The following is a 46,088-nucleotide window of genomic DNA, read 5'->3' on the forward strand; positions in this document are numbered from 1 at the left end:
TCTCCAGGCTCTCGATGCTGCCGTCCATCCCGAAGGAGAACTGGTAGGTGAAGCTGCCGTCCTGCAGGGCCAGGGAGCCGCCCTGGTCCCGCACCACCTCCATCTCTGAGAGGGTCTGGCGCACGTCCTCAGCGGCCAGGCTCTGAAAGTCCAGCCCGTTGATGAGCAGTTTGCCGGGCAGCGGTTCGCCGCCCACCGCCAGCTGCCAGTAGACCGAGCAGAGGGTGCAGGCCTCGGTGGCCTGGGTGCTGCCGGTGGTGTTGCAGAGGCCCCACCCGGCGTACTCCACCAGCTGGCCGTCCTCCCCGGCGCGGGCCAGGTAGTACAGGTCGCTGCTGAAGGTGTAGGGGGGGATGGTCTCATCCTCAAAGCCCAGCCGCTCCACCTTCTCAAAACCGGCGTCCAACACCTCTTGCAGGGTGGTCTGGCTGAGTGTCAGGGTGTAGCCGTCCAGCTCGATTTGGGGCGGGGTGCCCTCCAGGGCGGGGGGCTCTCCGCCCTTGTCGCAGCCGGTAAAGGCCCCCAGGACCAGCGCTGCCGCCAGTGCCAGCGGCAAAAACCGGCTGTTCAGTGATCTCTTCAAAGCCATTCGCTCCTTTTTGCGGGGTAAAATCGGGTCCCGGCCGCAGCCGGGAGAATACCAGTATAGCATTTCCCCCGCCCGGCGGGAAGGGGGGTCTCTTTAAGGGGACGGGGAAAGGGGACCCGCACTCGGCAGGTCCCCTTTTTTATACGCCGGTCAGTTGGTCACGTCCCGTTTGGCAAAGGCCCACAGCCCCAGCAGGTAGAAGAGGGCGACAAAGGCCATCATCATGATCCCGCCGTAGAGGGGGTCCAGTTGGAACCCGTAGTTTTGCAGCAGCATCTTGTTCTGGTAGGCGGCGTTTGGCCCCATCAAACTGCCCATGTCCATGTAGGGCACCGGGGTGAAGCGCACAAAGTAGAGCCGCAGGGCCAGGCAGAGCTGAAAGACCAGGGAGTACCCCATGTTGGCGGCGATGGGCAGGGCCACCGACACGGCGGTGTTGCGGGTGAGGGCCGACAGGCAGAAGGCCAGGCTCCCGGTGAAGAGGATGCCGATGAAGGCGTAGGCCATCCGCGGCAGGCAGTAGGCCCAGAAGTTGTAGCTCACCACCCGGCCGCCGGCAAAGGCCAACACCGGGGAGGCAAAGCCCCCAAAGCCCAGTTGGAGACCGGAGGAGAGCACCATGGCCAGGAACATAGCCAGGTAGAGGCCGGCGCTCACCAGCACCATGGTCAGGTACTTGCCCAGGTAGACCTTCCAGCGGCGCACCGGCCGGGTCAGCAGCAGGCGGATGGAGCCGGAGGAGAACTCCCGGGCGATGGAGCTGCCCCCCAGGATGACCGCCACGATGGACACCAGCATCCCCAGGTTGAGGATGTTCATGGCCGCGGTGCGGGGGTCCTTTTGCGACTGGTAGAGGGGCGGGACCCCGTTGTCCAGCCCGTACTGGAGCACCTGGTTTTCCTCGGCGGACTCCTGGGCGGCCTTCTCCAGGTTCTCCAGGTACTGCTGATAGCTCATGTTGGCGGCAAACTGCCCGCCTTTTTGGGAGGAGAGGAACTGCTGTTCATCCAGGGGGATCTCGTACTGCAGGGAGAGGTTTTGCTCCATCTGCTGCAAGCTGGCGGAGCGGTAGTCGTCCTCGCCGTAGCCGATCTTGTGGTCCACCCGGTACTGGTAGAGGGCGACCCGGGCCCGCTGCATCTCGGCGGTCTTTTTGGCCGCCTCCGCCTCGCGGGCCAGAAATTCGTCTTTGGGGTCTGCCTTGGCGGCCGCCTCGGCCGCTTTTTGCTGGTCGAGATCGTTCTGGAGGGCGACCTGCTGGGCTTCCAGGTTGTAGCCGGCCACCTGCATGGGGTCGCCGCTGCGCAGCACGGTGAGCAGCCGCTGCACCTTGGCGCCGATCTGCCCGGCCAGGCCCTTGAGCCCCTCCCTGTCCAGTCCGGCTGCCTCGGGGGGCAGTTGCAGGTAGCTGTCGCCCCCCAGGGAGCCCTGGCTGGCCATCTCCACCGCCTTCTGGCTCTGCAGGAGGGCGCTGTACTGGTTGATGAGGTCCATCCGGTAGTCGGAGTAGCGGGTGACCCCCAGCTCCTTTTGGATCAGCAGGGCGTCCCGCTCGGCCTCAAAGTAGGCGAGCATGGACTTGTCGCCGGTCTTCTTGGCCGTGTCGATGCTCTCCTCGTTCCAGCTCAACTGCCGCTCCAGGTATTCCGAGTCGTCCCCGCCGCCCCAGCTGCGGCTGGAGAGGAAGGGGAAGGCTGCCGCCAGCGCCAGCACCAGGGCCAGGATCACCAGCAGGCTCTTTTTGGAAAATTCTTTGATGAACTCGTTGTGGACGAGTGCCGTTATCTTTTTCATCTCTCGCGTCCCCCTTATTGGATCTGGCCCTTGGAGCCGGTGGTGGTTTCCAAAAACAGCTCCTCAAGGGAGGTGCGATGGGGGATGACCGAGTAGACCTCGACCCCGCTCTCGCAGAGCTGGCGGACAGCCGCGGCCCGCTGTTTGCGGCTGCAACTGAGCTGTACCCCACCGGCGGCGGGGGTGATCTCCCCCTGGGGGAAGAGGGCGGCCAGCAGTTCGGCGGCCCGCTGGGGGTCGCTCACCTCCCAGAGGGTGGGCACCGACTGGTCGCTCTGCCCTGCCGAGGCGCGTTCGGCCCGCAGGTCCCGCACCGCGACGATCTGCCCGGCGTCCACGATGCAGACCCGGTCGCACATCAGCTCCATCTCGGCGAGCTGGTGGCTGGAGATGAGCACCCCCACCTCCTCCTCGTCGGCCAGCTGGCGCAGGGTGTCCCGCAGTTCCTTGATGCCCACAGGGTCCAGGCCGTTGGTGGGCTCGTCTAAAATCAACAGCTTGGGCCGGTGGAGGATGGCCTGGGCCACCCCCAGTCGCTGCCGCATCCCCAGGGAGTAGCGGCGCACCTTGTCGCCGATGCGGTTTTCCAGTTTGACCTGCCGCACCACCTCGTCGATGCGCTCCCGGCTCACCCCCTGACACATGTTGGCGTAGACTTGCAGGTTCTGCCGGCCGGTCAGGTGGCCGTACATCTCGGGGTTTTCAATGATGCCGCCCACCAGTGAGCGGGCGCGCTCGGGGTCTTTGACCCCGTCGTAGGGGCCGATCTGGATGGAACCGCTGTCCACCTTGAGCAGTCCGAGGATCATCTTGATGGTGGTGGTCTTGCCGGCCCCGTTGGGCCCCAAAAAGCCCATGATCTCCCCGGGCATCACCGCAAAGCTGGCGTCCCGGATGATGGCTTTCTTGCCGATTTTCTTGTGGAGGTTTTGCACCTGTAAAATGGGTTCCATTTTTTCACTCTCCCGTTCCGGCCCCACACGGCAGCGCGCCGTGCAGGGCGGCAAAATGGATCTGCTGATCCCGCGCTGTGACCAGTATACCCAATCCCCCGCCGGGGGAGAAGGGGAATCAACGCAAAGTAATAACTTCTTCATCAAATGTTCAGAAACGCCCCTTTTCCCAACTTCTGTGGAAAACTGTGTGGAAAATGTGGAAAACTGGTGGGGTGGGGATTGGGTTTGCGACCATCAATGTGGAGAAAGCGGTTGAAACGGTGGAATTACCCGATGTATAATTGTGGAGAAAGGGGGGAACGGTGTTGGAAACGGCAATTTCTTGGCTTTTAGAGGAAGCCGGGCTGGAGCGGCTGCCCTGGGGCGTGCTGCCCTACCGCCCCGAACTGGTGCGCCCGGAACTGCCCTGCCGCCGGGCCTCTCTCATCCCCAAGGAGGCCGCCGCCCTGGCGATCTTCGCCTTCCCCTACAAGGTGGAGGCCGCCTTTGGGGGCAACCTCTCCTGTTACGCGGCAGTGGCCGACTACCACAGGGTCTGCTTCTCCCTTCTCCAGACGCTCTGCGACCGCCTCACCGCGCGCTGGGGGGGCGTCTCTCTCCCCTTTGTGGACGCCTCCCCCTTTGACGAGGTGGGGCTGGCCGCCAGCTGCGGCCTGGGGGTGCAGGGGGACAACGGCCTGCTCATCACTCTCCGCTGGGGCAGCTATGTCTTTTTGGGAGAGATCGTCACCACCCTCCCCCTGCCGTCCCGCAGCGGCCCCGACGGGGGCGACTGCCTCCACTGTGGGCGCTGCAGCCGCACCTGCCCCGGCAGCTGCCTGGCGGGCGGCCGGGTGGAGGCGGCAAACTGCCTGTCGGCGATCAGCCAGAAAAAGGGGGAGTTGACCCCGGCGGAGGCGGCGCTGGTGAAGGGGAGCCCCCTCCTCTGGGGGTGCGACCAGTGCCAGTTGTCCTGCCCCCTCAACGCCGGGGCAGAGGAGACCTTTCTCGCCCCCTTTTTGGAGGACTGCCTCCCCCGCGTGAGCCGGGAGGAGATCCGCCCCCTCTGCAAGGGGCGGGCCTTTGGCTTTCGCGGTCCTCGCCCGCTGGAGCGCAACTGGGATCTGCAGCACGGAAAGGGAGAGGGCGGACCGTCGAATTGACGGGGTTTGGGTCGGGTGGTATAATCGCCTTGAACGGAATGCGGCCCACGGCGGGCCGACAGAAGGGGGAAACGGGCCATGACGACGCTGATGGTGCAGACCGACCGGGTGCTGCACAACCTGCACACCTTTCAAAAAGCGGTGGGGCGCGCGGCGGTGATCCCGGTGCTCTCGGGCAACGCCTACGGCGCGGGGGACACCCAGATGGCCAAGCTCCTCTTTGCCGAGGGGATCCGGCTGGTGGCCGTCTCCCGGCTGGAGGAGGCGGTGCGGGTGAAAAACGCCATCGCCGGGCTGGATGTGCTGCTGCTCACCCCCTATTCCACCGAGGCCGCGGCCGAGGAGATCGTCCGCCACGACATCGTGGCCACCGTTGGCTCCTACGACAGCGCCGTGGTCCTCTCGGGGATCGCCGGCAAGGCAGGCAAAAAGGTGCGCATCCACTTCAAGTTCGACACCGGAAACGGCCGCTTCGGCTTTTTGCCCGAAGAGGTGAGCAAGGCGGTGCAGGCCGCCAAGTACCTGGACAACCTGGTGCTCACCGGGGTCTACGCCCACATTTCCGGCAGCGAGTGCAAAAAGGAAAAGCAGGTGCGGCGGCAGTACGAGACCCTCAAGGAGATGCTCACCGCCCTGCGGCGGGAGGGGATCTCCTACGGGGTGGTGCACGCCGCCGGCACCCTGCCCGCCCTGCTCTACCCCTGGCTGCGGCTGGACGCGGTGCGCTGCGGCAGCGCCCTCATGGGACGGCTGAGCGGGGTGAAGGACCGCTGGGGCTTTAAAAAGGTGGGGCGGCTGTGCAGCGAGGTCTGCGACGTGCGCTGGGTGCCCGCCGGCTACCACGTGGGTTATGGCCGCACCTACCGCACCAAGCGGCCCACCAAGATCGCCCTGGTGCCCGCCGGTCTGGCCGACGGTCTCACCGCCGAAAACGCCCGCACCCTCCTCACCGGGCGGGGCTTCTTCTCGGCGCTGCGGGCGGCCATCCGCCGGGTCTCCCGTCAGAAGCGGCTCACCTGCGATGTCAAGGGCCGCCCCGCCCGCATCCTGGGCTATGTGGATTACGAGTCCACCATGGTGGATGTCACCAAGGTGGAGTGCGCGCCCGGGGACATCGTCTCCTTCGACACCGTCCCCTCCTCGGTGGACGGGTCGGTCCGCCGTTCCTACGTCTGATGAAAGCGGCCAAAAGGCCGGCAGAGAGGGCCCTCTCTGCCGGCCTTTTTTGCGCGCAAATGGAATTTTACCCCTTTCAAGAGGAGGTGGTTTCCCTTTTTCCCTCTCCTCGGTCAGGGCGTTGGTGTGGCGCCGGCCTGTCAATAGACGGTGTGGCAGGCGAAATCGCCTCGCTCGGGGCGGCACCTTGCGGGCGGGGGAAAGAGGGTCGCGCTTTCCAGCCAGCACTGAGGTGGGGGCGGTACAGCGCTCTACCTGCCGGGGGCCGACGCTGCCGGGCAGCCCCATCCTGGGTTTGACGCAATCAAGCCCGTCTTCACCGCCTTCAGGGGGGCGGCATCCAGCGCTTTCTCGGCGATGGACGGGGGAGGGGCGCTTGTTGACATGGCGGTTGCAGGTCAACCGGCACGAAATCAGGGGTGCCGGCATGGAGGTCGCCTCTAGGGGCAGGGCGTTTGGGATGTTCGCGACATCTGGAGGACCACCCACTTTACCTGTTTGGGAGGTGGGCAGATCGGTTTGTCCAACACCCCAGCGCCGAGGGGGCCGCCCAGGCAGCACATCTGTGTAAATCCCAGCCCAAAACGGCTCGACACCGGACGTGGGTAGGAAAGCGGGTCTCGGCGCTCTTTCTCGGGTGGCTACGTCCCTCACCGCATGGAGGTGAAAGTTGGCGGCGGGAAGCCGACAGACCAACGGGTTGTAGGGAGCGGTCGAGTTGCCCCCGTGAAAGACCAGCAGGGCTGCCCCCGACAGCTCGTCGGTCGCCACCAGATGGGGGCGGCCCAAATTGATGTTCAGATACAGATTGCAAAAGAGGGTCTCAGCTTTTGCAACGGGGTGTCATAGAGGGTCAAAGCGCCGCACTTGGCTGCGGAGGGAGTGGGAACTGCTCTTCAAGGGGAGACCTCCTGCCACAGAGGGTGTGGCGCAATGGAGCAGCTTGCTTTTTTTGATTCTGTATATTTTGATTTATTTATACTATTTGTTTTTAAAGATGGCGGCGCTGTACAGCCGGGGGAGAAGGGCAGCCGTCAAAACGGCCGCCAGAGGAACCGCCCCGTTCCAGGGGGCGGGCAGCAGGGCGGCGAGGAGGGAGGCCAGTCCACAGGCAAACCAGACGCGCCCCCCAAAGCGCTGGGTGCGGCGCCAGTTTTCCCGGTCGATGAGGGCGGCGGGGGCCTTGACGCCGCGGCCACTCTCCCGCCTTGCCTTGGGGAGGCCGTTGCCCAACCAGAGCAGCAGGGAACCCACTGCCAAGTCTGCCAGGGGCAGCAACAACCGGCTGTCGGCCCGCGTGATCTCCCAGAGTTCCAGCCCATTTCCGGTGAGGAGGAGCTGTACCCCAAAGAGGAGGAGGGCCGCCCCCCAGGAGGGGCCCATTCCCCCCTGACCGCCCGAGGAGAGCCGGGCGCGGCGGAGCAGGTGAAAGCCGGCGGCCAGGGCGGGGAAGGCCAGCAGGAGCAACCGGCTGGCCTTCCCGCTCACCCCGCTGTCGTTCCATTGGACGAGGATGACGGCGGGCAGGAAGGGCAGGCAGCAGAGGGCGGCCGCCAGCATAAGGGCGATAAGCAGCCAGAACCGCCCGTCGCGCCCCTTCATCCCTCGACCTCCTCGCCTTGGGGGGCGGCGACCACTCGCCCGGTGAGACCGGCCGCCCAGTGGAGCAGCTCCTCCACCACCGAGAGGTCGGCCTGGTAGTAGATGTATGTCCCCTCCCTCTGGGCGCGGCAGAGGCCCGCCGCCCGCAGCACCGACAGGTGGGGGGAGACGGCCGCACCCGAACAGGCGAAGTGGACGGCGATCTCCCCGGCGGGAAGGGGGCGGTCCCGCACCAGCTCCAAAATTTCCCGGCGGGTGGGGTCGGCCAGTGCCCGCATCGTCTCCTGCAGTCCCATAAAAACACATCCCTTCTTCAAATCCATATTTAACTAAGTTGTTAAACAAGAAGATACTCCCATTTCCCGCCTCTGTCAAGGGGGCGCGCATCGACCCGGCAAAAAGAGGGGCCGTGCGGGCGAAGAATTTTTGCATTTCTGACAAAAACCTATGGCCTTTTGCAGCGGATGATGGTAGAATGGAGATACCAAAGGAAGCACCTTTTATCACCCAGTTAAAGGAGGGCCATATCGTGAAACTGATATTTGCTATCGTAAACAAAGACGATTCCAGCGCGGTCCAAAGCGCATTGACCAAGGAGAAGTTCTCGGTCACCAAACTCGCCACCACCGGCGGCTTCCTGCTGGCGGGCAACACCACCTTCATCATCGGTACAGACGACGAAAAGGTCGAGCAGGTGCTGGGCATCATCGAGGAGAACAGCAAGCGCCGCACCCAGATCGTCCCCTCTTCCATCGCCTATGGCGCGGGACTGTCCTCTGCCTACCCCATCGAGGTGACCGTCGGCGGCGCCACCATCTTTGTGACCGATGTCTCCAGATTTGAAAAGTACTGATTTTACATCCGAATTTAAGGGCAATCCCCTGGTTTTGCAAACGCTGCGCGCCATGATCGACGCGCGGCGTTTGCCCCATGCCATGCTTTTTGAGGGCCAGCAAGGGTGCGGTACATACACCCTTGCTGTTTTGTTTGCTGCCCAGGTCCTCTGCCAGGACCAACCGGCCGGGCAGGCGGAGCGGATCCGCCGCCAGGTGGAGGAGGGAAGCCACCCCGACCTGCGGGTGGTCACCTCGGGGGAGCGCAGCAGCATCTCGGTGGACGAGGTGCGCGCCATCATCGAGGACATCTACCTCCGCCCCAACGAGGGGGAGAAGAAGATCATCCTCATCGGGGGCGCGGGGGAGATGACCCCCCAGGCCCAGAACGCCCTGCTCAAGGTGCTGGAAGAGCCGCCGGAACACGCCCTCTTCCTCCTCACCGCCGAGAGCCGGCAGGCCCTGCTGCCCACCGTCCTCTCCCGGGTGATCTGTTTCTCCATCCTCCCCCCCTCGCCCGAGGAGTGCATCGAGCACTTTGCCGGCCAGGGCCAGGGCGGCGGGGAGACCGCCTTTGCCGCCCACCTCTTCGGCGGGGCCATCGGCTCGGTCGCCCGCTATTTGAGCGAGGAGGAGGGGCCGGCCCTGCAGGCAAAGGTGCAGGCGGCCCTCGATCTGCTGGGGGCGCTGGCCCAGCGCCGCCTGTCGGCGGTGGCGGCCGACCTTTACCGCCCCAAAAACCGGGACGAGATGGGCGCCCTGCTCGAAGAGCTGACCCAGCTGCTGCCCTACTGCCAGCGCTTGGCTTTGGGCAAAGTCCCCCCTTTCCCCCTGCGGATGAAGGCGGACGGGGAGATCGTTCACCTGAACACCGAGGCCCTCTACCGGGAAATCGCCCGGGGCAGGGTCTCCTTACAGCGAAACTGCAATTTGTCGCTCCTGCAGGCCAGTCTCAGCGACCGGCTGGCCCGGGCGGCACACGAAGGAGGGCAGTGATTGCAAGATGGCAGAAGTAATTGGCGTGCGTTTTAAAAACGTGGGCAAAGTATACTATTTCGACCCCGACGGGGTGCAGATGCCCAAGGGCTCCCGGGTGATCGTGGAGACCGCCCGCGGCGTCGAGTGCGGGCAGGTGGCCATGGCCAACCGACAGGTGGCCGACGGCACCATCGTCAAGCCCCTGAAAAAGGTGGTGCGCGCTGCCACCCAGGAGGACCTGGACAAGCTCGAGCGCAACCGGAAAAAGGAAAAAGAGGCCTATGCGGTCTGTCTGAAAAAAATCGAGAAGTTCCACCTGGACATGAAGCTCATCGACGTGGAGTACACCTTTGACGGCAGCAAGATCCTCTTTTACTTCACCGCCGACGGCCGGGTCGACTTCCGCGAGTTGGTCAAGGACCTGGCCTCGGTCTTTCGCACCCGCATCGAGCTGCGGCAGATCGGGGTGCGCGACGAGAGCAAGATGCTGGGGGGCCTGGGGGTCTGCGGGCGGCCGTTTTGCTGCTCCACCTTCCTGGGCGAGTTCCAGCCGGTCTCCATCAAGATGGCGAAGGAACAGGGCCTCTCCCTCAATCCCACCAAGATTTCCGGCACCTGCGGGCGGCTGATGTGCTGCCTCAAGTACGAGCAGAAGGGGTATGAGGAGTTTGGCCGCCTCACCCCCCGCCCCGGCTCCCTGGTCAAGACCGCCGAGGGCCCCGGCGTGGTCACCGAGGCAAACGTCATCACCGGGCGGCTGAAGGTCAGCCTGCAGAAGGATGAAGCCGCGCCCCCCAAGGTTTTCCAGAGGGAGGACGTCACCGTCATCCGCGCCGGAAAGGCCCGGGATGGGGGCCGCCAGGGCGGCCATAAAGGCGACAAAAAAGTTGCCGAATAATTCTTGTAATTTCGCGAAAGTATGTTAGAATAGGGGTAACATGAGGGAGGTGGAATTCCAATGGCTTACAAGATCAATGACGATTGCATCAGCTGTGGCGCTTGCGAGGCGGCCTGCCCCGTAAACGCGATTTCCGAGGGCGACGGCAAGTACGTGATCGACGCAGACACCTGCATCGACTGCGGCTCCTGCGCTGGCGTCTGCCCGGTGGGCGCTCCCCAGGCGGAGTAGGAAACAGCACATCATGCATATCAGCGGGCGGCGGGCAGTGATGTCTGCCGCCCGCTTCTCTATGCCCGAAAAGGGGGGCGAAAAGATGGCGAAAACACAGGGGGAAGAGGCGCTGGGCGGGGGCCTCTTCCTGTCGGTGGACGGCGAGCACCGCTTCGGCCTCGACGCCTTTTTGCTGGCTCGCTTTGCCGCCCCCCGCCGGGGCGACCGGGTGGCCGACCTGGGCTGTGGCTGCGGCATCGTCCCCTTTCTCCTCTGGCGGGACTTCCGCCCCGCCCGGGTGGACGGGGTCGAGCTGCAGCCGGCGGCCGTCCGGCTCTTCGCCCGCTCGGTGGTCCGCTCGGGGAACCCGCCCCTCTACCCGCTGGAGGCCGACCTGCGCCGGCTGGAGGGCCTTCTCCCCGCCGGGGCCTTTGACCTGGTCACCTGCAATCCGCCCTATTTCCGGGCGGACTCCGGTCCGGCCGGGGCCTCTGCCAGCGCCCGCCTGGCCCGGCAGGAGGGGAGTTGTACCCTGGAGGAGGTCTGCCGGAGCGCGGCCCGGTTGCTGCGCAGCGGCGGCCGGTTCTGCCTCTGTCAGCGGCCCCAGCGGCTGGCGGAGGTCTTTGCCGCCCTGCGCGGCGCGGGGTTGGAGCCCAAGCGGCTGCAGCTGGTGGGGGGCCGCCCCGGCAGCGCCCCCTGGCTCGTTTTGGCGGAGGGGCGCAAGGGGGGCCGCCCCTCCCTGCAGGTGGAGGGCTGCCTGTACACCCAGGGGGCGGACGGCGCCCCCAACCCCGCCCTAAACAGCCTTTACAAACCCCTGTGAGGAGGAGAGCAACGTGTCAAAGTTATATGTGGTGGGCACCCCCATCGGCAACCTGGGAGATTTCTCCCCCCGGGCGCTGGAGGTGCTGCAAACCTGCGATTTCATCGCCGCCGAGGACACCCGGGTCACCCTCAAGCTCCTCAACCGCTTCGGGGTGAAAAAGCCGATGGTCAGCTACTACGAGCACAACATCCGCGCCCGGGGGGAGGAGATCGTGGGCCGGATCCTCGCCGGGGAGAGCTGCGCTGTGGTCACCGACGCGGGGATGCCCTGCATCTCCGACCCGGGAGAGGACCTGGTGCGCCTCTGCCGGGAGCGGGAGGTGGAGATCGAGGTGGTGCCCGGGCCCAGCGCGGTCATCGCCGCCCTGGCCGTCAGCGGGCTGCCCACCAGCCGCTTCTCCTTTGAGGGGTTTCTCTCCACCACCCGCAAAAACCGGCTGGCCCACCTGGAGGAGATCCGCCAGATGCGCCACACCCTCGTCTTTTACGAGGCGCCCCACAAACTCCTCACCACCCTGCAGGACCTGAAGGAGGGGCTGGGGGATCGCCGGGTCGCCCTCTGCCGGGAGCTGACCAAGCTCCACGAAGAGGTGGTGAGGACCACTTTCAGCGGCGCGTTGGAACACTATGCCGACCACTCCCCCAAGGGGGAATACGTGCTGGTGGTGGAGGGCTATACCCCGCCCCGCCCCGTCCAAGTCGCCCTGGAAGAGGCCGTCGCCCTGGCCCGCCGCCTGGTGGAGGAGGGACAGGCCCCCACCGCCGCCTGCAAGGAGGCCGCCCGCCAGACCGGCCACCGCAAATCGCAGATCTACACCGCCCTGCAAGAGGGGCGGTAGCGCCCCCGGCAAAGGGGGGGGGAAGGAGCGGGCAGACAAGAGACCGTCTGCCCGCTCTCTTTGCGCCTTCTGCCTCCTCTGCCCCCGGTTCTGGCCCCGCCGGGGGCGACATATAAGTAGGGTGAGCGGCGCCGGGCCGGTGCGCCGCCGCCTTTTGGCGAGAGGGGGATGGGATGGAACTGCTCTGTTTTTTGGGGATCGCCGCCGCCGTCTTTATCAACGGCTTTACAGACGCGCCCAACGCCATGGCCACCGCGGTCTGCACCCGGGCCCTCCGCCCCGTCACCGCGGCGGCCCTGGGCGGGGTCTGCAACTTTCTGGGGGTGCTGGTGATGTACCGGCTCAATTCCAGCGTGGCCGACACCATCTCCTCCCTGGTGCGCATCCCCGCCGGGGCGGGGCAGGCGGTGGTGCTGGCCGCCCTTCTCACCATCGCCCTCTGGGGCTTTTTCGGCTGGACGCTGGGGGTCCCCACCTCCGAGAGCCACGGCCTCATCGCCGGTCTCACCGGCGGGGCCCTGGCGGTCAACTGGTCGCTGCAGTCGGTGGATCTTGCCCAGTGGGCCAAGGTGCTCAAGGGCTTTGTCATCTCGGTGGCCTTCGGCTTCATCGCCGGGTATCTGGTGGCCGCCATCCTCGCCCTGCTGGCCGACGGCCGGGGGCGCTTTCGCACCGAGCGGGCCATCGACCGGGGGCAGGTTGCCTTTCTGTGCTGCACCGCCTTTCTCCACGGCGCCCAGGACGGCCTCAAATTCCTGGGCGCCTACCGCTATGCGGTGGGGGAGATCGGCGCCCTGGCCCTGGTCACCGTCTCGGCGGTGATGACGGTGGGCACCCTGATGGGGGGATTCAAGATCATCAAAAAGGTGGGGATGGACATGGTGCGGATGGAGAAGTACCAGGGCCTCGCCTCCGATGTGGCCTCCTCGGTGGGGCTGCTCACCGCCAGCCTCACCGGGGTGCCGGTGAGCACCAGCCACATCAAGACCACCGCCATTGTCGGCGCCTGCGCCCGCCAGTCGGTGAAAAAGGTCAACGTCTCGGTGGTCATGGACATCTTCAAGGGCTGGCTCTACACCTTTCCCGTCTGCGGGGTGCTGGGCTTCTTCCTCACCAAATTTCTCATCCGGCTGTGAGCATTCCCCGTCATATCCCGCCGGCAGAGGGCATAGAGATAGAGGGTATGCGGGCGGGAAGGCGCTTCTCTGCCCGCCCAAATCGTTTTGGGAGAGGAAAAAACAATGCATCTGAAAAGTGAGAACAGGCTCTTTTCCTGCGTGGAGCAGGTGTTGGAGGAGCTGGCGGCCCTCTGCCGGGGCAAACCCGCCCCCCGGGAGGACGGGCAGGGCTACCTGATGATCCAGCGGGCGTTCATCCTGCCGGTGGACAGGGAGGACCTCTGTGCCCTCTACAGCCAGCTGCGCCAGTGCGCGGCCCTGGCCCGCGCCCTGGGGGGACGGCTGCCCCCCTTGGCCCAGCCCCTGCTGGACTGGCAGGGAGCCGCTGTGCAGGCGCTGGAGTGCGCCCGCCAAAACGGCCGGGGCGGCGACATCCTCGCCCACCTGCCGAAGATGGAGCGGGACCTGGAGGCCCTCTACGCCCTGGCCGAGGGCCCGCAGGAGGCCCTGTTGGCCGCCGCGACCGCCCAGGCCACCGAGACCCTGGCCCGCATGGGGGTCAAGAAGAGCTGAGCGCAGGGCGGAGCGAACACGCCCCGGTGAAAGGAAGCCTCTCTTTTCACCGGGGCGTTTTTGTGTTAGAGTAGGGGTCAGAAAGAGTGTGCCGGGCGCCGCCCGGCAGATGGGGGGCAGGGGTTTGAAGTTCATCGTCTTTTCGGACAACCACGGCAAGCTCGGCGGGATGGAGCGGGTCATCCGCAACCACCCCGAGTGCGCCGTCTACATCCACCTGGGGGACAGCGAGGGCACCTTGCAGACCCTGCGGCAAAACCACCCGCAGCTGCAGTTCTGGGCGGTGCGGGGCAACTGCGATCTCGGCAGCGAGGAGCCGGCAGAACAGACCCGGCAGGTGGAGGGACACACCCTCTTTTTTACCCACGGGCACCACTACGGGGCCAAGTTCAGCACCGACCACCTCTGGGACAAGGCCCGGCAGCTGGGGGCGGACGTGGTCCTCTTCGGCCACAGCCACACCCCCTGCCAGGAGTACAGGGAGGGGATCTATCTCCTCAATCCCGGCAGCATCGCCCACCCGAAGGAGGGACCGCCCACCTACGGGGTGCTGGATGTGCGGGAGAGCGGCGTCCTCTTCAGCGTGGCGGAGGTGCGCGGATGAGCCGGCTGGAGCGGGCCCCCCGGGTCTTTGCCGAACTGGGCTCCACCAACACCCACTGCAAGGCCCACCTGGCCGACCTGCCCGACGGGGCGGCGGTGCTGGCGCTGCGGCAGACGGCGGGCCGGGGCCGCCGCGGCAAGAGCTGGGCCGACACCGCCGACAGCGGGATGGCCCTCTCCTTCGTCCTCAAGGGCATCGAGCTGCGGCAGGTGGCGGCCCTGCCCCTCTGCGTCGGCCTGGCGGTGTCCGAGGCGCTGGAGGAGGCCGCCGGTTGCCGGACGGAGATCAAGTGGCCCAACGACCTGGTGGTGTGGGGCAAGAAGGTCTGCGGCATCCTCTGCGAGGGGGTCGTGGGGGAGGAGACGGCCGCCGTCTGCGGCGTCGGGGTCAACCTGACCCAGACGGCGGAGGACTTTGCCCGCCGGCAGCTGCCCCACGGGGGCTCCCTCTTGAGCGAGTGCGGCGTCCGCCTCGCCCCACGGGAGTTGGCCGTGCAGGTGCTGGCCCACTGCGACCGGCGCATCGAGCAGTTTTTCGCCCAGGGGCTCCCCTCCCTCCTTCCCGCCTACCGGGCCCGCAGCGCCACCCTGGATCGCACCGTGCGGGTCCTCTGGGAGGGGCGCGAGGCGGTGGGCCGGGCGGTGGACGTGGGGGAGGACGGCTCGCTCCTGGTGGAGATCGGCGGACGGGTCGTGCCGGTCTGCAGCGGCGAGGCCTCGGTGCGGGGCCTCTACGGCTACCGATAAAAAGAGAGGGGGCGAAGCGGCTTTTGCGGCCGCTCCGCCCTCTTTTTTCATTTTTATCTCATCTGCCGAAGAGCTCGTTGATGTCGTGGAGGGAGTGGTTTTTGGCGATGACCATCACCTTGTCACCGCTCTCCAGGGTGGTCTCGCCGCGGGGGATGAGCATCTCCTCCCCCCGGGTGATGGTGACCACCACCACGTCCTTGCTCAGGCCGATCTCGGCCAGGGTCTGCCCGGCCTTGGGGAAGTGGTCGGGGATGACGATCTCGTTGAGGGAGGCCGCCCCGGCGTTGAGGCTCATGAGCAGCTTGATCTGGGCGTTGTCCGCCTCGTGCTCGATGACCCGCACGATGTTGTTGGTGGTGCAGACCGGCACGTCCACCCCCAACTTTTTCATCACCCGCAGGTTGCGGGGGTTGTTGACCCGGGCGACTGTCTTTTTGACCCCGAATTTCATCTTCGCCAGCTGGCAGGAGATGAGGTTGTCCTCGTCCCGCCCGGAGACGCTGATGAGGGCGTCGGCCGTCCCCACGTCGGCGCTCTCCAGCGCCTCGATGGTGGTGCCGTCCCCGCAGATGATGGGGATGTCCAGGGCGTCGGCCAGGTGGGCGCAGGTGCGCTTGTCGATTTCCACCACATGGGGCCGGTGGCCGTGGTTGAGCAGTGTTTCGGCGAGATAGAGGCCAATTTTTCCCCCGCCAACGATAACGACGTTCATCTTGTTCCCTCTTCTCTCACATTCAGTCGACGATTTTTACGGCGATCAGGGTGTCCCCCGGGCGCAGGGCGATGGGGTTGCGGCAGCACAGCTCCATGGTGGTGTCGCCGTGCAAAACCCCCAACAGCTGCAGCCCCGCCTGCAGCGACAGGCAGTCGGTCTGCCGCCCCACCTGGCCGGGTTCCACCGGCAGGTAGACATAGGAGAGGGTGGTGGAGCCGAAGGTGGCGTACTGCCGCGCCGCGCCGGTGGTCAGCGACTGGGTGATGGCGTCCACCGTCAGGTTGGTGGGGCAGACGGTGTGCAGCCCGAAGTGGACGAACACGTCCTTGCGGGCGGGGTCGTAGATGCGGGTGATGACGGTGGGCACCGAAAAGAGCTCTCTGGCCACCTGGCCCACCATGATGTTGATGTTGTCGTCCTGGGTGACGGCGGCCAGGGCGTCGCACCCCTCGATGCCGGCAGCCTTGAGGACCTCCTCGTCAAAGGGCACCCCGGCCACGGTGATGCCGTCGAAGCTTTCGCCCAGGCGCTCGAAGCGCTCCTCCACCTCGTCCACAACGGCCACGTCGTGCCCGTCGCGCTGCAGCTTTTTGGCCAGGCTCGAACCGACCTTGCCGCAGCCGACCACTACGATATTCATCGCTCAAAGACCCTCTTTCTCATATTGCGCAGTCCCTGCCTTGTCTGCAAGTATCCCAATTATAGCACAGCCCCCAGGGGAAGGAAAGCGGCCTTTTTTCCCGAAAAAGGGCAATTTCTCCCCTGGGCGGCGGCTTCTCTTGCCCAAGATGCGCAAAATGCGGGGACACTTCTCCTCTCTCCACATATACTGAGTCAGAGGGGCCGTCCGGCGGCCCGCCGAAGGGGGGAAGGGAAAAGTGACGATCTGGATCGGGGTGCTCTGCGCCTGGGGCGGATTTTTGGTGGGATTTGTCTGCTGCGCGCTCTTTTGCGGCAGCAAGGAGCGGGGCCGGGGCAAGCGGTCCCGATAGAGCGGCAGACCGGGCGGCACGGTGGGGCCGCCGTCTTTTTGGCCGCCGGGGGGACAGGCCCTAGCGGGGCTGGGGATGGGCGCGGTAGTAGTCTTCCAGCCGGGAGACCGGCACCGAGAAGAGGCGGCAGAAATTCTGCCAGAAAATCTTGTCCAATGTCTCCTGGGGCAGCCGCAGGGCGTAGAGGCGATCGAGCTCGGCGGCGCAGTCCCACATGGGAAAGTCGGTGCCGAAAAAGATTTTGTCGGGGCCAAAGCGGTCGATGAGGGCCAGCGCTTCCTCCCGCCCGAGGGCGAAGAGACTGCTGGAACAGTCCACGTAGACGTTGGGCAGGCAGAGGGTCTGGGCCGCCTCCTCCCAGCGCTGGTAGCCGCCGAAGTGGGCGCCGATACAGGTGAGCTCGGGCACCGCCCGCGCCACCCGGGCCAGCTTCTCCGGGCGGGAGTAGTCGTAACGGGCGTCCCCGGTGTGAAAGAGGACGGGCAGTCCCCGCTCGGCCAGCCGCCGGTAGACCGGCATCATCCGCTCATCGTTGATGTCAAAGCACTGAAAGTCCGAGTGGAGCTTGATCCCCCGCAGCCCCAGGGCGATGATCCGCTCGATTTCGGCATAGGGGTCCTCCATCTCCGGGTGCAGGGCCCCCAGGCCGATGAGCCGGTCGGGGTGCAGGTTTACCTTGGAGGCGACAAAGTCGTTGATGGAGGACACCTGTTCGGCCTTGGTGGCCACCGAACAGACCAGAAAGAGGGCCACGCCGCAGCGGTCGCCCTCCTCCAGCAGCTCGTGGGTCATCCCGTCAAACTGCATGTCCAGGCTGTAAAACTCCCCGATGGAAGAGGCCGCCTTGGCGGCGATTTTTCGGGGGAAGATGTGGGTGTGGGCGTCGATGATGTACTGGGGCACAGAAAAAACCTCCTTTGGTTGCTCAGCGCTGGGCGCTGGGGGTCTGGGGTCGGGCCAGCCAGGTCTCCTTTTGCACCCAGATCGAGCAGGAGCCGCCGCCGACCGGCAGGGTGACCCAGCCGTCGGCCTCCACGGCGATCTCCTCCCCCCGGCCGCCCAGGCAGTCCACCAGGGTCTTGCCCGCCAGGTTCGGCCCGGCAAAGAGCCGCTTTTGCCCGCCGGGGCCGTCGGTCAGGACCGCGCAGAGGCCGGAGCCGGGGTGGCGGGGGTCGCCCTGGCGGCTCCACCCCACCACGTCCCGGTCGTCAAAGGCGTCGATCTGGGGGCCCCAGGCGCAGGTCTGCCGGGCCCAGAGGAGGGCGGAGAGGGGCTGGCCCACCGGGGCGATCCCGTCGTGGGGGATGCCGTAGTAGTCGCCGTAAAAGACACAGGGCAGCCCCTCGCTGCGCAGGAGGATGTAGGCGTAGGCCAGGGGTTTGAACCACCCGTCCACCCAGGATTCCAGCGCCTGACCAGGCTGGGTGTCGTGGTTGTCCACAAAGGTGACCGCCAACTGGGGCGCCCGCTGCACCAGGGCGTTTTGCCCCAGGGAGCCCATGTCGAACCCCCCCCCCCCGCTGTGGGAGGCCTGACAGAACTGTTGGTGCAGCGGCACGTCAAAGAGGGAGAGGGAGCCGCCGGTGACCCCGATGTAGTGGCAGAGGGCGTCGGCGCTCTGGTTCCAGTACTCCCCCACGGCAAAGACCGGCTTGCCGGTGAGGCGGCGCAGGGCGTGCAGCCAATCGCGGAAAAAGGTGAAGCGGATGTGCTTGGCCGCGTCGATGCGAAAGCCGTCCACCCCGGTCTCATTTAGGTACCACAGCCCCCAGCGGGTCAACTCCTCCACCACCTGGGGGTTGCCCAGGTCGACGTCGGCCCCCATCAGATAGTCGTAGTTGCCGTTTTCCGAATCGACCTCGCTGTCCCACTCCTTGCCCTGAAACTTGAAGATGGCCTTTTCGCCGGTGGCGTCGTCCCAGTCGATGCCGTCAAAGTGCTCCCAGTTCCAGCAGAAGTCGGAATAGCGCCCACCCCGGCCGGGGAAGGTGAAGGAGGTCCAGGCCGAGATGGTGCGGGCCGGGCCGGTCTGGCGGTAGCGGTCCACCCAGTCGTAGGGGGTGGCGGGCACCTGTTCGGTGCCGTCGGCACCCATGCGGTGGTCCAGCACGGCGTCGGCCCAGACGGCGATCCCCTCCCGCTGCAGGGCCTTGATTGCCGCCAGGTACTCGGCCTTGGTGCCGTACTTGGTGGCCACCGTCCCCCGCTGGTCAAACTCCCCCAGGTCGTAGAGGTCGTAGACGCCGTAGCCCACGTCCTCCTTGCCGGCAGCCCCCTTGTAGGCAGGGGGGAGCCAGAGGGCGGTGACCCCGTCGGCCGCCAGCCGGGCGGCCTTGGCCTCGGCCTGCCGCCAAAGCTGGCCGTCGGCGGGGAGATACCACTCAAAATACTGCATGGCAGTGGGGTTTTTCACAGGGCAACCTTCCTCTCTCACCGGGGTGCGCGCCCCGGGAAACAATGAAGATATCATACCCCCATTCCCCGCAAAAGGCAACCGCCCGCCCGTTGACAACCGGGCCGCCCGCCCGTACACTAGAGGCAGTGATCGGTCGAGAGAGGGGAGGGGTGCAGGTGAAAAAGACCATTCTGCTGGCGGGGTTCGGCACTGCCCGATGGGCGGATTACGCCCCCGCCGCCGGTGCGCTGGAAGGGGAGCTGGCGACCGCCTTCCCCGGCTGGTCGGTGCGGCGGGCCTTTGCCAGCAGCCGCTTGGCGGCAGCCCTCACCGAGCAGGGGCACCCCACCCCCCCCCTCCCCGCCGCCCTCGCGGAGTTGGCGGCGGAAGGGGGGGCGCTGGCCGTCCTCCCCACCCACCTGGCCGCCGGGGGGGAGTACGACGACCTCGCCGCCCAGTTGTCCGCCCTGCGCCCCCGGCTGCCGGCCCTGGCGGTGGCCCGCCCCCTTCTCTCCAGCGGGGAGGACTGTACCCAGGTGGCACAGGCCCTGCTCGAGGGGATTTTGTTGGAGGAGGGCGAGGGCCTGGTGCTGATGGCCCACGGCAGCCGTGCGGCGGGGATGGGCCCCTACCGGCCTCTGGCGGCGGCCCTGCCCCAGCAGGTGGCGCTGGGCGCCATGGTAAACGGCGGCCCCGAGGCGGCGGGGCGGCAGTTGCTGCGGGCGGGATATCGCCGCTGCGCCCTGGCCTCCCTGCTGGTCTGTGCCGGCGGTCACACCCGGCGGGAGATGGCCGGCCCGGGGCCCGACAGCTGGCTCTCCCGCCTGCGGGGGATGGGGTTGGCCGTCCGCCCGGTCTGCCGGGGGCTGGCCGAGCTGCCCGCCCTGCGGGCCCTCTACCGCCGCCACCTGGCAAAAGCCCTGGCCGCCGCCGGGCTCGACGCGGTTTGACAGAGATCGCCGCTGGGTGGTATGCTGGCCCTATATTCCGTGAAAAGGGGTTTTGAGAGATGAAGAAGATGGTGCGGATGCTCTTTCACCGGGTGGTGCTGGTGGGGGCGGCCATCCTCCTGCAACTGGCGCTGCTGGTGGTGATGTTGGTCCGGTTCGAGCGGTACTTCGTCTATTTTTACGCCGTCTGTTTTCTGCTCAGCCTGCTGGTGGTGCTGGCCATCATCAACGGCCGCAGCAACCCCGGTTACAAGATTGCCTGGCTCATCCCCATCCTCCTCTTCCCCATCTTCGGCGGGCTCTTCTACCTGATGTTCGGGCAAAACCACCTCTCCCGCCGGGAGAGAAAGAAGATGGCCCCCCTGCGGGAGGAGGTGCACCAGCTCCTCCCCGCCGAAAACCCGGTGCTGCGCCAGCTGGAGAGGGAGAGCCCTGAGGCGGCCAATCAGGCCAGATACATTGAAAAGCGGGCCTACGCCCCCCTCACCAAGGACAGTTACAGCGAATTCCTCCCCTCGGGCGAGAGCAAGTTCGAGCGGATGAAGGCCGAGCTGGAGCGGGCCGAGCGCTTCATCTTTTTAGAGTACTTCATCATCGAGCCGGGGGTGATGTGGGACAGCATCCTCGAGATTTTGGTGCGCAAGGCCGCCCAGGGGGTGGACGTGCGGGTGATGTACGATGACCTGGGCAGCATCATGACCCTGCCCTACCGCTACGACCGCCAGCTGGAACAGCTGGGCATCAAGAGCTGTGTCTTCAATCCCTTTGTGCCGGTGCTCAGCAGCCGCTTCAACAACCGCGACCACCGCAAGATCTGCGTCATCGACGGCCACACCGGCTTTACCGGCGGCATCAACCTGGCCGACGAGTACATCAATGCCTACGAGAAGCACGGCCGCTGGAAGGACTCGGCCATCCTCCTGCGGGGGCGGGCGGTGGACAACCTGACGGTGATGTTTCTCACCGTCTGGGATTTTACCCGGGGCGAGACCGAGGACTTTGCCCCCTACCTCTACGACGCCGAGCGAGACGGCCATCTGTCCGCCGAGGACGGCTATGTGCAGACCTTCTGCGACAGCCCTCTGGACGACGAGGCGGTGGGGGAGACGGTCTATCTAAACCTCATCAACAAGGCAAAGCGCTACGTCTACATCACCACCCCCTACCTCATCATCGACAACGAGATGGTCACCGCCCTCTGCATTGCCGCCAAGAGCGGGGTGGACGTGCGGATCATCACCCCTCATATCGCCGACAAGTGGTATGTCCACGCCGTCACCAGGGCCTACTACGAGTCGCTGGTGGAGTGCGGGGTCCGCATCTACGAGTACACCCCGGGCTTCATCCACTCCAAGACCTTTTCGGTGGACGACGAGTACGGGGTGGTGGGGACCATCAACATGGACTACCGCAGCCTCTACCTCCACTTCGAGTGCGCGGCCTGGCTCTACCGCACCCGCAGCGTCCTTCAAATCAAGGAGGAATTCCTCCGCACCCTGCTGGAGTGCCAGGAGATCACCCTGGACGACTGCCGCAATGTGCCCTGGCCTAAAAAGTTGGGGCGGGCCTGTCTGCGGGCCTTTGCCCCGCTGATGTGACAGAATGGCCCAACGGCAGAAGGAAGGCCGGACGACCCGTAGGTCGTCCGGCCTTCTCTCTTTGGCGGGCAGCTATTTTTGGGGGGCCGCCGCCTCCTGTATGCAGCGCAGGGCGTTCAGGCTGCGGGGATAACCGATGTAGGGCAGGGCCGTCGAGAGGGCGGCAATCAGGGTGTGCCGCCCGGTCCCCAGCCGCAGGTTGGCGGCGATATGGCTTTTTAGCTGGGGCTCGCAGCCGCCCTGGGCGGCCAGGAAGCAGAAGGTGATCAGTTCCCGCTGGCGCAGGTCGAGCCCTGTTCGGGTGTAGTAGTCGCCAAAGCAGTTGGCCGCCAGCCAGCGGTTGATGTGGCGGCTCTCCTCCGGCCCCGAGCGCCAGAAGTCGGTCATCCCCTCGCCGAAGATGGCCACCTGGGCCGCGGTCCCGGCCTCCCGCCGGGTTTCGGCCGCGGTGGTGGACTGGCCGGGCAGGGGGAGGGGGACCCCCTCTTTGAAGAGCGCTTCATTGAGGGCGCGCAGAAAGGGGAGGGTCCGCCCCAACCCCAGATAGGCCGTGGCCTGGTAGGCGACCTCCTTCAGCTGTACCGGGGTGAGCCCGGCGTCCAGGGCGTCGGGGACGAGGTCCGCAAAGCAGTCGTGGCCCCCGCAGCCCAGAAGGGCGGCCAGCACCGCCAGCATCCGGGTGGCGCCGTCCAGCTCCCCCTGGCGGGCCGCCTCGTCAAAGGCGAAGTTTGCAAAGAGGGCGGCGAATTCCGGGTCGCGCTCCCCCAGCGAAAAGGGGTCGGAAAATTCCCTGTGAGACATGGCGTCTCCTCCTTCCGGCGGCTGTGTCGCCGCCGCTTTCACCATAGCACCTGGAGTGCGCTCCAAGTCAAGGGGGAAGGGGGAGAAGTCCCCTCTATTTTCGGCAGCCGCAATGCTGCTGCGGCCGGCGGCAGCACAGCAGGATGGCAAGCAGGGTGAAGAGGAGGACCAGCCCGCCGAGGATCAGCCAGATGCTGTCGATGCCCGGCCCCGGGGGGACGGTGGCGGCCCAGACCGCCTTGACGCCGTAGGCGTCCACCGCACCGTCCTCGGCAAACCCGCCGGTGAGGGAGGAGAGTTCCTCCCCGGTGCGGTTGAGGGGGGAGCTGTCGGGGGCCAGGGCGGTGTCCCCCGCGGTGTAGCGGTGGCCGGGGTCGTCGGCAAACCAGCCGGCAAAGGGCAGGCCCTGGCTGTCGGGGCCGTAGCTCCTGCGCAGCACCATCACCCCGTTGTCGTTCCAGGCGTCGTCCCCGCCGCTGCCCGCCGTGTTGCCGTAGAGCAGGGCCGCGTCGGACATGGCGAAGGCCATCCGCCCGACCGAGGTCTGGCCGTCGTTGGGGTTGGCAGGGGTGCGGCCCCGGGCGTTGTAGACCCCGCCCCCCAGCCCGCCGGCGCTGTTCTGGCGGATGGAGCCCCCTTCAAAGTCAAACTGCACCTGCACCTTGTCGCCGGTGGGGCGGGAGGCATAGGGCATCTCGGCGTTGTAGACGCCGCCCCCGTCGGCGGTGGCGGTGTTCTCCTCCACCCGGCCCCCCGTCATCCGCAGGACGGTGTCGTTTTGGGAGGAGGCCCGCCCGGCATTGGCGATCCCCCCGCCGTACTTGGCGCTGTTTTGCAGAATATCGGTCCCTGCCAGCAGGGGCGGGGCGTCGGTCTCGTTGCTGCCCCAGCAGAAAAGCCCCCCGCCGTAGCAGTTTTCAGCGCTGTTTTGGCGGATGGTGCCGCCGGTGAGCTCCACCTGGCCCACCCCGCCAAAGCCGGTGGCGGCCTCGGCCGAGATGCCGCCGCCCCCGTAGAAGGTGCCGGAAGCGGTGGTCTCCGCGGTGGTCAGCACCCGGTTTTCGGCGACCAGGCCGCCGCTCATCCGCAGCAGCCCCTCCCGGCTGGAGATGCCGCCGCCCCAGTAGAGGGCGGTGTTTTTCTGCACCGTCCCCTGTTTGAGGGAGAGGATCCCCTCGGGATAGGGGGAGGTGGGGTAGTAGGTCAGATAGAGGCCGCCCCCCTCTCTGGCGGCGGTATTTTCCTCCACCACCGCCTCGGGGGAGTCGATGACCAGGTTGCCCCCGGCCTGATAGACGCCCCCGCCGTAGCCGACTTCCGTCCCGCCGGTGGTGGCGGCGCTGTTGCCCGCAATGCGGGCGCTGCCGGTCAGGGAGAGCTGGGCCCTGCCGGCAGCGGGGTCGACCGCGCTGCCAAAGAGGGCCACTCCGCCCCCGCTGGCGGCGCTGTTGCCAATCAGTTCGCCCCCGCTCATGGAGAAGCCCGCGTCCAACAGATAGACCCCGCCCCCGTAGTTGGCGGCGCTGTTCTGGGAGACGCTGCCCCCGCTCATGGTCAGAACGGCGCCCTGGGTCAGGGCAAGGCCGCCCCCGCCCCGGCCGGTGCAGCTGCAGTTTTGCACCACAGCCCCCTCCTGTACCGTGACGCTGGCCCCGGCCCCGGTGGCAAAGACCCCGCCGCCGCTGGCCCCGGTGCCCTGTACCAGGCTGTTTTGCAGGGTGCAGCCGCTGCCCAGGGTCAGGGTGGCCGGGGCGCCGACCTGCACCAGGGCGGCGTTCGCCGCTCCGGCCGCTCGGTTGCCGTCGATTTGCAGATTTTCCAGGGTGAGGGAGGCCCCCGGCTGCACCGCCAGCAGCCCGCCGGTGGCTCCGGCGGCCCGGGTCAGCCCGCCCCCCTGGGCCGAGAGGGCCTTTTCCCCATTCACCGGCAGCAGCTCGGTCACCTGAATGGCTGCCGTCAGCACAATGTTGTCGCTGCCGGGGGCCGCCAGAGCGGCCTTTAACTCCTCCAAGGTGCCCACCGCCCGCGCTGCCGCCGGCAGGGGTCCCTCGGCGGCCAGGGCGGTCCCCCCCGCGCCGAGACAGAGCCCCACAGCCGCCAGAACGGCCAGGGCCCGCAGTCTTACTTTCATCGCTTCATCCCGCCTTTCCGCCGCCCCTGCCCGCAGGCCGGGCGGCCCGATGGTTCACAGTATGTAAAGCGGGGGAGAACGGTGCGCCCCCCTGCAGGCGGGGTGCGGGGGAGAACACAGTTTGGTCACAATTTTTTCGCAGGCAGGTCAAAATTATCCCCTATACTAAACAATCAGTTGGCCGGTCTGCTGGACCGGCGAGAGAAGGGGGAAACGGCGATGCCGATGGGCGGCCTTTGGGGGCGGATCCGCCAGTTTATGGCTGGGCGGCGAGGGGTGGACGGCCTCTCTCTCTTTTTGGTGGCGGTGGGGGCCCTGCTCTCCTTTGTGGGGCAGCTGTTGGGGCAGCGCTGGGTGCTCTGGATCTGCTGGGCGCTCTGGCTCTTTGCCTTCTGGCGGATGCTCTCCAAAAACACCGAGGCCAGGGAGCGGGAGGACCGGTGGTTTCTCGGCTGGTTTTCCCCGGCGGCGAGGAGGGCGGCCCTCCATGCCGCCGAAGCCCCTCAGCGCCGCGCCGAAAAGGAGGCCCGCCGCGCCTACCGCATCTTCAAGTGCCCCGGCTGTGGGCAGAAGCTGCGGGTCCCCCGCGGGCGGGGGAAGATCCAGATCCACTGTTCTCGCTGCGGCAGGGATTTTGTCAAAAAGAGCTGAGCTCCAAACTGCCGCTGAAACGGGTGGGCCGCAGCCCTAAAAAGACACGGTACAAATGTGACCTTTTGAGGGACATCGGAATTTTTGTGGCCGCAGGGCACCCCATTGCCCCCGGTGAAGCGGGGCAAGGGGGCAGGGGGGAAAAATGAAAGAGAGAGCCGGACAGACTGCCTGTCCGGCTCTCTCTTTTTTTTCGGTTCAGGGGGGCTGTCACACCAGCGGGCAAAGCCCATCCCTCCCCCGGGCCTCGGGGGAAACGGCGTCCCTTTCCCGCCTCGGCAGGGGGAGAATGCAGTGGCCCTGGGGAGCTGTTGTCGCAGCAGCCTGCAAGCGCTGCCTGCCCCTCCCCGGCGCAGGGGAAGGGGGAGGGGGAAGATCCGGCCGCCGTTTTTAGACGCCCTGCAAGCGGGCAGGACCGGTCGCCGACAGGGCGATCGGGCGGCTTTTCGGCCGCCTCGCCCCCGACTTGGCGTGCTACATGTCGTCGTCCAGCAGCTGAATACCGGCGCCGATGAGGTGGGGGCCGGTGTGGGAGCCCAGGGTGCAGTCCACGATCCCCTCGAAGTGGCGCTGGTAGGCGGGCACCTTCTGCCGCAGCAGTTTGGCCGCCTTTGCCCCGTCCTCGGGCGCGTCCCCGTGGGCGGTGGCGATGTTGCAGCGCCGCCCGGCCTGGTAGCAGTCGGCCGCCAGTTGGGTCACCCGCTCGATGGACTGGGCCCGCCCCCGCACCTTGGCCACGCTGATGAGTTCCCCCGCCGGGGTGAAGGAGATGATGGGCTTGATCTGCAGCATGGTGCCGGCAATGGCGGTGATCTTGCCGATCCGACCGCCCTTTTGCAGGTACTCCAGGGTGTCCACACAGAAAAAGACGGTGGTGTTGGCGATGAGCCGGGGGATCAGGGCGCAGATCTCGTTCCAGGTGCGCCCCTCTTCCACAAAGCGGGCCGCCTCCAACACGGTGAGACCAGTGCCCAGGCTGCCGCTGCGGGTGTCAAAGGCCGCTACCTCCAACCCGGGGAAGCCCTCGCCCATCAGCTTGACAGCCTGGTAGGTGCCGCTGAGACCGCTGGAAAAGAGGATGGCCAGCACCTTTTCATACCCCTGTTCCCGCATCTGGGCAAAGAGGCCGAGGATGGTCTCGCCGGAGGGGAGGGAGGTCTTGGGCAGCTCCTCCGCCATCCGCCGGTAGACCTGGGCGGGGGTGATGTCCACCCCGTCGCGGAAGTGCTCCTCCCCAAAGGAGATGGTCAGGGGGAGGGTGAAAATTTGGTGTTGGGCCGCCAGTTCGGCGGGGATGTCGGCGCAGGTGTCGGTGAGTATGGCAATTTTTTGGGGGTTCAAAGGAGACACATCCTTCTTTCGCCGCGCCCTGCGGCGCGGTGTAAAATCGTTTTGAGGGAGCGCGGAAAAAGGGCCGCCCAGCCTGGACAGCCGCCCGCAGCGCCGCCTCTTGGCGATACCGCGGTAAGTTATCTTATATGATAACAGGATTTTTAAAAAAATCGAGAAAAAATCGTAAATTTTTTGCCCGGCGGCCCAATTATTTGCTTTTTGCCCGCTGTCGCGGCCGGTGGCCCCTGCGCGCCGGTGCGGTTGGGCCGCGGCAAAGGGCCTCGCAGCGGCGGAGAGGCGGGCGGTAAAGGGCCGACTCTGTTTGGGGGCGGGTGGATCTTTGCGCTGGTGCTGCGGACGCTCACAGCCATGGGGCAGCGGGCGAGAAGTTGTCCCCCGGGGCTGTGGCCCCCTGTTCAGCCGGAGCGACTGCACAGTTTGGCCCATCCCCTGTGGCAAAAGCGGCGTCCGTGTTCTGGGGTGGAGGCGGCGTGCTCTGTCGGCCCGAGGGTGTCTGCCGGCTGTCTGCAACGGCCCTTGAGGGCCGAGCACTTCCCGCAAAGGGCGCCGGCCGGTTGCCTGCTTCTGGGAAGGAATGGTCACCCCCTTCTTCCAGGGCTTCGCAAAAGAGAGGGACTGCCGCCGAGAGAGGGGGTATCGTGTGGCAGGGCGCGTCCGCCCCCACCGCTGCCGGGGGAAAAAGGCCCCTTTTGCCGGCAAATGGTGCATGGCCGGTCGGCGGCCCTGCCGGAGGGGAGGGGGTGGCCGCAGCGCCCCTTTTTTGCCTGTTTAAAGCGGCCATCCCGGAGCATTCGGGCGGAGATGGGCGCTGCCGCTCACCGGCTGTTCCCCCCTTCTCGGAGGGGAGAAAGGGGGTCCTTCCGGGCGGGGGCTTTTCGCAGGGCGCCGCAGGGGCGTGTGTGGGGGAAGCCCGCCCTCTGCCCCCCGGGGGCAGCGCCTCAAAAGGGGGGACGGTTGCCCTTGCCCTCGGGGTAAAAAATTGGTATCCTGAAGGGCGATACAGGGCCCGCTGCTGGCGGGCCGGTACGGAGAAAGGCGGAGAGGGACAATGGAGCGGGAGTACATTCACCTGGAAAATCTGCGGGAGCATAACCTGAAGGGGGTCTGTCTGGACATCCCCAAACGGGCAATCACCGTTTTTACCGGGGTGTCGGGGTCGGGCAAGTCCTCTCTGGTGTTTGACACCCTGGGGGCCGAGGCCCAGCGCCAGTTGGGGGAGACCTACTCGGCCTATGTGCAGAACCGGCTGCCCAAATTCCCCCGGCCCAAGGCCGGGGTCATCTCCCACCTCTCCCCGGCGATCGTGGTGGGGCAGAGCCGCTTGGGGGGCAGTTCCCGTTCCACCGTGGGCACCGCCACCGACCTGCAGCCCCTGCTGCGCCTCCTCTTCTCCCGGGTGGGCCGCCCTCGCGCCGGGAGTGCGGGCTCCTTCTCTTTCAACGACCCCGAGGGGGCCTGTCCCGACTGCAACGGCCTGGGGGTCAAGACCGCCCTGCGGGAGGAGTTGCTGCTGGACTTCGACCGCTCCCTCAACGAGGGGGCCATCCTCTTTCCCGTCTTCCCGGCCGGTTCCTGGTACTGGAAGACCTATGTTCTCTCGGGCCTCTTCGACTGCGACAAGCCCCTGCGCGACTACACCCCCGAGGAGCTGCAGACCCTCCTCCACGGCAAGCCGGGGGCCCAAGGTGGAACTGCCCTCTAAGTCGGGCCCCTTTGTCTTTGACTACGAGGGACTGGTGGAGAAGATCACCCGCCTCTTCATCCTCCGCAAGCAGGAGAACCTCTCCCAGCGGGTGAAGGAACAGATCGCCCCCTTCCTCCGCAGCGGCCCCTGCCCCACCTGCCACGGCGACCGCTACTGCCAGCGGGTGCTCGCCTGCAAGATCGACGGGCGCAACCTGGCCGACTGGTGCCGGATGGAGGTGGACGAGCTCCTCCCCCTGGTGCGCTCCCTCACCGGCGAGGTGGAGGCCCCCATCGCCGCCGCCATTGCCGAGAAGCTGCAGCAGCTGCAGGACGTGGGGCTGGGCTACCTCAACCTGGGGCGGGAGACCGCCACCCTCTCGGGCGGGGAGAGCCAGCGGGTGAAGATGGTGCGTCACCTGGGCAGCACCCTCTCCGACCTGCTCTACATCTTCGACGAGCCCAGCATCGGCCTTCACCCCCGGGACCTGCCCTTTCTCGGCCGCCTCTTTGCCGGGCTGCGCGACCGGGGGAACACCGTGCTGGTGGTGGAGCACAGCCGCGAGGTGATGGCCATGGCCGACTGGGCGGTAGACATCGGCCCCGGCGCGGGGGAACAGGGGGGCGAGGTGGTCTACCAGGGCCCCCCCAATGGCCTGGCGGGCTGCGAGAGCGCCACCGGCCGCGCCCTGCGCCGACCCCTGCGGCTGGCACAGCCCCGCCCGCTGGGGGAGTGGCTGCCCCTGGAGGCGGGACAGGAAAACAACCTGACCGGCTTTTCCACCGCCTTCCCCAAGGGGGCGGTCACCGCCCTCTGCGGCCCGGCGGGCTCGGGAAAGAGCACCCTGGCGCGGGCCTTCTGCCGCCAGTACCCCGAGGCGGTGCTCATCGACCAGGGGGGGATCGGCGCCTCCCCCCGCTCCACCCCCGCCACCTATACCAAGCTCTTCGACGAGATCCGCACCCTCTTCGCTGCCGCAAATGGGGTGCCCGCCGCCCGCTTCTCCTTCAACTCCAAAGGGGCCTGCCCCGACTGCAAGGGCGCGGGTTACGTCTACACCGACCTGGCCTTTTTGGAGCCGGTGCGCACCACCTGCAAGACCTGCCAGGGCCGCCGCTTTGGGGAGGAGGTGCTCGCCTACACCCTGCGGGGCAAGAACATCGCCCAGGTGCTGGAACTCTCGGTGGAGGAGGCGCTGGACTTCTTCACCGAGCCCAAGGTGGTCCGCTCCCTGCGGCTGCTGCAGGAGGTGGGGTTGGGCTACCTCTCCCTGGGGCAGCCGGTGAGCACCCTCTCGGGGGGCGAGTGCCAGCGCCTCAAGCTGGCCGCCCAACTGCGCAAAAAAAGCCCTCTCTACCTCTTTGACGAGCCCACCGCCGGGCTGCACATCTCCGAGGTGGAGCGGCTGCTGGCCATCTTCCGCCGGCTGACCGGGCAGGGGAGCACAGTGCTGGTCATCGAGCACGACCTGCAGGTGGTCGCCCAGGCCGACTGGGTGCTGGAACTGGGCCCCGGCAGCGGCAGGCGGGGGGGCGAACTGGTTTTTGCCGGCACCCCCGCCCAGTTGGCCGAAGAGAAGACCGCCACCGGTCTCTGCCTGGGGCAGGCCCTCCTGTAAAAAAGGGGTTGACCTTGCCACAGTGGCAAGGTGTATGCTGGTTTCACGGTTCGAACCAGTACGACGATCGACAGGAGGATGCCATGTACACCATCGGCGAATTTTCCAGGCTGACCCGGGTCTCGGCCCGCATGCTGCGCCACTACGACCAGTTGGGGCTGCTCCGCCCCGCCCGGGTGGGGGCGGACAACGGCTACCGCTACTACGAGGCGGCCCAACTGCGGGACCTGCTGGCCATCAGGAAGCTGCAGGGTTTCGGCTTTTCCCTGGCGCAGATCCCCGACCTGCTGCAGCTGTCCCCGCAGGAGCTGGCTGGCCGGGTGCGGGCGCGGTATGCCCAGGCCCTTGCCGAGTTGCGGGAGCTGCAGCACTCCCTTCGCCTGATGGAGGCGTGCATCCGCAACGCGGAGGGAACCAATATGAGCCAATCGGACAGCAAGGTCATTGTAATGGAGACGCCGGCCCAGCGGGTGCTGAGCCTGCGCCGCAAAATTTCCATCGGCGAGGTGCACCAGCTCTTTGCCGACCTCCACCGCCAGGCGGCAGAAAAGGGGCTGCGCCGCTGCGGCGTCACCCAGCTGCTCTTCCACGGGGAGGAGTTTTGCTGCGACGAGATGGACGCCGAGGCCCAGGTGGAGGTCTCGGGCGAGGCCGAAGGGGTGTCGCTGCGACCGGCCATGCGCTGTGTGGCGGCGACCTACACCGGCCCCTACGAGGGGATCCACACCGCCTATGACGCGGTCTGCAGCTACCTGGCCGCCCACCCCGAGTGGCGGGTCTGCGGCCCCTCGGTCGAGCGCTACATCCGCGACGAGGGGATGGTCTCCGACCCGGCGGAGCTGGTGAGCGCCGTCCTCTTCCCGGTGGAGCGGGCGGAGTAGCGCAGCGGGTGAAAATAGGGAATGGGCGGCTCGGCGGTCTGCGCCGGGCCGCCCGTTTTTGTCTTCCGCAAAAAAACCCCAAAAACCAGTGTGGGCTGTGGCCGCGCCAGGGCTGTGGGGGTATACTGAAAAAAGACCGCCCGGTGGGGCGGCGAGAGGGAAAGGGGTATCACAATGAAGGTATTGTACCACGTAGACCAGGTGGAAGCCTGGCAGTTGGCGGCGGGGAACGCCCTGAATATGGAGGAGTACTGCCGGCGGGAGGAGGTCCCCTGCCAGATGGAGATCGTGGCCAACGGCCCGGCGGTGAAGGGGTTGGTGGAACCGGCGGCGCCCTATCTCTCCGCCCTGGCGGAGCTGGCCCAGGGGGGAACGGTGGTGGCCGCCTGCCAAAACGCCCTGCGGGCCAACCAGATCGACCCCCAGCGGCTGCCCGGCTTTGTGCGGGTGGTCCCCGCCGGGGTGGTGGAGATCGCCCAAAGGCAGGAGGAGGGCTTCTCCTACATCAAGCCCTGACAGGGGGGTTCGGGCAAAAAGCGCCCCCACAGCGGTTCAAAGAGCTGTGGGGGCGCTTTTCTTTTTGTCTGAAAGGGGGGTCAGTCCTCGGTGGGGAAGAGGAGGGAGGGGCGGTACTGCTCCCCCTCCATCTCGCCGTCGTAGAGGGCAAACTGGTTTTTGCCCCGGCTCTTGGCGGTGTAGAGGGCGCGGTCGGCCCGCTGCAGCAGGGCTTTATAGCTCTGCCCGTCGGCGGGATAGCGCACGCAGCCCACGCTGGCCGAGAGGCCCAGCCCCTGCTCGCCCAACTCCTCGCGGAAGAAGTGGCAGACCTCGCCGGCCTTTTTGGCCAGCAGAGCCTCTTTGCCCATCCCCTCCAAAAAGACGGCGAATTCGTCGCCGCCGATGCGGGCGACCATGTCGGTGGCCCGCATCTTTTGGGGCAGCTTTTCGGCGATCTCCCGCAGCAGTTGATCCCCCGCCAGGTGGCCCTTGGTGTCGTTGACCGCCTTGAAGTTGTCCAGGTCCACAAAGAGGAGGGAGAAGGGGCTGCCCGCCGGGTCGCGGATGGCCTCGGACACCCGGGTCTCCAGGGCCTGGCGGTTGTAGAGGCCGGTCAGGTAGTCGTGCATGGCCCGCTGCCGCCAGCGCGCCGACTCCCGCTTGAGCTCGTCGATGCTCGAGAGCTTGCCCATGTACCCGGTGCAGACCTGGCCGCTCTCCCCCTCCCAGAGGGAGCGCATGTAGAGTTCAAACCAGACCCTCCGCCCGCCCCGCACGGTCAGCTGCACCTCGGTGCGGTAGAGGGCGCTTTCCGGGGTGAGGGCCTTCAGCTCCCCCTCGATGCGCTGCAGGTCCTCGGGGGCGATCTGCCCGGCGCGGTGGATGTGGTCGCTGGCGTGGAGGGTGCGCAGGTTGTCGCCAAACACCTCCTGGTACTTCTCGGTGAACTCCACCGAGTCGCTCTGCCGGTCGTAGTCAAAGAGGATCTCCCCCGACATCTCCGAGAGCCAGTGGTACTTCTGCCGCTCCCTCTCCAGCAGGGCCAGGGTGCGGTCGCTGAGCCGCTGCTCCTCGGGCGGGTGGTAGCCGGCGGCCCGGCCGAGGCCGACGGGCGGCGAGTAGGGGGCCGCCCCGGTTTCGTCCTGCAGGTAGAGGGCCTGGTGCAGTTCGTCTGCACAGCGCAGAAAGAGACCCAGAAGCAGGGGGTTAAAAGCGCCGCACTCCCCGCTGCGGATCATCTCCACCGCCACCGGGTGGGGATAGGGCTTTTTGTAGACCCGCTCGCTGACCAGGGCGTCGTAGACGTCGGCCAGGGAGACCACCTGGGACCAGAGGGGGATGTCGCCGCCGGACAGCCCGTCGGGGTAGCCCAGGCCGTCCCACCGCTCGTGGTGATGGCGGCAGATGTCGTAGCAGTAGCGAAAGAGCTCCTGCTCCTGAAAGAAGGGGATGCTCTCGAGGATCTCACAGCCGTAGACGGTGTGATTTTTCATCTCCTCAAACTCCTCGGCGGTGAGGCGGCCGGGCTTGTTGAGGATGTAGTCGGGGATCAGGATCTTGCCGATGTCGTGCATGGCGGCGGCGCTGGCCACCATCTCGATCTCCTCGGGGCTGAGGCGGTAGGCCGGGTACTCGGCGGCCAGCAGCTGCAGGAGCATCCGGGTGGCCTGGCGGATGCGGCGCACGTGCTGGCCCGACTCGCCGCTGCGAAACTCTATGACCGAGCTGAGCATGTCGATGATGGAGGCGTTGGCGGTGCGCAGTTTTTCCGACTGGGCCTTGATGGTCTGCACCTGCTCCTCCACCAGCTGGGCCAACTGGTTGCGCCCGCGAAAGAGCTCCACCGCATTGCCCACCCGCTTGCGCACAATGGAGGGGTCGGTGATGGGCTTGCTGATGACGTCCATCACCCCATTTTCGTATCCCTGCAGGGCGATGTCGGCCGAGGTCTCGGCGGTGATGAGGAAGACGGGGATGCTCTCCAACAGCCCCTGGCGGGAAAGTTCCTCCAGCACCCCGAAGCCGTCGAGTTCGGGCATCACTAGATCCAGCAGCAGGGCGGCCAGCCGGTCTTGCTGGCGGGCGACGACCTCTAGGGCCCGGCGGCCATTCTCCGCCTCTTCGATCCGGTATTCCCGGTAGAAGATCTCCCGCAGGATGGCGCGGTTGAGCTCGGAGTCATCGACGATCAACAGGGTGTCGCGGCAGGATGTCTGCACGGGCGATCCCCCCTCTTCAGGCAAATTTGGAGGCAGTTTTAGCGGTCGCAGCGGGCGATGGCCGCCAGGACTTCGCGGTGGCGGGCGCGCACCTCGTCCAGCAGGGGGGAGAGGGCCGCCCCCTCCGCCCCCTGGCGCAGGGCGGTGACCAGTTCGGCGGCGGCCTGCGCCAGTTCGGCAAACCCCAGGTTGGCGGCGACCCCTTTCAGGGTGTGGGCAAAGCGCTCGGCTGCCGGCCAGTCCCCCGCGGCCGCCGCCTCTTCGAGAAGGGACATATTTTCGTCCTGGGGGAATTTGAGGGCGAATTTCCGGTAGAGGGCGAGATTGCCCATGAACCGGCGCAGGGTCTGTTCCTCGTCCGCCACCACGGGGCGCAGGGCCTCCATCAACTCCATTTGAGCCACTTCCTTTTGCCGCCGGCGTCTGGGCGGCGGCAGTTTGTCATCATTATACACCTGATTGTGGTAGGTTTCATCTATTTCTTTTGCTCTCCCTGCCCGGGGTGGGGCCGTAGGGCGCGAAAGAGGGCGCCAAAGAGGACGGGCGGGTCCACCGGTTTGGTCAGGTAGTCGCTCATCCCCGCCAATCTGGCCCGCTCCACCTCTTCTCGAAAGGCGTTGGCGGTCATGGCGATGATGGGGACGGTGGCCGCGTCCGGCCGGGGCAGGGCGCGAATGCGCTCGGTGGCCTCCAACCCGTCCATCACCGGCATGCGGATGTCCATCAGCACCGCCCGGTAAAAGCCGGGCGCGCTCTGGGAAAAGCGGTCCACCGCCTCGGCCCCGTCGGCGGCGGTATCCACCTTCAGCCCCCGGCTGTGCAGCAGGGCCAGGGCGATCTCCCGGTTGATCTCGTTGTCCTCCACCAGGAGGAGGCGCTCCCCGGCGAAGGCCGGCTCCTCCTCGCGGAGGGGGCAGGCATCTTTTCTGCGGGGGGTTGCCGGCGCCAGGGGCAGGGTGACGGTGAAGGTGGTGCCCTGTCCCAGTTCGCTCTCCACCGAGATCTGGCCGTCCATCAGGTGGGTCAGGTTGCGGGCGATGGTCAGCCCCAGACCGCTGCTCTCCAGGTTGCGCCCGCCGCCCGAGGTCTCCTGTTCAAAGGGCTCGTACATCCGCTTGAGAAAGGCCTTGGACATCCCCTGTCCGCTGTCGGACACCCGAAAGCAAACCGCCGCTTTGCCGCCGGGCCCCTCGACCGGGGCGGCCTCCAGGGAGATGTCGCCCCCCTCGGGGGTGTACTTGAGGGCGTTGGAGAGCAGGTTCATCAAAATTTGGTTGAGTCGCAGGGCGTCCCCCAGGTAGGCCGGGGCCAGTCCCGCAGCCGAGATGGAGAAGTGCTGCCCCCGCTCCCGGGCCTGGGGGGCGCAGACGGCCTCGATCCCCTGCAGGAAGGGGGCGGTGTCGAAGGGCTCTCTCGCAATGTGCATCTTTCCGCTCTCGATTTGAGACATGTCCAGCACGTCGTTGATGAGGGTGAGGAGGAATTTGGCCGAGACGTCGATCTTTTCCAGGCAGCCGGCCACCTTTTCATCCTCCCCCAGGCTCTCCTTGGCGATGCGGGTCATCCCGATGATGGCGTTCATCGGGGTGCGGATGTCGTGGCTCATCCGCGAGAGGAACTCGGTCTTTGCTTGGTTGGCCCGCTCGGCCAGCTCCAGCGCGTCCATCAGGGCGGTGCGGCGGCGCTCCTCCTGCCGCTTGGCCTCGTCCATGTCTTTGAGGTAGAACATCACCCGGCAGCTTCCGGGCTCCCGGCTGAGCTCCTGGGCCTGCATCGAGTACCAGCGGTAGTCCTCGTTCAGCGAGGGGCGGCGCAGGGCCTCCAGATAGACCTCCTTCCGGCCGCGGGCAAAGGCCCGCTTGAGGGCATCAGGGGCAAAGGACTGCCGATAGGCCTCCCGGTCGTTGGGGTGCACCAGGTGTTCCACCGTCCAGTGAAAATTCTCCTCCAGGCGGTGGGGCAGGGGCGACTGGGTCAGGCTGCCGTTTTGCCGGCTCCACAAAAAGACCTGGTCGGTCTCCAGATCCCCCTCTAAGACGGCGTCGTAAAAGGCGCTCACCGCCGAGGAGAAGCGCAGGTCGGCCTCTCGCTGCTGCTCCTGCGCGGTCTTGAGCTGGTGTACGTCCCGGTAGACCAGCAGCACCTTTTGGTCGTCGTCGATGCGGTTTTCCAGGCGGATCATGGTCATCTCCACCCAGCGGTACCCGCCGTCGCGCCCCTTGCGCCGCAGGGTGCGCATCACCCGTTGGGCCCCCTCCGCCAGTTGGCGGCGGATGCTTGCCAAAGAGAAGGCGGCCAGGAAGAGGGGCTGGTCGTCGGGGTGGATCACCTGCCGGCAATAGAGCGAGTTGGACGCCTCAAAGGCCCCCTCGGGGGGGATGGGCCCCCAGCTGGGGTTTGACTTGCGGAGCAGATAGCGGTCCTGGGTGACGTTGAGGGTGACGCACTCCTCAAAGAGGGCGGTGACCCCGGTGGTGAACTCCTCCCTGGCCTGCTCCATCTGCTTGCGCGCGTCGATGGTGGAGGTGAGCAGCAGGGTCATCACCTCGCCGCCGGCCTGGCGCGACAGCTGCACCGCCGTTATGGCCACCCAGTGGTAGTTCCCGTCGGTCCCCTTGCGGCGGAATTCGCCCCCGACGGAGGTCTGCCCGGCGGCAAAGGCCGCCAGCAGGCTATCGGGCCCCAGGGCGCGGGCAAAGGCGGCCTGCTCGGACGGGTGGATGTTGGCCAGCACCTGCTGGTAGGCCGTCTCCGCCCCGCGGGCGATCGGGGGGTAGGTGCCCCGGCTCTTGGCGTAGACCATCTGTCGGCGGGAGATGTTGGTGCAGAGCACCTCGTCGTAGATCTGGTTGAGGGCCACCTCCAGGCTCCCGTCGGCGATCCGCCCCCGGGTCTCGGCCGCCCGCACCTCCTCCACGTCCTGCAGGGCCATCAGCAGGGTGCCTTTTTGCCCCCTGAAATGGGAGAAAGAGAGCTCCTTCCAGCGCAGGGAACCGTCTCTTTCCAGGGCCTGCAGGTAGAGGGTGTGCGCCCCCTGTCCCGCGAGCCCTGTTAAAATCGCCTCCGGCTGCAGCGCCGCCGCCATCCGCTCCCGGTCCCAGGGGCAGACCGAGTGGGCGACAAAGGCGCGGGCAGCCGTCGGAAAGCGGTCCCTGTTCAGGGGGAAGAGGCCGCTGTCGTCCCGGTAGACGCAGTGGCACTGCCAGCCGGGCAGGTCGATGACCGCCAGCAACTGGTAGTCCCGGCTGCCCACAAAGTTGCAGACCTCCTGCAACAGGGTGCGCCGGGCCTCCTCCTCTTTCAGGCGGCCGATGTCCTGCAGGGTGCCCACCACCTGCATCACCCGGCCGCCCTGGCGCACGGCGTCCCCCTGGTACAAAAACCAGGAGAAGGCGTCTTCGCCGGGCCGGCGCACCCGAACCTCGGCCCGCCCCAGCCGGCCGGCCATCATCGCCCGCACCTTCTCAAAGTCGTCGGGGTGGACGATCCCCGACTCCTCCAGGGTCTCCAGGTAGCGGGGCAGCGCCTGTCGGGCCCCCTCCGGTCCCCCCTCGCGGGAGGTGAAGAGGTCGCTCTCCAAATCGTAGACAAAGAGGACGTCCGCCGAGCTCTCCACCGCCAGCTGATACCGGGCCTGTTCCCGCTCCCTCTCCTGCTGGGCTTCCCGGCGCAGGGTCACATCCAGCAAAACCGCCAGGTAGATGGGGGCTCCGTCCTCGCCGCCCACCCGGCGCCCCTCCAGGTGCACCCAGAAGGGCTGCCCGTCCTCCCTCGCCATCCGGCACTCGGCGCGCAGGGGAAGGCCCTGCCGGTGCTGTGTCTCCAGGGTTTGGCGCAGGGCCTCCCGCTCTTCGGGCAGGGTTAGTGCAAGGAGCCCCCGCCCCGCCGCGCCGGCTGGCAGCCCCAACAGGGTGTGAAAGGCGCGGTTGGTCTCCAGCAGGAGCAGCTCCCCCGCCAGCGCGAACTTGGCGATCCCGCCGGGCAGGCTGTTGTAGGTGGCCTCCCGGTCTCGCTCCAACTGGCGGCGCTCGGTCACATCCACCGCGGTGCCGAAATAGATGGGGCGGCCCTCCTTGCCCCCCACACAGGAGGCCTGGCCGTGGTACCACCGGGTCTTGCCCCCCCGGCTCACCGGGATCTCCACGTCCACCGTGGCCCGCTGGGCGGCGGCCCGGCAGACCTGTGCGGTGAGTTCGCCCCGCAGGGGCTCGGGCAGTTGGGAGAACATCCCCTCCCGGCACTCCCGCTCCCCGACGCCGAAGAGTTCGCGGTAGCGGCGGCTGGCCTCCAACAGAAGCACCTGCCCGCCCTCCACCAGAAATTTGGCGGTGAGACCGCCGGCGTTTTCGGTGGCCACCGCGAAGGAGCTCTCCAACTCCTCCTGGGCCTGCTTTTCCGAGTCGATGTTGCGGCAGAGGGTGATCTGCCACCGGTCCTCCCCCTCGGCGCAGGGAAGGGGGAGGACCCGGGTCTCGGTCCAGTGGTAGACCCCGTCGTCCCCCAGCTGCAGGTGCTGCATATAGCGCTCCTGCACCCCCTCAGCAAAGGCCTTGAGCAGGTTTTCCCGGGAAAAGGTGTGGCGGAATTCCTCCCGATAGAGGGGGTGCATGGTGGAGGCCCCCACCTCGATGAGCTGGTCGAAGCAGCCCTCCTCGGCGGCCTGGCGGGTGTCAAAGTGCTCATAGGCTACCATGGCATAGCGGTTTTGGGTCAAGTTCACCGAGATCACCATGGGGTAGACCTTGGCCATGGCCGCCGTCAGCCGCTCCCGCTCGGCCGCCGCCTCCCGCTGGGCCGGAGTGGGGACCGGGGGAGAGGCGCAGATCAGGCAGGCGGGCTCCTCCCCCCAGAGCAGGGGGGAGAAACACACCTCCATCTCCGGCCCAAAGGGGGTGTCGGCGACGAGGGAGCCGGGCTCTGTCCGCTGCCAGCCGGCGGGCCTACAGTCGGCCAGTGCGGGCCAGAGCGCGGCCAATGCCCCGCCCTCCTCGGCGGCGGGAAGGGCCTTTTGAAACCGGTCGTTGAAATAGAGAAGGCGTCCGTCCTCCCGGGCGGCGACGCAGGCGAACAGGCCTGCCAGGTGGTCGAGCAGCGCTGCTGCAGACTGTCGTTCCAAAGAAAGCACCCCTTTGCTCCGCCCCTGTGGGCGGCGGTCTGTCCGGCGCGTGCGCCCCGGCTGGTTGGCGGATGAGTGGCAAGTCTGCTGGGAGAGGGCCGCTCGGCGGCGGCAGATACCCCGAAAAGGGCCTCACAGTCTTCTGCTCCCATTGTACTTCCCCGCCGCATACACTGTCAATTGACCGCCGCGGTTTCCCCGCCCGGCAAAGAGATGGTTGCAGCCCCGCCCCCGCCGGTGCTATACTGGGGCAAAACCGGCCCCCGGCCCGCGGCGGGGGGGAGAAAGGGGAGAAGAGCAGATGCAGTTTGGCCACACCATCCCGCTTCAGCGCCGGCTGGGCATACGGGGCCTCCCACCCCCGGGGGCGCAGGACCCGGCTTTCTGCTGGGACCTGCACCGGGTCCCCTTGGCCGGGCGGGAAGGGCTTCTGGGGGTCAACGCCTCCAGCCGCCTGGCCTTTTTCTGCTGGGGGGTGGGCCCCGAGCAGTGGGGCAATCTTCCCGCCTTTGCCCTGGGGCAGGTGGGGCGCCTCCTGCCGGCCGTCGGCATCCTGCCTGCGGCGGCGGAGCGCTACCTGGCCCTGGCGGGGCCGCCGGTCTGTACCCGCACCCACGGCCGCCGGCCGGTGGCCTTTTTGAATCGGGCGGTGGACGCCCTCTTTGCCACGGGGGCCCAGCCCGATCCCGCCGCTCTGCCCCAACCCCTGCTGGAAGAGGCCCTCAACAGCGGGTGTTGTCGGGCGGCGGGCTTCCCCGGACAGGGGCGTCCCCGCGACTTTTTTCGCGCCGACCTGGCCCGGCTGTTGGGCGGTGCGGCAAGCAGAGGAGAGGAGGAGAGATATGCTGATATCGACTAGAGGGCGGTACGCCCTGCGGGTGATGATCGACCTGGCCGAGCAGGGCGGGGCGGGATACACCCCCCTAAAAGAGATCGCCGCCCGACAGGGGATTTCGGAAAAGTACCTGGAAAATATCGTCAAGCGCCTCGCTGCAAACGGCCTGCTGCGCGGCCAGCGGGGGAAGGGGGGCGGCTATCGGCTGGCCCGCCCCCCGGAGGAGATCTCGGTGGGCAGCATCCTCCGCCTCACCGAGGAGAGCCTGGCCCCGGTGGCCTGCCTGGCCCCCGGCCAGCAGCCCTGCCCCCGCGCCGCCGGCTGCCGGACCCTCCCCCTCTGGCAGGCCCTCGACGAACTGATTGCCGGCTACCTCGACGGGGTCTCGGTGGCTGACCTGGCGGCGGCCGAGGGGGCAAAGACCCCCTAAAATATCCATTGACAAAGGGCGGTTTCAGCAGGTATACTGACACCATCCAATAAACATACCAAGAAAGTAGGTTGATCTTATGGTTCGATTCGCCCGGTTTGCCACAGCCCCCTCTGCCCGCTGCGCAGGGCGCTGTTGTCGCTGCTGTCGATAGCCCCGCCGGGGCAGAGCGAACGCAGGCTGCAAACGACGAACGGACACAGGAGGTCTACAAGATGAAAAAAATATACCGATCCCTTGACCAGTTGGTGGGGCGCACCCCTCTGCTGGAACTCACCCAGATCGAGCGGGAATACAAGTTGGAGGCAAGGCTGGTCGCCAAGCTCGAGGGCTTCAACCCCGCGGGCTCGGTCAAAGACCGCATTGCCAAGGCCATGATCGAGGACGCCGAGGCCCGCGGCCTGCTGGGGCCCGGCTCGGTCATCATCGAGCCCACCTCGGGAAACACCGGCATCGGCCTCGCCTCGGTGGCTGCCGCCAAGGGCTACCGGGTCATCATCGTCATGCCCGAGACCATGTCGGTAGAGCGCCGCCAGCTCATGGCCGCCTACGGGGCCGAGCTGGTCCTCACCGAGGGCGCGGGGGGGATGAAGGCGGCCATCGCCAAGGCCAGGGATCTGGCCGCCCAGATCGAGGGCAGCTTCCTCCCCGGCCAGTTTGAAAACCCCGCCAACCCGGCCGCCCACCGGGCCACCACCGGCCCTGAAATTTGGGAGGACACCAACGGCCAGGTGGACATCTTCGTCGCCGGGGTGGGGACCGGCGGCACCATCACCGGGGTGGGCGGATACTTGAAGGAGAAAAATCCTGCCCTGCAGGTGGTAGCGGTGGAGCCCGCCTCTTCCCCCGTGCTGGCGGGGGGGAGCGCCGCCCCCCACAAGATCCAGGGCATCGGCGCGGGCTTTGTCCCCCCGGTGCTGGACACCGCCGTCTACGACGAGATCATCCCGGTGCAGGACGCCGACGCCTTTGCCGCCGGGCGGGCGGTGGGCCGCCGGGAGGGGCTGCTGGTGGGCATCTCCTCCGGCGCTGCCGTCTGGGCGGCCATCCTCCTGGCCAAGCGGGCGGAGAACCGGGGCAAGATCATCGTCGCACTGCTCCCCGATACCGGCGACCGCTACCTCTCCACCCCCCTCTTTGGCGGGGAGACAGCACCCCAATAAATCGCGCCAACAAAAAAGAGCGCCGCACCCTTTATAAAGGGGTGCGGCGCTCTTTGCCTTTTGACGGCAGGCGTCTTGGTTTCAAAGCGGCGGCCTATGGCGGTCAGTGCGGGGAAGTTTCCCCGCCGTACAGGGCAAAGCCGCCCTTTCCCTGCTGTTTGACGGCGTAGAGGGCCGTGTCGGCATGGCGGTAGAGGCTGCCGAAGTCCCGGCCGTCTGCCGGGGCCAGGGCAATGCCGATGCTGGCCGAGAGGGGGCAGACCCCCTCGTCCAGGGACAGGGGACGGTTGAGCGTTTTTAAGATCTCGCGGGCCTTCTGCTCCGCGGTCGCCCGGTCGGGCAGGGCCAGGAAGACGGCAAACTCATCTCCGCCGATCCGCCCCACCACGTCCTCCTCCCGGAAGGCGCCCTTCAAGCTCTGGGCGAAATGGAGGATCACCCGGTCCCCCACAGCGTGGCCAAAGCGGTCGTTGACCTGCTTGAAATTGTCGATGTCCACGATGAAGAAGGCGCGCAGCTGCTGCCCTCCGCCCTCCAGCAACTGCTGGATCTGCGCCTGGGTGGCGGTCTTGTTGAGCAGGCCCGTCATCGGGTCTCGCTGGATCTGGTCGAGCACCTGTTTTTCCTGCCGCTTCATGGTGTCGATATTTTGCCGGTAGGTGAACATGTGGATGGACTGGTCCTCTTTCCAGAGGACGATCTGGGCGACGATCCGCATCCAGTAGTAGTGCTCCCCGTCGGTGGAGATCATGAAGTCGTACTGCAGGCTCTCCTCCCCCCGGCGATAGGTGTCGATCACGTGTTCAGGGGCGAAGGTGTCGATATATCCCTGGCGGAAATCCTCCCGGATCTGCTTCTCCGCCACGATCTTCAGCGCCTCGTTGTAGGGGGTGCCGGGGGGAACGCCCAGGCTCTCAAAATACCGCTGGGTCTCCAGATTGGCCGCCCGGTTGTGGGTGATGTCCAACTCGTAGATGTTTTCAAACAGCTGCTCGGTGGCCTCCTGAAAGATGGAGCGGCGCGACTGCTCGCTGGAGCGGGTCAGCTCCACGATCCGCCGGTTATAGGTGTGGATGATGTAGCTGATGGCCAGGGTCACCCCCAGCACCACCAGCGCCACGATCAGCGCCCCCTCCGCCAACTTGCGCTGCATCTGCTGGGTCTGGGGCGAGGTGTCGTTTTCCACCAGCAGGTACCAGGAGAGGCTGGGGATGTAGTGGCTGCCCAGATAGACGCGGCCTTCCTCCCCGTCGTGCCAAAAGGCGGTGGCGTTTTCCCGGTCGGCGAGCAGGCTCTCCCGCAAGCCGGCGTAGGGGGGCGATGCGAACAGGTCGGTGCGCTCATATCCGGTGTGGTCGGTGGCGACCTGAATGATGCCGTCCCTGTCCACCAGACAGGCGTGCAGGGAGAAGCGCTCCTCGTATTCCCGCAACAGCGACTGCAGGGTGGAGATGTCAAAGCCCACCCCCACCACCCCCAGGGGGACGCCGTCGTCGCCGGAAATCAAGCAGTTGATAAAGACGGTGATGGTGTTCCCCGCCGCCTGGTCGTTGTCCACATTGAGGGAGTAGGACTCGCCGGCCTGCAGAAAATCGTAATACCAGGCGTCCTCTCCGTTTTCGGGGGAGAGGGTGCGGTCGATCCCGTCAAAGTGATAGTAGCGCCCGGTGCGCGCCGAGACCAGAAAGACCGAGTCGTAGCCGTACTTTTCCCGGTAGCTGTCGAGATAGGCCGTCAGGGTAGCGACGTAGTCCCCGTCGTTCAGGTGCGCCCCCTCCTGGCGCAAAAGGTCTTGCAGCAGGGTGTCGCCCGCCATGGTCAAAGACACCCCCATGGGCTTCATGAAAATCGACTCGATCTGGCGGTAGATGCCCTCGGCGGTCAGGACGGTCACCTTTTCGGTGTCCTCCTCAAATACCCCCAAATTGGAGCGGTAGCTGACAATCGAAGTGGCCAAAAATCCCAAGAGGATGATGGCGCAGACAAAGAGGTTGGTCTTTAACAGCGCGCGGTCCGACTTTTTCCGCTTCACCGATCCCGCCTCCTCTCTGCCTATTTTTCTTCATTATACACCCAAATAGGGGGAGGGGAGAACGGGAAGGGCAAAGAAAAGAAAAATCTTGAAAAATCAGAAGCGAACGCCCGCAAAAGAGATGAAAAAGCGGGATAAAAATCTGCCTTTTTTGCTTCTGTATTTATGAAAGAGTCTATTTTCGGAGTTTGGGGACCACTTGTAGGACATTTTGTAGGACAGATGAGGGCTTTTGGTATCTCGTGCAAAATTTTTAAAAAAGAAAACCGCACCACAAATCATTTGTGGTGCGGTTTTTCTGGTGCGCCCGACAGGAGTCGAACCTGCGGCCTTTGGAGTCGGAGTCCAACGCTCTATCCAGCTGAGCTACGGACGCACATCAATGCGACGTGAATTATTATAACACAAAGTTTTCGCTTTGCAAAGCCCATACAAAACTTTTTTTCAAATGTTTAGCAGATTGCTTTCTTGTGGCCCCCGCCCAAAGGGGGTATACTGGTAGTAGCACACCAGAACACGCCCGCCGGGCGCACAAGGGGGAATCACCAAATGAACGAACACCGCAAAAAAGTTATCCTCGATGTCGATACGGGCACCGACGACGCCCTGGCCATCCTCATGGCCCTCACCGACCCGGGATTAGAGGTCATCGGCATCACCGTCACCCAGGGCAGCCAACCCCTGGAAAACTGCGTCGACAACACCCTGCGGGTGGTCGATCTGCTAGGGGCCGACGTGCCGGTCTACGCCGGCTGCTCAGCGCCCATGGTCCGCTCCCTCTCCAAGGGGCGGATGGCCCAAAACCCCGAAAACGTCGTCTCCGCCGAGGTGGACGGCAAACCGGTCATCCTCCACCCGCCCCACCTGGACCTGCCCGCCCCCCACTCCAAGCCGCAGCAGATGCACGCCTGCTCCTACCTGGTCGAGACCCTCCGCCGCAGCGAGGAGAAGGTGACCATCATCCCCGTGGGCCCGCCCACCAACGTGGGGATGGCCTTTCGCATGGCCCCCGACCTAAAGGACCACGTCGAAGAGGTGGTCTTTATGGGCGGCGCGGTGGACCGGGGCAACATCACCCCCGTGGGCGAGGCCAACTTTGTCCACGACCCCGAGGCGGCCAAAATCGTCCTCGACAGCGGCGTCAACTGCCGGGTGATCACCCTCAACGCCACCCACAGCGCCGAGATGACCCGGGCCGACGCCGACAAGATCCTCGCCCTGGGCACCCCTGCCGCCAAGTTTGTCGGCGAGCTGATGAAGGGCCGCATCCTGGTGGGGGAGACCCTGGGCTGGACGGAAAAGGGCGAAAAGGCCGGCGACGCCCTCCACGACGCCCTGGCTGTGGCCGCCGTCATCGACCCCGCCGTCATCACCGACCTGCGCCGGCAGAAGTGCGACATGGACATTGCCGGCGGCGCCGCCGACGGCCAGTTGGTGGTGGAACACCGCAACGAAAACGACGAGTCGGTCAACACCTGGGTCGCCTACCGGGCCGACAAGCCCAAGTTCTTCGAGATGCTCTACCGGCATGTCGAGGCGGCGGGCCGCCTGTAAATGGGGAAGGAGGATTTTTGTGAAATCTCGTTTTTTGCACACCAACTTGAACGTCACCGATTTGGAGCGCAGCATCGCCTTCTATGAAAAGGCCCTCGGCCTACGCGAGGAAAAGCGCAAAGAGGCCGCCGACGGCAGCTTCACCCTGGCCTTTCTCGGCGACGGCGAAACCGATTACCAGTTGGAGCTCACCTGTCTCAAAGGCCACCCCCAGCCCTATGAGCTGGGGGAGAACGAAAGTCACATCGCCTTTCGGGTCGCCGACCGGGCCGCCGCCCACGCCCTCCACCAGGAGATGGGCTGCATCTGCTTTGAAAATGAGGCTATGGGTCTCTACTTCATCGAAGACCCCGACGGCTACTGGCTCGAAATCCTCGATTAGGCTCATCCCCAAAAGAGGGGGCGGGAATCATCCCCGCCTCCTCTTTTTTATGCATTTACAGCTCCAGCGAAAAGGACTGCCCCCGCCGCTCGATGCGGACCACCCGATCCCGGTACGCCGCCGCCCGGGGGTCGCGCTCCAGCCAGTCAAACACCCGGCCGTCGTCCCCAAAGTGCATGGGCAGCACCCGCCCTACCTCGACATGACGCAGGAAGTAGTCCATCCCGAGGAGATAGGCCGGCTGTTCCAGCCGCGGGTCCAGGGGCAAAAAGGCCAGGTCGATGTGCTCCCCTGCCAAACTGTCGATTTCCTTCTTATATAAAAGGGCCATTTCGCGGTTGTCCTCTTCCGGCTCCCCCTCCCAGTGCCACCAGTTCAGGTCGCCCCCGTGGTAGAGGGTCGACCCCTCGGTCTTGATGAGAAAGGCCACCCCCAAGTCGGTGGAGCGCAGCGCCCGCAGGGTGAAGTCGCCAAAATCCCGCTCCTCTCCCGGGGCGATGGCCGCGGCGATCCCCGGCCGGTGAGGGATGTCGCTTGAAAGGATGTAGCGCACCCCGGGGATGGCCCCTCGCCAGCCAAAGATCACCCGGTTAAAGTGGTCAAAGTGCCCGTGGGAGACCAGCACCACCGTCTCTTTCCCCAGTGCCGCGATCTCCCGCGGATTGATGACCCCGTGACGCAGCCCCCCCGAGGGCGGGTCGTCCAGGTAATAGTCAAAGATAAACAGGTGTTTTTCGGTCTCCAGGGCAAAGCCGCTGTTGTAGAGATAGTGCACCGTCGCCTGCATGGCTCTCGGCCTCCTTTGGCGGCAGAAGCCTGCCGTCCATTCTTTTTATGATAGGATCCCCATTTGCCTATTAGCATACCACCCCATAAGAGCCAAGGCAATGAAAATACAAACTGTATTCCAGCGAGGGACAAGCCGGGCGTTCCACCAGGTAAAAAATACCTAAAGTATAGGAAAAGAGGAGTTCATCAAAAAAGTGATTTTTCTTTTCAAAAAAAGCGAAATAATCTATTGACAGCACGAGATGGTCATGGTATTATACAAAAGCTGTCCGCGAGGGAAGCGCACGGGAGTGCGGTTTCCGAGGAGTGGGCCCCGGGATTCGAGCTGAGAGGCAAGAAAAAAGGGGTTGACAAAAAGAAGGCAGCGAGATATAATAAAAGGCACGGCGAGATGCCGAACGGACCTTGAAAA

General features: G+C 66.1%; 42 protein-coding genes and 1 tRNA gene. 25 read left to right on the forward strand and 18 right to left on the reverse strand.

The window, feature by feature from the left end; translation table 11 throughout:
• The 3 genes from GT748_RS12595 to GT748_RS12605 form a co-directional block, all read right to left on the reverse strand.
• Positions 1–583 (reverse strand): hypothetical protein (locus GT748_RS12595; RefSeq protein WP_161222355.1); only part of this gene is annotated, 583 nt, incomplete at its 3' end.
• A 156-nt stretch (positions 584–739) separates the two neighbouring features.
• On the reverse strand, positions 740–2,383 hold the full coding sequence (locus GT748_RS12600; RefSeq protein ID WP_021661098.1) for an ABC transporter permease: 1,644 nt from the start codon (positions 2,381–2,383) through the stop codon (positions 740–742).
• Between the two features lie 14 nt (positions 2,384–2,397).
• Positions 2,398–3,336, reverse strand: a complete 939-nt coding sequence (locus GT748_RS12605) for an ABC transporter ATP-binding protein (protein ID WP_021661097.1) — start codon at positions 3,334–3,336, stop codon at positions 2,398–2,400.
• Between the two features lie 55 nt (positions 3,337–3,391).
• Here GT748_RS12605 and GT748_RS12610 point away from each other — a divergent pair, with 55 nt between their 5' ends.
• From GT748_RS12610 to GT748_RS12620, 3 genes are all read left to right on the forward strand, one after another.
• Positions 3,392–3,595 carry a hypothetical protein gene (locus GT748_RS12610; protein WP_143161670.1) on the forward strand — a complete coding sequence of 68 codons (204 nt, stop codon included), beginning with the start codon at positions 3,392–3,394 and terminating at the stop codon, positions 3,593–3,595.
• Positions 3,596–3,644: 49 nt separating this feature from the next.
• The gene (locus GT748_RS12615) at positions 3,645–4,481 is read left to right on the forward strand and encodes an epoxyqueuosine reductase (RefSeq protein WP_161213604.1); all 837 of its coding nucleotides are present in this window, start codon (positions 3,645–3,647) and stop codon (positions 4,479–4,481) included.
• A gap of 78 nt (positions 4,482–4,559) precedes the next feature.
• Positions 4,560–5,657, forward strand: coding sequence for an alanine racemase (locus tag GT748_RS12620; protein WP_021661094.1), 1,098 nt, complete (start codon positions 4,560–4,562; stop codon positions 5,655–5,657).
• A 981-nt stretch (positions 5,658–6,638) separates the two neighbouring features.
• On the opposite strand, the gene GT748_RS12625 is transcribed toward GT748_RS12620, so the two are convergent.
• Together GT748_RS12625 and GT748_RS12630 are read right to left on the reverse strand one after the other, a co-directional pair.
• Complete coding sequence (locus GT748_RS12625) at positions 6,639–7,259, reverse strand: SdpI family protein (protein ID WP_161213605.1); 621 nt, start codon at positions 7,257–7,259, stop codon at positions 6,639–6,641.
• Positions 7,256–7,555 carry a metalloregulator ArsR/SmtB family transcription factor gene (locus GT748_RS12630; protein WP_161222356.1) on the reverse strand — a complete coding sequence of 100 codons (300 nt, stop codon included), beginning with the start codon at positions 7,553–7,555 and terminating at the stop codon, positions 7,256–7,258. Before GT748_RS12630 ends, GT748_RS12625 begins: the two co-directional genes overlap by 4 nt.
• Positions 7,556–7,788: 233 nt before the next feature.
• Here GT748_RS12630 and GT748_RS12635 point away from each other — a divergent pair, with 233 nt between their 5' ends.
• The 10 genes from GT748_RS12635 (at position 7,789) to GT748_RS12680 (ending at position 14,886) form a co-directional block, all read left to right on the forward strand.
• On the forward strand, positions 7,789–8,112 hold the full coding sequence (locus GT748_RS12635) for a cyclic-di-AMP receptor (RefSeq protein WP_044993289.1): 324 nt from the start codon (positions 7,789–7,791) through the stop codon (positions 8,110–8,112).
• Between the two features lie 34 nt (positions 8,113–8,146).
• Entirely contained in the window at positions 8,147–9,088 is a 942-nt protein-coding gene (locus GT748_RS12640) for a hypothetical protein (protein WP_161213607.1), read from the forward strand.
• Between the two features lie 7 nt (positions 9,089–9,095).
• Entirely contained in the window at positions 9,096–9,968 is an 873-nt protein-coding gene (locus GT748_RS12645; RefSeq protein ID WP_021661088.1) for a PSP1 domain-containing protein, read from the forward strand.
• A gap of 60 nt (positions 9,969–10,028) precedes the next feature.
• Entirely contained in the window at positions 10,029–10,199 is a 171-nt protein-coding gene (locus GT748_RS12650; protein ID WP_021661087.1) for a DUF362 domain-containing protein, read from the forward strand.
• Positions 10,200–10,284: 85 nt separating this feature from the next.
• Complete coding sequence (locus tag GT748_RS12655) at positions 10,285–11,004, forward strand: tRNA1(Val) (adenine(37)-N6)-methyltransferase (RefSeq protein ID WP_052537721.1); 720 nt, start codon at positions 10,285–10,287, stop codon at positions 11,002–11,004.
• A 13-nt stretch (positions 11,005–11,017) separates the two neighbouring features.
• Positions 11,018–11,845, forward strand: a complete 828-nt coding sequence (gene rsmI, locus GT748_RS12660) for a 16S rRNA (cytidine(1402)-2'-O)-methyltransferase (RefSeq protein ID WP_044993287.1) — start codon at positions 11,018–11,020, stop codon at positions 11,843–11,845.
• A 173-nt stretch (positions 11,846–12,018) separates the two neighbouring features.
• Positions 12,019–12,981, forward strand: a complete 963-nt coding sequence (locus tag GT748_RS12665) for an inorganic phosphate transporter (protein ID WP_021661084.1) — start codon at positions 12,019–12,021, stop codon at positions 12,979–12,981.
• A gap of 105 nt (positions 12,982–13,086) precedes the next feature.
• A complete protein-coding gene (locus tag GT748_RS12670; protein ID WP_021661082.1) occupies positions 13,087–13,536 on the forward strand; it encodes a hypothetical protein in 450 nt (149 codons plus the stop codon).
• A 124-nt stretch (positions 13,537–13,660) separates the two neighbouring features.
• Positions 13,661–14,140: a YfcE family phosphodiesterase gene (locus GT748_RS12675; protein ID WP_044993307.1), complete on the forward strand. Its 480-nt coding sequence runs from the start codon at positions 13,661–13,663 to the stop codon at positions 14,138–14,140.
• Entirely contained in the window at positions 14,137–14,886 is a 750-nt protein-coding gene (locus GT748_RS12680) for a biotin--[acetyl-CoA-carboxylase] ligase (RefSeq protein ID WP_021661080.1), read from the forward strand. The genes GT748_RS12675 and GT748_RS12680 overlap by 4 nt, the downstream gene beginning before the upstream one ends.
• A 58-nt stretch (positions 14,887–14,944) precedes the next feature.
• Here GT748_RS12680 and GT748_RS12685 read toward each other — a convergent pair whose 3' ends face one another.
• The 4 genes from GT748_RS12685 to GT748_RS12700 all read right to left on the reverse strand — a co-directional run bounded on the left by GT748_RS12685 (position 14,945) and on the right by GT748_RS12700 (position 19,009).
• A complete protein-coding gene (locus GT748_RS12685) occupies positions 14,945–15,601 on the reverse strand; it encodes a potassium channel family protein (RefSeq protein ID WP_021661079.1) in 657 nt (218 codons plus the stop codon).
• A 22-nt stretch (positions 15,602–15,623) separates the two neighbouring features.
• Positions 15,624–16,244, reverse strand: coding sequence for a potassium channel family protein (locus GT748_RS12690; RefSeq protein ID WP_021661078.1), 621 nt, complete (start codon positions 16,242–16,244; stop codon positions 15,624–15,626).
• Positions 16,245–16,656: 412 nt separating this feature from the next.
• Positions 16,657–17,499: an amidohydrolase family protein gene (locus tag GT748_RS12695; protein WP_021661077.1), complete on the reverse strand. Its 843-nt coding sequence runs from the start codon at positions 17,497–17,499 to the stop codon at positions 16,657–16,659.
• A gap of 22 nt (positions 17,500–17,521) precedes the next feature.
• On the reverse strand, positions 17,522–19,009 hold the full coding sequence (locus tag GT748_RS12700; RefSeq protein ID WP_368034543.1) for an alpha-amylase: 1,488 nt from the start codon (positions 19,007–19,009) through the stop codon (positions 17,522–17,524).
• Positions 19,010–19,167: 158 nt separating this feature from the next.
• Here GT748_RS12700 and GT748_RS12705 point away from each other — a divergent pair, with 158 nt between their 5' ends.
• The gene (locus GT748_RS12705; protein ID WP_161222358.1) at positions 19,168–19,941 is read left to right on the forward strand and encodes a sirohydrochlorin cobaltochelatase; all 774 of its coding nucleotides are present in this window, start codon (positions 19,168–19,170) and stop codon (positions 19,939–19,941) included.
• A gap of 59 nt (positions 19,942–20,000) precedes the next feature.
• Positions 20,001–21,539 (forward strand): cardiolipin synthase, encoded by a 1,539-nt coding sequence (cls, locus tag GT748_RS12710; protein WP_021661073.1) that lies wholly within the window; start codon positions 20,001–20,003, stop codon positions 21,537–21,539.
• A gap of 72 nt (positions 21,540–21,611) precedes the next feature.
• Here the strand turns inward: cls and GT748_RS12715 are convergent, their stop codons facing one another.
• On the reverse strand, positions 21,612–22,340 hold the full coding sequence (locus GT748_RS12715) for a carboxymuconolactone decarboxylase family protein (protein WP_044993283.1): 729 nt from the start codon (positions 22,338–22,340) through the stop codon (positions 21,612–21,614).
• A 94-nt stretch (positions 22,341–22,434) separates the two neighbouring features.
• Positions 22,435–24,471 carry a right-handed parallel beta-helix repeat-containing protein gene (locus tag GT748_RS12720; RefSeq protein WP_161213609.1) on the reverse strand — a complete coding sequence of 679 codons (2,037 nt, stop codon included), beginning with the start codon at positions 24,469–24,471 and terminating at the stop codon, positions 22,435–22,437.
• Positions 24,472–24,690: 219 nt separating this feature from the next.
• On the opposite strand from GT748_RS12720, the gene GT748_RS12725 reads away from it, so the two are divergent.
• Entirely contained in the window at positions 24,691–25,122 is a 432-nt protein-coding gene (locus GT748_RS12725) for a hypothetical protein (RefSeq protein ID WP_052537718.1), read from the forward strand.
• 474 nt (positions 25,123–25,596) lie between these two features.
• Here GT748_RS12725 and GT748_RS12730 read toward each other — a convergent pair whose 3' ends face one another.
• Complete coding sequence (locus GT748_RS12730; RefSeq protein WP_021661068.1) at positions 25,597–26,463, reverse strand: DegV family protein; 867 nt, start codon at positions 26,461–26,463, stop codon at positions 25,597–25,599.
• A 1,060-nt stretch (positions 26,464–27,523) separates the two neighbouring features.
• Here GT748_RS12730 and GT748_RS15605 point away from each other — a divergent pair.
• From GT748_RS15605 to GT748_RS12745, 4 genes are all read left to right on the forward strand, one after another.
• Entirely contained in the window at positions 27,524–28,177 is a 654-nt protein-coding gene (locus GT748_RS15605; protein ID WP_021661064.1) for a hypothetical protein, read from the forward strand.
• Entirely contained in the window at positions 28,161–29,777 is a 1,617-nt protein-coding gene (locus GT748_RS12735; RefSeq protein ID WP_368034139.1) for an ATP-binding cassette domain-containing protein, read from the forward strand. The genes GT748_RS15605 and GT748_RS12735 overlap by 17 nt, the downstream gene beginning before the upstream one ends.
• A 14-nt stretch (positions 29,778–29,791) precedes the next feature.
• Complete coding sequence (locus GT748_RS12740) at positions 29,792–30,658, forward strand: MerR family transcriptional regulator (RefSeq protein WP_242861689.1); 867 nt, start codon at positions 29,792–29,794, stop codon at positions 30,656–30,658.
• 174 nt (positions 30,659–30,832) lie between these two features.
• On the forward strand, positions 30,833–31,174 hold the full coding sequence (locus GT748_RS12745) for a DsrE family protein (RefSeq protein WP_021661061.1): 342 nt from the start codon (positions 30,833–30,835) through the stop codon (positions 31,172–31,174).
• A gap of 80 nt (positions 31,175–31,254) precedes the next feature.
• On the opposite strand, the gene GT748_RS12750 is transcribed toward GT748_RS12745, so the two are convergent.
• From GT748_RS12750 to GT748_RS12760, 3 genes are all read right to left on the reverse strand, one after another.
• Positions 31,255–33,375, reverse strand: a complete 2,121-nt coding sequence (locus GT748_RS12750) for a diguanylate cyclase domain-containing protein (RefSeq protein ID WP_205301333.1) — start codon at positions 33,373–33,375, stop codon at positions 31,255–31,257.
• A gap of 38 nt (positions 33,376–33,413) precedes the next feature.
• Positions 33,414–33,770, reverse strand: coding sequence for an Hpt domain-containing protein (locus GT748_RS12755; RefSeq protein WP_021661059.1), 357 nt, complete (start codon positions 33,768–33,770; stop codon positions 33,414–33,416).
• Positions 33,771–33,850: 80 nt separating this feature from the next.
• Positions 33,851–38,491 (reverse strand): PAS domain S-box protein, encoded by a 4,641-nt coding sequence (locus GT748_RS12760; RefSeq protein WP_052537717.1) that lies wholly within the window; start codon positions 38,489–38,491, stop codon positions 33,851–33,853.
• Between the two features lie 301 nt (positions 38,492–38,792).
• On the opposite strand from GT748_RS12760, the gene GT748_RS12765 reads away from it, so the two are divergent.
• The 3 genes from GT748_RS12765 (at position 38,793) to cysK (ending at position 40,919) form a co-directional block, all read left to right on the forward strand.
• The gene (locus GT748_RS12765; protein WP_021661056.1) at positions 38,793–39,350 is read left to right on the forward strand and encodes a DUF6933 domain-containing protein; all 558 of its coding nucleotides are present in this window, start codon (positions 38,793–38,795) and stop codon (positions 39,348–39,350) included.
• A complete protein-coding gene (locus GT748_RS12770) occupies positions 39,334–39,756 on the forward strand; it encodes an RrF2 family transcriptional regulator (protein ID WP_044993281.1) in 423 nt (140 codons plus the stop codon). The genes GT748_RS12765 and GT748_RS12770 overlap by 17 nt, the downstream gene beginning before the upstream one ends.
• Positions 39,757–39,971: 215 nt before the next feature.
• Positions 39,972–40,919: a cysteine synthase A gene (gene cysK, locus GT748_RS12775; protein WP_044993279.1), complete on the forward strand. Its 948-nt coding sequence runs from the start codon at positions 39,972–39,974 to the stop codon at positions 40,917–40,919.
• 103 nt (positions 40,920–41,022) lie between these two features.
• Here the strand turns inward: cysK and GT748_RS12780 are convergent, their stop codons facing one another.
• Positions 41,023–42,951 (reverse strand): sensor domain-containing diguanylate cyclase, encoded by a 1,929-nt coding sequence (locus GT748_RS12780; RefSeq protein WP_021661053.1) that lies wholly within the window; start codon positions 42,949–42,951, stop codon positions 41,023–41,025.
• Between the two features lie 299 nt (positions 42,952–43,250).
• A tRNA-Arg gene (locus GT748_RS12785) sits at positions 43,251–43,327 on the reverse strand.
• Between the two features lie 173 nt (positions 43,328–43,500).
• On the opposite strand from GT748_RS12785, the gene GT748_RS12790 reads away from it, so the two are divergent.
• Positions 43,501–44,505, forward strand: a complete 1,005-nt coding sequence (locus GT748_RS12790) for a nucleoside hydrolase (RefSeq protein WP_021661051.1) — start codon at positions 43,501–43,503, stop codon at positions 44,503–44,505.
• A gap of 19 nt (positions 44,506–44,524) precedes the next feature.
• Positions 44,525–44,887 (forward strand): VOC family protein, encoded by a 363-nt coding sequence (locus GT748_RS12795; protein WP_207637610.1) that lies wholly within the window; start codon positions 44,525–44,527, stop codon positions 44,885–44,887.
• A gap of 55 nt (positions 44,888–44,942) precedes the next feature.
• Here GT748_RS12795 and GT748_RS12800 read toward each other — a convergent pair whose 3' ends face one another.
• Positions 44,943–45,674 (reverse strand): MBL fold metallo-hydrolase, encoded by a 732-nt coding sequence (locus GT748_RS12800; RefSeq protein ID WP_021661049.1) that lies wholly within the window; start codon positions 45,672–45,674, stop codon positions 44,943–44,945.
• Positions 45,675–46,088 lie beyond the last annotated feature (414 nt).

This window comes from Bittarella massiliensis (ex Durand et al. 2017) (assembly GCF_009876955.1).
Classification (GTDB): domain Bacteria; phylum Bacillota; class Clostridia; order Oscillospirales; family Ruminococcaceae; genus Bittarella; species Bittarella massiliensis.

What these genes read in the sequence shown, in the direction of transcription:
- cysK (WP_044993279.1), top strand. Translation starts at nt 39,972, where the DNA reads ATGAAAAAAATATACCGATCCCTTGACCAGTTGGTGGGGCGCACCCCT.
- GT748_RS12600 (WP_021661098.1), bottom strand. Translation starts at nt 2,383, where the DNA reads ATGAAAAAGATAACGGCACTCGTCCACAACGAGTTCATCAAAGAATTT.
- GT748_RS12765 (WP_021661056.1), top strand. Translation starts at nt 38,793, where the DNA reads ATGCAGTTTGGCCACACCATCCCGCTTCAGCGCCGGCTGGGCATACGG.
- GT748_RS12790 (WP_021661051.1), top strand. Translation starts at nt 43,501, where the DNA reads ATGAACGAACACCGCAAAAAAGTTATCCTCGATGTCGATACGGGCACC.
- GT748_RS12715 (WP_044993283.1), bottom strand. Translation starts at nt 22,340, where the DNA reads ATGTCTCACAGGGAATTTTCCGACCCCTTTTCGCTGGGGGAGCGCGAC.
- GT748_RS12720 (WP_161213609.1), bottom strand. Translation starts at nt 24,471, where the DNA reads ATGAAAGTAAGACTGCGGGCCCTGGCCGTTCTGGCGGCTGTGGGGCTC.
- cls (WP_021661073.1), top strand. Translation starts at nt 20,001, where the DNA reads ATGAAGAAGATGGTGCGGATGCTCTTTCACCGGGTGGTGCTGGTGGGG.
- GT748_RS12725 (WP_052537718.1), top strand. Translation starts at nt 24,691, where the DNA reads ATGCCGATGGGCGGCCTTTGGGGGCGGATCCGCCAGTTTATGGCTGGG.
- GT748_RS12690 (WP_021661078.1), bottom strand. Translation starts at nt 16,244, where the DNA reads ATGAATATCGTAGTGGTCGGCTGCGGCAAGGTCGGTTCGAGCCTGGCC.
- GT748_RS12680 (WP_021661080.1), top strand. Translation starts at nt 14,137, where the DNA reads ATGAGCCGGCTGGAGCGGGCCCCCCGGGTCTTTGCCGAACTGGGCTCC.
- GT748_RS12630 (WP_161222356.1), bottom strand. Translation starts at nt 7,555, where the DNA reads ATGGGACTGCAGGAGACGATGCGGGCACTGGCCGACCCCACCCGCCGG.
- GT748_RS12610 (WP_143161670.1), top strand. Translation starts at nt 3,392, where the DNA reads ATGGATCTGCTGATCCCGCGCTGTGACCAGTATACCCAATCCCCCGCC.
- GT748_RS12745 (WP_021661061.1), top strand. Translation starts at nt 30,833, where the DNA reads ATGAAGGTATTGTACCACGTAGACCAGGTGGAAGCCTGGCAGTTGGCG.
- GT748_RS15605 (WP_021661064.1), top strand. Translation starts at nt 27,524, where the DNA reads ATGGAGCGGGAGTACATTCACCTGGAAAATCTGCGGGAGCATAACCTG.
- GT748_RS12625 (WP_161213605.1), bottom strand. Translation starts at nt 7,259, where the DNA reads ATGAAGGGGCGCGACGGGCGGTTCTGGCTGCTTATCGCCCTTATGCTG.
- GT748_RS12770 (WP_044993281.1), top strand. Translation starts at nt 39,334, where the DNA reads ATGCTGATATCGACTAGAGGGCGGTACGCCCTGCGGGTGATGATCGAC.
- GT748_RS12650 (WP_021661087.1), top strand. Translation starts at nt 10,029, where the DNA reads ATGGCTTACAAGATCAATGACGATTGCATCAGCTGTGGCGCTTGCGAG.
- GT748_RS12665 (WP_021661084.1), top strand. Translation starts at nt 12,019, where the DNA reads ATGGAACTGCTCTGTTTTTTGGGGATCGCCGCCGCCGTCTTTATCAAC.
- GT748_RS12685 (WP_021661079.1), bottom strand. Translation starts at nt 15,601, where the DNA reads ATGAACGTCGTTATCGTTGGCGGGGGAAAAATTGGCCTCTATCTCGCC.
- GT748_RS12620 (WP_021661094.1), top strand. Translation starts at nt 4,560, where the DNA reads ATGACGACGCTGATGGTGCAGACCGACCGGGTGCTGCACAACCTGCAC.
- GT748_RS12755 (WP_021661059.1), bottom strand. Translation starts at nt 33,770, where the DNA reads ATGGAGTTGATGGAGGCCCTGCGCCCCGTGGTGGCGGACGAGGAACAG.
- GT748_RS12605 (WP_021661097.1), bottom strand. Translation starts at nt 3,336, where the DNA reads ATGGAACCCATTTTACAGGTGCAAAACCTCCACAAGAAAATCGGCAAG.
- GT748_RS12655 (WP_052537721.1), top strand. Translation starts at nt 10,285, where the DNA reads ATGGCGAAAACACAGGGGGAAGAGGCGCTGGGCGGGGGCCTCTTCCTG.
- GT748_RS12645 (WP_021661088.1), top strand. Translation starts at nt 9,096, where the DNA reads ATGGCAGAAGTAATTGGCGTGCGTTTTAAAAACGTGGGCAAAGTATAC.
- GT748_RS12800 (WP_021661049.1), bottom strand. Translation starts at nt 45,674, where the DNA reads ATGCAGGCGACGGTGCACTATCTCTACAACAGCGGCTTTGCCCTGGAG.
- GT748_RS12670 (WP_021661082.1), top strand. Translation starts at nt 13,087, where the DNA reads ATGCATCTGAAAAGTGAGAACAGGCTCTTTTCCTGCGTGGAGCAGGTG.